The organism is Fluoribacter gormanii (genome assembly GCF_900156395.1).
In the GTDB taxonomy this organism is placed as follows: domain Bacteria; phylum Pseudomonadota; class Gammaproteobacteria; order Legionellales; family Legionellaceae; genus Legionella; species Legionella gormanii.
The window spans coordinates 1-52,093 of the sequence record NZ_FTNL01000026.1 but is presented as its reverse complement, the minus strand read 5'-3'; the positions used below and the strand labels follow the sequence as shown (position 1 = coordinate 52,093).

Sequence of the window (52,093 nt, the reverse complement as noted above, 5' to 3'; positions counted from 1 at the left end):
CGTTGTCTTAACACAGATTGTTCCATTCCCTCTCCCCAACCCTCGTCCCGCGAAAAGGCATCATCATACTACTCAAATTCATAGCGCGGGAGAGGGGGCAAATCGAACGAACCTAAACAATCTGTGCTCAGATTCAGTTTGGAAAATCCTATAAAAAAACTGTAGGGACGTTGCCTAATTTGTTTCACTACTTTTGGCTCATTAATACCTCGACTAATGAGTTGATCTTTGTCCTTGATAATTGTTACTTGATAAACGAACTTCAAGTTGCAACTTTTGAGATAGAATAATCATTGATTTGACCAAATAGATTTATTTTGGTACAATTGGCGTTAATTTCGAGTTGGCTTGTGGATTCAATCTGAATCGAAACTTGAAATACAACGACTTATCTTCTCCCCTAAGGATAGCTGGAGAACTGATTATCTAGTTTTAATGAATAAACGGGTTTGTCGCTGAGATAAAGGTCAGGTATAAATAAATTCAGGTTTATTTAGTCCTTAAGATTTTAATTCAGTGATAAAACGACTCGTTTTAATCCATCAAGTCTTACTTTATCTCCTGTTAAAACAAGTTCCGCTGCTCGTGAAGTAGTAGTTTTAAATTTTTTCTAGGAGTATTGACCATGGCAATAATGAAACATGAATCAATAAAGCCATCCCCGGCTGTTGAGGGAATGAGCAGTGGCTGGATCACCGTTCGCGTTGTAAATAATGATGTATACCATTACCAGATGCAGAAAAAAGCAATGTCACCTACTATTGATATTTTTGTTTCTGTCGAGGAATTTAATGAAAATCCATATCAGGCTATTGAAAACGCGATTAATGAACAGTCTAAAATCTGCCCCGTTTTATTTACTAAAGAAATGGAACGTACCAGTACCTGTGGTCAGGAAGCAACTTCTGTATTTTTTGATAGTTATCTTGCGACTTATATAGTAGAGGTCCAATTTCCATCCTCTACTGTGAACAGTGCAAAAAAAGCGGAAGGTACCGTTTATGAAAACGCCTTTGAATTACCTCAAGGAAGTCAAATTCAATCCGACCAGATGAAACGTATGGTGCTCGATGTATTGAGGTTGGAGCGTCATTTAATCGTTTCTTTGCACAAAACAAGTAAAAATTTGGAACGCCATGAAATTTGTCTTTTCAAAGAAAATGACAGCTGGTTTTATTGTCTCCCAGGGGAAGATCAAGCCCATATAGTACCAGATGTAATTTTGAAATTTAATGAGCGATACATTTATAAGATTCTCAATATCATTGCAAAGAATTTACCCGCTCGTACACCACAATGGAAAGATCTATCAAGTGGACACTATGGAGAATTGGGTATGGAACTTACCATGGAGCTATTCGAATTGATGGTTTCTGCAGGGCATATTCCCAAAGATTTTGGACTGGATTATCATTTCCCCTTGGAATTAGATTGGAACTATGATCCTACCAATCTGGCAATGATGTTGAACCAAGGTTCCATGCAGCCAAAATCGAACTTATCCAAATTACCTGCGGATCTAATCAATAGAATTTTTGCAGACTCTGTCGATCAAAAGCCCGAAGAGGTCAGTGCTTACATAAACACAGTAAGAGAATCTGTTAAGAATACTTATGCTGCCAGTATTGTTCCCCAGCTTATTTGCAAAGGAAGCTGGAACAATACTCCAAGCATCAGTATTTCTTGTCCCAATGATCCATCCCTTATTGATAAATTCTATCAATCGAACCTGCAGTCGTTCCATCACATGGTGCATCTTGATCCGAAAAATCATCAAATTATCATGAAAATCTCCAAGGGCGTTGGTGATCATGGTGTTTATTCAGCCAATGCTGGACATGAACTGGCTATTGCTTTTGCATCCCAGGAAGAACGGGACAACTGGGCTGAATTAATGGGTTTTCAACATGATTATTACAATCAAGGAATTGGAATCTGGGCTGATCACCCTCAATGCATCTATTTCACGCGCCGGTTTTTTCTGATTCAGGAATTAAAACAATACATTCAGGAACAATCCCAAAAGGCTGAAGCCATTGTGCAAGCACTTGATGCCCTCTCAGCAGAACCTACCAGCATTCTTACGAAATTTAGTCTCTTTGTGCAGCAATTTTATAGGAATGAACAAGAGGAAATGAAATCAAAGCTGAAATGCTGCAATGAGCAAATTTTAGCTGCAAAACTATTGATCGAAATTCTAAGTAATAAAATCGATGTTAGCGAGTTAAAAGAGGAATACCCTGCTTATGTTTCAATCATAGAACAAGATGAAGTGCTTCATGATATTCTGGCGCAAATTGAGGAGAACAGTTCTGCACCGCAACCAATGTAACATAAAATACAGACTGATTCGGTTTTATTTAGCCATATTAATCCATAATATGGCTGAATAACTGTCCAGTCAGCACCGGTTATTTTTGCAGGTTATTGGGGGGATATTCGTGAATTTGAAGCAGAGAATTCAATAAACGAGCTGTAATGTAACCTATTGATTTTATGTTTTTAATTATTCCACCTTCCTATTCTTGCATTTCTCAATGACGCCAGGCAAAGACTTGAATTTTACTTTTTGGTTGATAATCTACTAATTTGTTCGGCTACTTCGGGCTGATTAATACCCCGAATAATTACTTGCTCCTTGTCCTTGATGTTTGTTACTTCATAGGTAACCGTACGCCCTAAGGTTTTACCCAGACTCGTCAAGAAATCTGAGGATTTTACCTGGCGTGTCTGTTCAATTTGTCCGAGAGGAATAAGTGCATCGACACGATGTTGACCGTCTTTGCGCAAATGGGCTGAAACTTCTGGACCTATTAGCGATTTCAAAATGGATGCGGTCGATGTGTGAAGCTCCTCTGGTTCGTAACTATAACAATGAGCACTTATTTGATCCCATAACTCTCCATCCAACATTGGATCGGAACTTTGGAATATATTAATTCCTAGTGGAAAATAAGCGCCATAACCCTTTCTTTCATAGGCCGCAATCAATTCTTTATGAGCTAAAGTTTCATTAGCCGGATCATGAACATGGAACCACAGGAATTGATCTGCATTTTCAGCGTATGCTTTAATCATTTGTTGGAATATGCAATGACCAATTCCCAGGACAACGACAACCCCGCCGTCATTTTTTTTAACTTCTGTTACGGTATTATCAGTCAGTGTTTTTTCTCTTCGTTCCGAATTCAAACTTTTTTCTTTAAGTTGCTCAGTGACAGGTAAATCAATCCCACCAAGTTTGAATCCTTGCTCTTTCATTGCCTCAAAAAGTTCCAGTTTAGCAACAACGCTTCTTAATTTTTCAGCTTCTTGTAAATGCTCTGGGTGTGTAAATGCTATTTGCGCTAATCTTTTTGCTTGTATATTGATGAGCGTTTTCATTGTAAAAATATTATGTTCCAGCGATGCCCCAGGCTCCATTCCATCGACACAAACTGTGGTATAACCTGCTTTTTTTAAATGAGGCAGTTGTTTGATAAGAAAATCACTTGTTGCTCTATCTGCATGGCTTTCGTATAACACAACCGGAGGAAGCGCGTATTTAGCATACATGATATTTCCAATCTAATTGGATTACTTTAATTATAGCAGGTGTAGGTTCTGAGGGATCGTCACTTTTTTTGTGGCTTTTTACAAGTCATTAATAGGCAAATTGCTTATGTATGGTGTCATTGCATCAAATATTCTGAATATGCAGAATGAATGTTCTTGCACGATGAATCGAACAAGAACGAAATTCATTATTTTTAAACAATCGTACAACATGAATATGAAGCGGTTCTATCTGCATCATCTTGATCATCCTCATCATCTGCAGCACTCAAAAGATTTAATTCATTCTGTAAGTCTTTTGGAAGATTGGTTGTAGGCAACCTATATGCTTTCACCGCAAATAAAGAGTGACTCAATAAAGAAGACGAATAATTTGTGTTAAAACACAAAAATTGTTCTTGGTTCCATGTACGAAAAGTATCACCAGCAGGTAAATCTGGAGGAATAAAATCATTACCAAGCTGTAAGTAATATTCAAAAAATAAATTTAAAGTGTGAGAGAGACAAGGGGTGATATATAAACCACTCTTAGCAGCTCGCTCAATAACCGGGATTGCTAATATCAATGCATCCTGATCGGATAATCCCTGATAATTTTTTAATGCCCTATTATAACCTGTAAACCAATAATTGCTTTCACGAAGGTATTTATCATAAACATCCTGCCCTACGCTTTCTGGGGAAATAGTACCATATTTGGAAATTTGCAGGCTTATTGCCATATTCATGGTTCCTATCATGATTTGATCTAAGCTGATACCTGTATATTTTCCTGGTTCTTTCAATATGGAAAGAGCTGCATTTAATACTTGATGATTAACTTCTGCACTATGGTCACTTGTGCTCATATCAAGCTGAAGTGCTTCAATGAACTTTGGATAATATGCGTTTTCTAATTGATATAAAGGGATTAAAGGCATTGTTTAAATTTAATTGGCTCAAACGGGCTAGAATTATATTGTTTTGAAATCAAGTGGTCAATAAATTATTCTCTTTGTTTATTTAAAGGGCTGCTTCAATTATCCATATGAACGTATCATGACCTAACAATAGATGCAGGCAAATTAATATAACTTTATAAAATCTTCTTAATAAAATTCGAAAAAAATTGTACGGATTACAAAAAATGTACTTAAATTTTTTAAAGAGCATGACAAATATTGTTATGAAGTCATGAAGCAATGGAGTCATTATGGCTAATCGAATCTGTTCGGCATCAAGCAGCATTACCTTAAGAGCTCGCGTAAAAAATACTCCAGGAACTTTTGGCAAATTAGCAGCGGTTATCGAAAAAGAAGGAGGGCAACTCAATGCGATTGATACTGTTCGTGTTGAGGATGGGTACCAGATCCGTGATTTTACCATTTTTACATGTGGGCCAAAACATGCTGAAATCATCGTAAATCAATTGAGTATGATTCCTGAAGTTGAGGTGCTCCAAGTTTCTGATCGTACTTTTCTTGCACATCTCGGTGGGAAAATTAGAATTAAAGGTCGTATTCCATTAAAAACCCGAGATGATTTATCAATTGCTTATACACCTGGTGTTGCGCGAATCTGTGATGCAATTCATAAAAAGCCGGAAGATGTATTTAATCTGACTATTAAAAAAAATATGGTTGCAGTGGTTTCAGATGGAAGCGCTGTATTAGGTTTAGGAAATATAGGTCCTTATGCAGCGATCCCAGTTATGGAGGGAAAAGCATTATTGTTTAAGGAATTTGCTAATGTTGATGCATTTCCTATTTGTCTGGATACTCAAAATGTAGATGAAATCGTTGCCGCCATCAAACATATTGCTCCTGTATTTGGGGGGATTAATTTGGAGGATATTTCCGCTCCTCGCTGCTTTGAAGTGGAAGAACGACTTAAAAAAGAGTTGAATATCCCTGTATTTCATGATGATCAACACGGCACAGCCGTAGTGCTGGCGGCAGCGATGATTAATGCACTCAAATTGGTTCAAAAAAAACTGGAAGAGATTAAAGTAGTTGTAGTAGGCATTGGTGCTGCGGGTACGGCGTGTACTAAAATGCTACTCAATTTAGGGGTGAAAAATATTATCGGTTGTGATTGTGACGGTGTGCTTTATCAAGGTAAATCAGGATTACACCCTTCGCATCAATGGTATGCTGAACATACCAATCCTAATCTTGAAAAAGGTACGGTGCATGAAGTAATCAAGGGAGCTGATGTTTTTATTGGCGTCTCCAAACCCGGAGTTATTACTGCCAGAGATGTAAAAAAAATGAATAAAGATGCAATTGTCTTCGCAATGGCAAATCCCATACCTGAAATAATGCCAGAAGATGCAAAAAAATACGCTACTATTGTTGCAACAGGGCGCAGTGATTACCCTAATCAAATTAATAATGTATTGTGTTTTCCTGGTATGTTTCGCGGTGTTTTAGATTGTATGGCGACTGAGATTAATGAAGATATGAAGCGTGCCGCAGCTTATGCTATTGCAAATTCTATAGAAGAGCAGTATTTAAGTTGCAGTTACATTATTCCCAGTGTATTTGATACTCGTGTTGTCAAGAATGTCGCTCAAGCGGTTCAAGATGCAGCCATTAAAACAGGAGTGGCTCGTAAATTAATAAAATACAATTTTTAGTCATCATGTAAAGCAAACCTTTAAAATAATTGCACCTACAGAAAGGGTGTATGAAGGACATCAATGAGAAAGGAGCCTCCATAATGCCAAACATTGAAATCAAAAGAATTTATGAGGAACCAAAAAAAGCAGATGGATTTAGAATATTGGTAGACAAATTATGGCCACGTGGTCTTAATAAAGACGATGCTGCTATTGATTTGTGGCTTAAAGAGATTGCACCTAGTGATTCGCTACGCAAGTGGTTTAACCATGAGGATCAAAAATGGACGGAATTTCAAAAACGTTATGCAAAAGAATTAGGAGATAAGCACGATCTACTCGATTCAATTAAAGAAAAAGCAAAACAACAAAAAGTAACCCTGCTGTTTGCATCTAAAGAAACAGAGCACAATAATGCAGTAGCATTACTCAATATGCTTCTACATCGTATCCAGTAGTATAAGGAGAGAGTAAAAATACCAATAAAAAGGGGGGATGGGCTTAATAGTTCTAAATCTAAAAACACACAGCAATATCTTCAATGCAAAGGTATTGCCGCAAATATCAATTTTATGAGTGATTAGAGATTGGTTAAAGAAAAGGATCGCTATAAATATATTTAGACGGAACCCCGGCAATAAAAATAGTGGTTTTGAGTTTATTAGTCGTTTCTTTAGGTCCACAGACATATACCCTGGTATCATGAGGATTATTGATGTGTGTTAATGCTCTTCGTTCAATTAACGCTTCAGGATAACGTCCCCGGCTTTGCACCACACAAGGGTCATAAACAAAGGAACTGCATGTTTTCAATAACGATTCCAATTCTTCACGATAGTAAATATCCTCATCGGTAAGACCGCCATGAATTAAAGTGATGCGTCCTTGATGATTTTGGCTGAGTGCGCTTTTAATAATAGCAATGAGCGGCGCAAGCCCCGTACCTGTTCCAGCCAATAACATATCAAAAGTTAACTGGTCGGGATTATAGTAAAAACAACGGCCAAAAGGTCCTCTAAGTTTCACCCCCATATTCTTTGTTGCCTTACTCGCAAGCCATTGTCCCATACTCCCGCCCGGATAGATTTTAACGTGTAACTCAATAAATCCTTCTTGCATAGGAATGTTGGCGATTGAATAACTTCGCATAGTGCCTTCGGGATTAATGAGGCTAAGATATTGGCCAGGGATCCAATGTTGTAACTCGTCCACACTAAGTTTAACTTGCACCACATTGTAGTTAAGTGGTTTAAGCTCAATTATTTTCGCATTGACTTCACACTCCACACTCTCTGGAGCAACAACCTGAAGCGCTGCTTCAGGTTGTGCCAGACATGCTAGAAAATAGCCTTGAGATTTAAGTGTTTCAGGTAGTCCTTCTTGCCAGGATGGATGAACTACACCATCTTTAGCTTTAATCAGGCAGGACTGACATATTCCTGCCTGACATGAGTTAGGGTAATCCACACCATGACGTAGAAGACACTGTAATACATTTTCTTTGGGTTCTAAGATATATGATTGATTATTAAAGTCTATGATACTCATCATCGCCCCAACACATCATCACGAACACTATTGGCAATAGCAGCCACTTGTTTAATATCTTCTGTTGTGACTCCTAACTCCTTTAGCGTTGCCCCTAAATGTTCAATAACAATATCCACGTGCATATCATTTAATCCGCGCTTGAGTAAATGGGCATGTCCTTCGCGCATGCTTTTTCCACTGTAATGATTAGGGCCTCCAAAGACCATGGTTAAAAAACCTTTTTGCTTCAAGATTTGTTGATCCATATCAATATCATCAAAAAAATGACTGACGCGCTCATCCATTAACATTTTGCGATAAAAAATATCAACTGCAGTATTTACTGCATCTTGGCCTCCCAAACGCGAAAATAATGACTCAGACATGGTATATTCCTTAAAGATGTATTTGCAATACATCTTATAAAAAGAAATAATCTGAGTCAACTCACAATTTGGATTTATTTATGCAACTGACACAGTTTACGGATTACTCATTACGCGCATTAATTTACATAGCCCTTCGAAAAGAATCTTGTACGATTAAGGATATAACCGATGCTTATGATATTTCGAACAATCATATGATTAAAATCATTCACAACTTATCGAAACTGGGGCTGATTAAAACCATCCGGGGGAAGAATGGCGGTATTTTAATGGCAGCCCAACCTGAAGCGATTAATTTAGGCCAACTCATTACTCAGCTGGAGCCTCATTTTGATTTGGTACCTTGTTTTAATAAAGAAAAAGCCAACTGCTGTATTGCTCCTGTATGTAAATTAAAGGGGCTCTTGCATGAAGCTCAAGCCGCATTTATGAATATTTTGGGACGCTACACTTTAGCGGATGTGTTACACAACAAAAATGAGTTGTCTGGTTTCCTGAATATTAGAGCATGTTGACATTGGGGGCGCGAGTCAAAAATCGGGATAATTTAGTGCAAATTTTAACTTGAGTGAGGCGAATAGCCAGCTCTATTTAACGAACTCAAGCTGAAATTTGCGCAAATTAGCTTGGTTTTTGACCGTGACACCAAATGTCAACACGCCCTAAATAAGGCAGACTGGAGTTATACGATTTTTTGTGCGAGCAAAAAACCAAATAAACCCGATATGGGTCTTCCCTGTTCATCTTGTTTATGTAAATGACCTACTGATTCTTTGTATTCAAGTATCGACCATCCACTGTCTTGATACACATGATAGAGTTCTTCTTTTTGCGGAAGAAACGTGAAGAATTCTGGTAGCGAATAAAGTTCTGATTGAAGGGGAAATACTAAAAAATGATATCCATCTTTCTTGGTTACGCCTTGAAGCTCGGCGAGCAATTCTGGAATGCGTTGAGGGTTTAAAAACTGTAACGTGACTGTTGAGAGTACTAAATCATAAAATTCGGATCCAAGACTTAAGGGTTGATTTAAATCATGCAGTAGCGTATCAACCCCTGGTAATGTTTCTTTATGGACAATCTCTTCAATCGTTTCTAATGCCGATTGATTATGATCAATTCCAATAACACGATGTCCCATTTGGGCTAAATACAACAAATTTCTACCCGAGCCACAGCCTACATCAAGAATTGATGCGTTCTTCAAGTGGTGTAAATAAGTTTGATAGGCATACACTAAGTCACTATGCGCTGCTCCTAAACCGTATTTTTTATTGAAATATCGCTGGGGCATGCAATAAAACTCAAGCTTTGCTTTAAACGTTTCACCGATTGGAATAATTTTATGCCATGCCGCAGGGGGGATCAGTAATTGAGGGTGCTCTGAATCGATTCGAGTTCGTGAACATTCATGCCCCTGGCCATTTAGGAATACAAAATCAATGATTCCTTCCTGGAGAGAGAGCTTACCCCAAGTTCCTTCTTTGGTACTGTGTTTTTCCAAGAAAAATTTCAGTTTTCCATGGCTATCAATTTCGATTTGCTTATAGCACATTAACTCGCTGTATTCTGGTATCATGATGCTCCTTTTATTTCTGTTTATCGATAACTCTCTTATTGATTGGTATTTTTATTCTCTGTAAGTTCTGGTTCCAGTCTGGTTAAAAGAGTATGCTCGTTCGCTAATTTATCAGCTAACTGATGATTTACATCTCGATGCTCTTCCTCATCAATACGTACTGCCAATAGTACGTCTCGCAGACGAGCATCAGAGGCTAATCCCCAGTAGTTTTTAGCAATTTCGGGAGCAGGGCAATTTTCAATGCGGCCATCATCCAACTCCTGTAAATAATGGGTGTAGCTAATCACTGCCTCTTCTTCAAGATAACCTACAAATCGATGGGCTGTCTTGGAAGAAATAACATACATCAACAAATATAAAACCACAAAAATAGCTTGTGCTACAAAAATGATAAATCGTTCAAACCAATTTGGTTTGGCAATATACATAAAAGTAATCAAATGCATCCGTTCATTTTCTGCTTCATCCAGCAACGCTTTAATCCAGCCCTCATCATTTTTGATTTTTCTTAAGCAACGCAAATGCAGCAAAGCAGCTCCAACCATGCCAGGCACTGCCGCTACTGTTTCAAGTACTATCGCGCGATTTCCATAGCGTTTTTGAAAAAAAGTATCAGCAAAAAAGCGGAAAAACTTCACAAGACCAAAGGCAAATTTATCACTGATGGTTTTAGCCGGTTTATGGATTGCTGACATGATATGCTCCCTTAGAGTATGTTACACCAGATCATTATAATAAAGATGTATTTAAAATACAACTTTAAGTGGGTGCCTATCTAAGAGTGGTTATCAGAGATAAAAGGTCTTGCATCTGTTCGTTTTAAAAGAACTTAAGATACCCCGTCTGATGACGTCTAGCTGCGCATTTTAATGGGGGGAATGCTGGACGTACGGATGTTTTATTTTTATCGAACTCAGATGGGATGGTTTATGTTTTTACTTGTCTAAGTATTCTAAGTTTATTACAAAAAAATCAGCTGATGCTGTTCGATTCAACTTGACGCTAAAGAAGTCATGTTATCGTTCTCTGGATTAAATCCATCCAAATAAGCTATGAACTCCCGAACACTTTTAGCATCATCAACTTTAACGCTTGCTAATTTCTCATAAAAGTTTTCAAGCTCATCAGGTCTTCCCAATTGCTTGTGAATTTCTTTGGTAAAACTACAAGATCCTTTTTTCCAGTCGGCTAGTTGAATCATTTCAATCAATGCTTGTTCTGGTGACAGAGCCCCTGCTATAGTGCTCATTTTAGATACCTCATCTGAGATGTTGGAAAATTTTCCTAAAAATTTTCCTATTTTGTCGCATGTTTGTGTGTAGTCATCTTGGGAGGGCTTTTCTTTAGTAACATAACTCCTAAACTTGGTAACACTATCAGGATCATCAAGCTTAAGATTGGCTAATGCTTGATAGAACTCTTCAACCCTAGGATCTCTTCCAGCAAACTTGTGATATTCTCTGGTAAAATCCCAAGATCCTTTTTCCCAGTCAGCTAGTTGAATCATTTCCTTCAATGTTAGTACTGGTGAATCTTTATTTGTTACTGACGACGCCGCAGTTAAAATTCGAGATAAGGTACCTTCTTTCTTTATAAAAGGAAATTTTCCTAAAAAATTAGCTATTTCTTTACACATTTCTTTTAAGTTTGGTTCATTCCTTAAGTCTGTCATAATATCTTTATATTTATGGGTATGCCCTGATGTTTTTTTTAATGCTTCAATCGCATTCTGAAATTTCTTTGCCTCTTCAGCTTCATCTAGTTTCTTTAATAACTCGATAACATCCGAAGGCTTGGTGTAATCAGCGCTATATGTACCAGGCTCCGCAGGATTATCAGTCACGGTTTTAGCAATTTTATTTCCAAATAGCAGGTTTAAATCGACATCATCTTTATAATAATCTTCCTCATCGATTTTAAAGCTCACCCCATCGGTATTGGCAGTCCACTCACCTTTAAAACGTAACTCTTTCATTTTCTTACTTAAAATCTTAGCAATTTCTTGATGAATTTTTTCTCTACTCATAATTGGCTCATAGAATTAGTAGGATACTTTTTATAAATATAGTTTAAATTTTGTTATATTGTGTGGTATCTGGTAGAGCAGGGGCTTGGTTTTTGTCTAAGATTGTATTTTTTATACATTTGCTGATTAACTAAATTATATGAGAATTATTGCTACAATAATCGATACGAGATCCTGAAAGCTGAATGACTTGATTATAACAATCTTTTCAAGATATATCTTAATTCTCAGCAAGAGTAATAAAAGTACGTTTTAGATCATGGACAGTGAAACAAAGGCCTGATGCTTTGGTCACATTTACCATTTGTTTCCGTGATTTAATAATAGGACTCGTAGCGCCAAATACCAGAGGAATTTTCTGCTTCTGCCGTACTTAGAATGTCACGCGATTGGCTGAGATCGGCAGTTCTCACTTCATCAAGGCGGCTCATCGCTGCTAAATCAAGTGCTGCCGAGGGACCTCCGCCCACACCGCTACCCAACCGTCTCAGTAACCCCGATGCACCGTTATGCCATCCCCCGCGAATTAATGCAAAATCGACACCAAGACCAGAAGAATCGGAAAAATCCAATGGGAACAGGGCTCTATCCTCATGCATTCTATAATCGTAGTATATTAATACGCGTGGCAGTGTCGGCTCATCAAACTCGGGTTTTGGGCTAAATGATCGGTCGGGTCTGCAATATTCGTTAATGACATGAACCGGAAGTTCACGCTGTGCAAGCCCAACCGCCATCCATGCTGCGTTCATCGCCGTATAATTGCCCGTGTTAAACCAATTATTATATCCCTCAACATAATGGGTCAGTGCTTTTTTGAGTGGCGTAAGGTCAAAATGCTTTGAACCCTTCACTTCAACTCCATGTTGCTTATAGGTTAATCCATCTTTCTCTATCGCTTCGCAACGTTTTAGCATCGACTTTTTTGTATCCGTGTCCATCTGTTGCTCCAGCATCCGGCACATGTGCGTGTCTTTTGCCCAGTAGGCGTATTCATAAGCGGTGCAGTTAAATGTCCGACCTGAGTAATCCGTGAAGAGTGTATCGGTTAACATTAATTCTGACACACTAGCCGTCAATGAAGAAACACTAATTTTCAGTAATAATTTTTTTGCTTCTTCTTGTTTTCCCTGAGCCACAAGGGTTGAAAAATGCTGGACTTTGTTTTGCATTATATTAAGTTTAGAGAAAATGGACTTTGAAGATAAGCCTAAGAAAATTTGGGTTTTCGGATTAAGATCCATTATTTGAAATTGCTCTTTATCTAATGAATTAATATTGGTAGGTTCTTGTTTTTCTTGCATCGGTAAATCTTTATATAGTTTTGAATGGCCAGAATTAACACATGGCGATCATATTATGTCAATTAAAATGTGTCACATTGCGCCTGATGAAGAAGGGAAAGACAGTAAGTATGGCACCGGCTCGATAGATTTTGTTCGACATTGGTATTTAACGAATCAATCGAGTCTGAATCTATTGACTCCTTCAAGGATTGTTCGCGTTTAAAATCATGTTTTTTCCTATCGTTGCTATTGTAGGCGGGGACTTAATATAGCGTTTTAAGCTTCCATCGGTTTTTGCTGCTCCAGTATTGAATAAAACTATAATTCCATATTGCTGTTGCATGGTAAAACCAAGAAAACTGCGGAAATCCTTATGGCCACCGATTTTTCCACAAATGACTTCTCCGTTAATTGATTCACAGACCCAAGCATAGCCTTGACCACCAACGATTGGTTCTTGTATTCCAATATTGGGTAGAACAGTCTTTCCAGCAGGCACAGGCAGATAATTATTGGGTGCATGAGCGATTTGCATCCCTTTTAAGAGCGCTAGTTGCTTGGGATCCTGATTGGTGCTTATATTCAAATTGGCACGAATAAAGTTAATCATATCGCTAGCATTGCTGCGAATACATCCTGCACCTGCCCAGGGCACATATGGGAATGGTTTTCCTAATTCATATTCATGAGTGAGCTTGTCAATATGATATCCAGACGCATATTGAGCATTTTGCCACTGACTTGTATTGCATTGAGTTGCACCGGCAGGAGTAATGACAGGGCAGGTTCCATTATGTGCTTCGTCTGGAAGACAAGCACTTGTTAAAGGCATGTTGAGAATGTTGGTAATATTGTTACAAACCCATCCATTAAAATCGCCTTCCAAAACATTGGGGAATCCATCTCGGTTCATGAGCGCCTGAGTGATCAAGCCTACGCTGCTGTTAGAGTAAAAATTATGGGTTGGCAAATGATGGGGAGAGCCGTATACCAGGCGCACTTGTGGTTTGCCATCACCAATACAGGTGGCAAGTGCAGTATTCAGTTTATTTACATCTTTAACGAAGTTAGATTGATTTAAATTCTGATTGCTACTGTTTTGATCAACGCTTGGAGCATCTGAAAAACAGAAGCCTCCCGAAAAAGTAGCGAGCTCTTGATAAGTCACTGGGGATTCATGGGGAGTTAAATCAAAACTTCTTCCTACCCAACTTTTAGATGGCAGATCGGGTTTGATCGGCGACAGTGGATTGATTTGCTTTTTATAGATTGAAGCACCTAGACTCGCTGTAGTAAATGTTTTAGTGACTGAGGCGAGTTCAAAAAGAGTATTTTCATCTGGAGGAGCATCGTTTAAAGCACGAAGCCCGCAACTTATATAACAAATCTGTTCTCCAGAAACCGTTTTTTTATAAATACCAAACATTCCTCCTAAGGTTTGTTCTTCGACAACTTTTAGATTTTCAGTATTAAATACGTCGGGTGTGAACGTTAAGGCATGTTGATATTGAGCTTGGCAAAAAGAGGTTTGCCAACTTTGTTTTTTTAAGAGGGTACAAGCAATATTCTTATCGATATTGATATTGATTGTATTCACTAAAGGGGCTCGCCCTTGATAGTTTATCCTAATAGTAAGTTGTACTGATTTAGCTGTATTGGGTGCGTGATAGACAACAGATATCGTACAGTCGCTATTTGCATTGATGAATGTACCACAGCTGCCTAAGTTGGTATCAATCGACGCAAAAGGGCTCGATAACTTAATGCCTAAAGGCAAATTAACCTTCGTATTATTCCGCACTGTGTAATATAAGATAAGTTCTTCCTGAGGTAAAACCTGTTGCGAAGTTTTGGGCGTATTAATGAATTCCAACAGTGGAGTAGCACTATAAATTTGTTCGGTAATACCAAACATCATTAAAGCAAAAAGAAACAGGGTTATTTTTTTCATAAATAAGACTCATCAATGATTGAAGCTTAGCCCAATATAAAATGCTTGATTATTGAGTGAAAGCTTAATTGGTTCTAATAAATTATGATTATTTGATAATGATGAATGTGCTGTATCACTTTGTGTATAGAGATAACGAGCGAATACATCAAATTGTTTATTTAGATGCACTGCAACTCCAGCACCGGCTGCTCCTGCAAATTGGTTGTTGATTTTAGCAGCAAGTTGCAAGCTGCTTTGAGGCTCGATACCAGGGAGTGCCTGATCATGATAGGTTACCTTGCTGACACTTAATCCCACGCCTAATGTAATAAAAGGTGAGACTCTCTCGATAGGGGAGAATAAATACAAATCACCCTGGAGTAATATATTGAAGATATTTCCAGATTCTTTATAGGTGTAATTAAAAAACTCAGGATCATTGAGTTCATAAACATCGCCGGTGAATCGGGCTTGCTGATAATAAATAGCCGGTCCAATGAGTATTTTTTTTAGCAACTGGCTATCGACAGTGACGTTTCTTTGAAAGGAAAATGAATAGGTTGCTTGCGTTTTCTGGTGCGAATTAACCAGCGAATCAGTAATGTAATCACTGATGATAATGGTTTGGTCGTTACTTTTTGTAAAACGACTTGCACCGACTGCAATAGAGGTGCTCCATGAACTTTGATTTGCTATGACAGATGAGGAGAGCAAACCGCAAAAAATAGAGAGCAGGTATTTAATGTTCACAAACGATCCTTCAACATAGGGAATGCATCCATTCTCATTAATCACGAATTAATTTTTTCAAAGCGTCAAAAGTGGCTTTAGATGATCGCCAAAAACACACCCTTTAACTACTTTAGAACTATAAATCAATTTATAATGTACTACCAATTTTATGAATGATGCAAGAGCACATGGAGTCTTATGGCTACAGCTCTATGAGTTCGATGAGCATCATATTCTGGTTGCTACGCTAATTAATTTTATGCACCTCACTCACTGGCTGTTTTGCCGGCTTGTATTGAATGTGACAATTGTCTGCACCGGTTGATTCAATAGTGATTTCATCTTTATCCGCACTAATTGTCATTGGGCCGGTGTAATACTTGCTCATTCCCTTAACAAAAGCTTGTGTTACCTCAGATGTTGTTGGAATGGCAGGAACAAAATGAGTCAAAACTAAATGCTTTACATTAGCTTGCTGCGCCATTTTCGCAAGCTCTAGTGAATCAGAATGGTAGTTCTTGGTTTCCAGCGAGAATGCAGCATCCAATCTATCGCCTTTTGTCATCGCTTGTTGGTAGATTTCTTGGTTTAAAGGATTACTAAGCACTTCATTAATCAAAAGATTGGCGTCTTTAGCCTGAGCTGCTAGTGTAGGAGTAACTTTGGTATCACCACTGATGACTATTTTGCATCCTTTATAGTGGACAACGTAACCCAGCGCTGGATATACGGGTTCATGCGAAACCGGAAATGCGATAATTTTAATATCCGAGTTATCATAAACGATTTTATCGTGTTTCACTGCATCCACTAATTTGGGGATCCCAAATCCCATTTGTGGATCGAGTCTTCCGTGGCTATTTGAAGCTCGAAAAATGACATCCAGTTGATAGGCTTTAGCCAATCCTTTTACAACTTGCTTGACTCCGTATGGTCCATAAATATTGATGGGTTCGTTACGTCCATTATTCCAGGTAGCGTTAATAACCTGACCCAAGCCACTGAAATGGTCAGAATGCCAATGTGTTATAAATACATTATGAATTGCAGGGTAAGGCAATCCCATCGAAGCTAAAGTTTGAATCGCTCCTTCACCTGCATCAAATAGCATAAATTGCTTATTGGCAATCAGAGCAAGGCAGGCTGGTTTGCGAATCTCTTGCATGGTAACTTCCGGATCTCCAGTGCCACAGAGATAAAGATGCATCTTACCATCGGTCAATAAATCTTTTTGAATGGGACTCTCTAAATACAAAGCAGCGAATGAATGGCTTGCATAAGCAAATAAAACCAAGCTAAATGTTTTTAAGGATTTAATGAGCATGGGTAAAAGTCCTTTAAAATTGAGAGTATGGGAAACATTCAGTCCAGTTGGAAATTTTCCAATTCCCTAATCGCCAATTTTCAAAACCCTTCAACACGGGTAGGCAGGAAGGAACATCCATACGAATAAATTCTACATTGACTACTGCTTTAGTCGGAATCGGTTTTCCTTTGAATGCATTATCTTCTTTTAATTCTACTTTTAAAGTCTTTAGTGCATACAAATGTGCAATACCTTTAATCAAGTCAATATTGACTTCAATATTGGAAACTTGAAACCTTAATTTCGTAAAATTAGAAAAATTCTTTTGAGTGAAATTAATAATATTGGTTTTGCCTTTAATGGGCGTATCGAAAGAGGGTACAATTAAGCAGCTTTCTGCTTTATCTAACCATAGTGCATCGATATCAGTGATATTTTGATTTTCCAATCCGTGCACATATTGCATAAACAAATGCGATATATATTTTTTTGTTTTCTCAAGCTTGTTAAGGTAGTTCTGATAATAATCCAATGTTTCTTCAATTAAGGTTTGCGTAATAGGATTAAGCTTATTCTTTATGTGGAGTAAGCGTTTAAGTAATTCAGGAGATAGTTTATTAGGGTATTGCTGCAACATCAGCAATGCGGGCATCATTCGGCCTTCTTGTTGCTCATCCGCTAACCAATCTGCTTCTGGGAAAAAAGAAAAATATAATCCTACTGCCATCATATTGGTAATAAATCGTTGATCATTTATTGCAGTTTGAATTTCAGGATGAGCGATGTCTTTTACACCGCTATCGATTAATGCTTGATATTTTTTAACATTATCAAATGTCGCTAACGATGTCCCTTTACGATAAAACGTTCCATTATCAGTAATCATGCCTTGTTTGTTATCAGGAATTAATTTATCTGGATCTATTGCAATAGATGAATCGTTCATGCTGAAAACTCCTCTATAATTTCATCAACCATTTTTTGTAAAGTCGGAGTGAGCGTTGAATATTTTTCCTTTAATCGTTTCACAATTTCTGGAGTAACTGCTTCAGGTTGTTGAGTAAAATAAAGCAAAATAATCATTAATCTGCCTTGATGTTCGCTATGCAACCATTCCTCGGGAGAGAAGAAACCAATGATATCCAAGGTCTTTAAGGAAGGTACAAGTTTGGATTCGGTCTCGATAATGTTCAGTAGATTTTTTTCTTGGCCGATAGGGTCTAGTTGTGTCAATTCATCAAAGAAATAAGCATTGATCATGCTTACACCATACGAAGCAGCACGAGTAAAAGAGCCATCATTTTGCAATTCACCAATTTGGTTATCCGGTATCCACTTTATAGTCATAGAGAGCTCTCAGGTGAGTTAGAGAAAATTAGCTGTAAAAAGAGAGTAATTTGCAGTAATAACAATAAATTAAACTATAAGAGTAAATTTTTCTAGTTAAATAGAAAATGAAAGACCAAGATCATAATGTGGTCTATAAAACCACCTTAAGATGAATTTATATACTACATTTAGAGTAATAGATGGGCATATGAATTTCTTCAGAGGTGTCCGCAATGCCACACCCATTATATGAAATGTTAAAAAGTATTATTCTGGATGATAGGCTTATCTATGATGAACAATATGCCTCAGAAAAATTACCTTGTGGGCTAACGAACTTGCAATTTGCGGGATTACTGTTGTTAGCAGAATATGATCTTCCGCATAAGCAAAAGCAAGATTTTAAAATCGATCTGGAGGTTTTTCATAAACGCAGAAGTAAAATTATATCCCATTATATTAATGATGTTATTGGTAATCTCGATCTGAATGAGTTGGCTGGAAATCTTGCTCAGGTATTATTCACAGGTACTGAATTGGATTTATCAAAAGAATTAATGCTGAATAAAAGCAATAGAGTCCACCAAGAGTTGGCTGAGCATTTACGGGAACAACTCATACTATTAAAGGAATTTACGTATCTCTCTCGCCATCATCAACATTGGCAGCGCATACAAGAAAAAATCAGTGCAAATGGGCAATCTTTCGAAGATCATAGGTTAAGCTTGAGCGAGTATTCTTATGTTATGAATGCATCTAAGGCGAGTGCATATCTACAAAATGTTGATGAGATGATGGATGCAGCGGCTCGATTTTCTTCAAATGTATATTACTCTCCAGAAGAACAATTCGTCTTAAATCTATATAGAATTTCTGTAAATTTTCGTACATATCAACTCAGATTAGAAGAGGATCTTCGACGAGAAGTTGCTAATAAACGAGATCCATTGTTATACGTTGCTATCATGCGCTACCAAAGAGATCCCAACAGGAGTGAAGAGCCTCTATTAAATAGTTCAGTTGGAAATACAATAAAAAGGATTTCTGGTGGTATGCATGCTTCTGTTTTTACTGATCTTGGAGGTGATGAATTAAGAGAAGTTCATATTTTAAGATCAGGTCCAGTTAGTGATCCTACCAATGTTGGTTCGATAGCGCGTAATGATGTATTTGAACTCGATATTATGGCTATGGTTAGTGAATCGATGAAGGAACGGTTAAAGGCCCGATATGGTCCACAATGGCAAATTGCTGTTGAAATGAAGTTTAGAGAAATACAACAGAATGTCTATGCGGATGCTGTAGTTAAATATGCTCATGTAAGGGCAATAGAGCCCAAAAGTTATAAACAACTAAGGTATGGGATTACAGGGCATTTATTTGGAAGAAACACGTTGTTTGCTAATACTACTCTAAAAAACGAGGAGTTAAGGGCGCAAAAACTTTATAATGGAGAGAATTATGAACAAAAAACTGAGATGTTATGTTCTGAGTTTGTTTGTCTCACACTGAATGCTGTATTTTGTCAATTAAATAAGTGTCTTCAGGATGAATTAGCAACTAATAGCGTTGTAGTAAAGCCATTATTACCTAAAACTGAGATTACGGATTATGTAACACCAGCCAGGTTAATCGAACTGATAACTCAGAGTGGATGCGCGAAGAAAGTATCTTTAAGTGCAACAGTTGATACCCACTTTAAATTCGATGGAGGTTCAAGCCATGCACCCGGTTAAATTGGAGTTAATCAATTCAGTACTTAATGAAACTAAGTTCCTTTGTAATATGGAGCATAAAGATCTTAATGCCTCGACGCAAGCAGTTTTACGATTGACTGATGAACAACTCTATGAACTCATTTATAAAATTATGCTTAGCGTACCCGATAAATTAATTTATCTATCTGACAAAAATAAAGTCAACTATTATGTGAAGTTAATCGCCAGTGAATTTGTATTGTTTCAGGTTAATGAGGATGTAATGGATCTTGATTATCCAGTTTGTTTCTCGAATTTTATTGTTGAATTGAATGGTACGTTAGTTTCTGATAGGGGAACAAGAACAAACAAGACTACTATTGGCAATAAAATTTGAAATGTGATTATAATGGTAAACGGATAGTTTTTTATCACATGGAAGGTGCTAAATGAGAAATATATTTCAATGGTTAATTGAGTTTCTTGATGTAATTGTTGGTGTTGAGGAAGAAAAATCGAACAAACATTGTATGAATGCTTATGAAGCTCAAGAAAAGTATAATGCTGGCTTAATCCCAATGCGCGAATACAACAAAGAATTTGAACGCAAGGATAGGTTTTAAGCGGTAACTGAATATCATATGACTGTTACGTAGTTCATTCATTGGGTTATGGAACTTCAGTAAGTACAGCCTGGTTGCTTGCAACTGATTTTTGCTCAAATCAGTGCATGAACCCGAGGCTTGTCCGCGAGTCCCATTATTTTAGTGCGGATCTTCTGAGAAAAATTGCTCATCTGCTCTCAAGGTGAGAACTTCATATCCATCCTCAGTTACTAAAATTGTATGTTCCCATTGTGCGGATAATTTATGATCTTTGGTGACAACAGTCCATCCGTCTCCCAATATTTTGACCCCTCTAGTACCCAAATTAATCATTGGTTCAATAGTAAAGGTCATTCCTGCTTGTAATTGTAATCCTGTATTGGGTTTACCAAAATGCATGACATCAGGATCTTCCCACATTGTTCTGCCAATCCCATGTCCCCCAAACTCACGAACTACAGAATATCGATTTTTTTCAGCATGCTCTTGGATTACGCTTCCTATATCTCCGAGTCGAACCCCTGGACGCACTATGGCTATGGCTTTATAAAGACACTCTTGCGTAACGGCTACTAATTTTTTAGCAAAAGGTTTTACATCGCCAACGAGAAACATTTTACTTGTGTCACCGATATAACCGTCTTTTTGCACAGTAACATCAATATTAATGATGTCACCGTTCTTAATTATTTTATCAGAAGGTATTCCGTGACATACAACATGATTAATAGAGGTGCAAATGCACGCTGGAAATCCATGATGATTTAAAGTTGAAGGTATGGCTTGCAAATCTTCAATAATATATTTGCGACATATTTGTTCCAGAGCACTGGTTCTTACACCAGCAATAACATAAGGTTCTATCATTTGGAGTACTAATGCGGCCAGATTTCCTGCAACCCGCATTTTTTCTATTTCTTCATGCGTCTTCACTAACATCGTGTATTTCACCTAATGATGCTTGATTTATTAAAATTTTGAGAATTTCAGGATAAGTAATAGAAGGATTTTCTTCTGCCAATTTTCCTATTCTAATCCAGTATTCAGCTTGTGAGTTTATTGAGCGGCTCATGGCTCTAGCCATCAGCTTTGTCGCTTCATGTAGTTCATTGGAAATTTTTACAATACCCATATAGTCCTCCTAAAAAAATGGATTGTATAGCGATTTAAATTAAATTGCTACAATATATAGCATAATATATTGTATGTTATTCTAATATAACCTTAAAACATTCGACCTCCAATCATTTTTGATACTGAGTCAATCAAGAGGAAATATAGGCTGTAATTGGATCGTTATTCAGGTACTATTGATAAAATATAAATGTAGATAAAAAGGAATAATTTAATGATTAATCATATTGTTGTATTAAAATTTAAAGCAAATTTAACAGAGTCGGATATTTATTCTGCCGTAAATCAGCTAGGAAATTTAAAGGAAATAATCCCATCTATTAAAGACTTCTCATTTGGAAAAAATTGTAGCCCTGAACAATTAAATAAAGGATTTACTCATGCATTTGTTATGAAATTTGATGATTTGAATGGACGGGATCTTTATTTAGAGCATCCAGAGCATAAACGAATCGCTACAGAGGTATTAGTTCCTATGTTAGAAAATGGTTTGGAATCGGCTGTTGTTATTGATTATGAAAGCAAATAGTAAAACTGGCAACTGTATCTGGTTCTTTGCAACCAAGATATAGTTGTTGCTACCGAGCCTATTAATTTAAACTCCATTCAGCGACTGGAATTTCTGAATATTGATTTTTAATATACTGCTCAAGCAGGCTATTAAAATCATTTTTGTGTTTCGCAAGATAGTTCTCTTGCCATATACTTCCATTTTGATTTCTATCAAGCCTGCTTTTAATTATATCCAAATAAAAATGCGCCTCCAGAGTGTTGACTCCCAAATCTTCAAGACCTTTAGAAGCCAAGGGTAATAAGTTTTTTAAAAGAGTACTCGCCTTAATCTTGCCAGAACTCCAATTTAGCCTCGCTTCTAATCCGTAACGAGCTGATTCATAAAAATTTTTCAAGATGGAATTATGAGAAATTAAAGAGGATAAGGAGGGCGGGTTATTAGCATAATAATAGGTTATGCCATAAAAAAACGCGGCATTTGCTATCATATCTACTACAGTTGGACCAGAAGATAATACACGGTGTTCTATTCTTAAAAAGGGTTCATTCTGTCGATTAAAGTCCAAAATGGGTCTGTTCCAACGGAAAATACAACTATTTTGACATCTTACATGAAACATCTGATTAATAGATTCTTTATATGCAGCAAGTGGCAAGAGATAAGGGAAATTATTTAAGTTATTTTTAAAAATGGAAAATAAAGTGTTTTGTACATAATTCGGTTCAAGAAAAACGGTTTTTTGCAGTGGAAATGGAAAAGTATAAAGTTGTTCAAAAATGCTGATTCTTGTTTCACTCCATAAGTGTTTCCCACAAAAGTAAGGTGAATTACTACTAAGAGCTAATAACGGGGCCGATAATAATTGAATTATATTAAAATAATGAGTTAATTGATGTTGAGGAACTTCTAGATGAAGTTGCAAAGAACATATTAAACCTTCTATAGCTAAAGATTCTGGATATAAAAGAAGACTTTCTTTTGCTCCATTTATATGAATGGATAAGGGTTCTCCTTTTCGATATTTAGCTACAAACTCATTCATTAAGATATAAATTTTTTCTGGTGTAATATATAAATGGCTAAAAAGAGCCGGATCTGCCTGGGGTATTGAACCGAGCAGCGCCAAATGATGTTGGGAGTTAAGGGCCATTTCACAACATTTATTCCATATAGCTAAAATACTTTGATGTAGAAGAGATAAAAAATTCTCTTTTAAAGGAAAAACAGGCGTATTAATTTCTAATTGAGTGGTTCCTGCTTCTCTTACCAATTCTTGAATATTTAGTTTTCTCGTAAAAAAAAGATTATGAGGTGATAATCGATAGTCCTTATCTAAAATAAGAAATTCAATTTCTGCGCCTCCATTGATGGATTCAGATTTAAAGCAGTCTTTCGCAAACCATTCTTTTAAGAGTTGTGTTTCAGCAGCTAAATTTTTTTTAAATAATTCGCAATCAATTTTATAGTTTCCAATTTTTTTAATATGCATTGTTTAGTCCTTAAGTATTTAGACTAAAGTTTTTGTAATGAAATACTTAAATTCGATTCAACCATGAAGCAATGATTCACTGGTATAATTTGCCATTTAAATCCATTAGTTGACAATTTTTCGGAAGCAATAATTACATATTTGTAAATGCCTTCTTCGGTTGCGCTTTTTGCTAAAGCCTCACTTAAAGAGAAATACATTGTTTCAGGTTTGGTTCGTGACGAAGTGCAATAACGAAAAGCGACGATACGTTTCCCATCTGTGATGCAAATATTAAAGTAGCTCACTGCTTTTTTATGATATTTTTTTACTAACTCATTAATTATATTCAATGTTTTTAGTAAAATGTTGTATATATCATAAGAGTTCTTTATTTTTAAATTTTTTGCCAATTGTAAAAATAATGCGAAAATCAATTCTGAGTCGGTGCTTCCTTTAACCCAGCTATAAATATCTTCATCTAATAAATTACTCATTTGACGTTTAATTTTTTTGAAGTATGGAATAGATCCGTTATGCATAAATAGCCAATTTTTATATATAAACGGGTGGCAATTAAAATGAGAAATACCGCCAGTACTTGCTGCGCGTATATGAGCAAAAAAAAGCTGAGCCCTGGTTTTTTTTGCTAGATAGGAAAAATTGCGATCATTCCACGCAGGAAAAAGTGAAGTGAATAAAGCCGGCGTTTTATCAAAAGGAGTATACCATCCTAAGCCAAATCCATCTCCATTGGTCAGAGTACGTGATTCTCGAGCCAAGAGGCTTTGTTTTATAAGCGAATTGTTAGGTTTTACTAAAAGATTAGCTAATAAAATATCCTCTTTTCCTATGTAAGCTACGAACCGACACATGATTATTGTCCTTATCGAGGCTTAAAACCATTCATATCATTGTAATTTTAGGAAAGGAGAAATAAGATGTCCAAAATAATATTCAAAATAGTCACTTTTTATTCATTTGTGACGGTTGCCAGGATGTGAAAAGATGTCTTCTAGTTCTGAAACAATGTTCAAGCATTTTATTGCGATCGGTGCTTTATCAGCAATGGTTGCCACAATTTTAGGCGCTTTTGCTGCTCATGGCCTAAAGGCACAATTGAGTGACTATCAGATGCATATTTTTCAAACAGGAGTTTTTTATCAATTTACTCATAGCCTGACCTTATTATTCGTTGGGGTGATTCTTTGGCATATTAATAACCGATTGATCCGAATTTCAGGATGGTTGTTTTTTATAGGAATTTTGCTATTTTCAGGAAGCTTGTATTTAATGAGTGTGTTGAACGTAAAAGCTATTGGAATTGTCACTCCCATTGGCGGTACATGCTTTATCTTTGGCTGGATTTTACTGGTTTTGGGGATATATAAAACAAATGCTTAAAAGGATTGGTATTATGTGTGCAAATTCATCGTGATTTCAGTGAATTATCCTGTTTTTAAATTCCTTTTAAAAAAGTTGTAGAATTTATGTATTTGTTATAAACATCAAGCGATTATTTTTATGAAATTAAACCATCAATTAAAAGTCATTCTAGCCAGCGCATCCCCAAGACGGTTACAAATATTGCAAGAGTACGGATTGAATGTCGTTGTCATGCCTGCTGATATTGAAGAAATCTTACAAGAGGATGAAGGGGCTAAAGCCTATGTAACCCGGTTGGCTCAAGAAAAAGCTCAAACTATTTTGTTACAGTCAGCGGTAGATACTGCGGATTTTATTTTGGCAGCAGATACTACAGTAGCTTACCAGAATCATATTTTAGAAAAACCCCAAGATTACGAAGATGCGTATAGAATGTTACGTATGCTTAGTGGCAACTCCCATGAAGTTTATACGGGTTATGCGCTAATTTTTCTACCAGAACAAAAGTGGTGTATTAACTATGTGACAACCCACATTACTTTTCATAACCTTACAGAGCAACAAATTCAAAATTATATTGATTCAGGAGACCCTTTCGATAAAGCTGGAGGGTATGGCATTCAGACAGTTCGTGATACATTTGTTAAAGAAATAAAAGGTTCCTATTACAATGTTATGGGCTTACCCATTGAGGAAATTTTGGAAAAAATTTCTTTTGAGTATTCTAAGGATCATACTTGAGGCCTATAATCTTTACTTAACTTTTTCTTGTTATAATGACTCATTCATTTTTTTAATCTGGAAATCAACATGATTGAGTCAGTGAAAAAAGCTCTTTTGAACAACAACGAGGAAGTTTTTAAGCAAAAAATTCGATTATGTAGCAAGGAACGTCTCAACGAAGTTGACTGGCAAGGCAATACGCTGCTCCATTTGGCAGTGGAGAAAGGTTCTTTGTATTTCGTAAAACAGTTACTTGCTCACGGTGCGGATATTTCTCTGAAAAACAGGGAAGGTAACAGTGCATTACACCTTGCAGTGCAAAGGGGCTATTTTAATATAGTCAATGAGATGCTAGGAATTTCACCAGCAGCAAAAGACAGAAAAAGAAAAGAAAAATGGATTGATAAAGATCGTAGCGTTAAAGTAGAAACACTTAAAGCGTCTCAGAGTAGAGCAATAACCCTGCTTAATGTACCAAATAATAAAGGTGAAATACCGCTTGTTATTGCAGCCAATTTAAAGGATGACCTGATTTATAAAAAACTTCTGCTACTTGAACCTGCACCTGGCTACGCAAAAAAGCATATTGATAAGGCTTTAAGCCTGAGGCAAAAACACATAGGCAGTTTGCAGAGTAAAAGTCTTTGGGCTGCATTGTTGGAAACATTTTGCCCTTCCGCATCTCTAGCAGAATTAACCGAATCGTTTGCCTATACTGGATTATTGGCTGGAACGAGTGCCGCGGTGGCTTTGGGCTTCAATATTGCGTTTGCCATTATCTCCATTTTGGGATTTAGCATGATTATGTATGCTAATTATAAGAAAAATCAATCTGAAAGGAATGCCATTCGTGAACTGGAAGAATTACAAGCGGAACTGGCTTTTCTGCAGGGAATTAGAAAAAGAATAGCGAAGCTTGCCTCACAACAGTCGTTAACTCCCGAAGAAAAAAAGGAACTGGCATTAATGAGGGAAGAATTAACCAAGACCATACAAAAACCTACCCTTGTTAAGGGCCATGAAAAAAATGCTGCTGATTATGTAACCAGGAATGATAAAATACTCGTTGCATTAAGTTCGGTTGGCAGTTTTTTATGCACATACTCGGGAGCTTTAGGTATTATGGGGCTGGGTTTGGCAGTGGGTGCTGAAATTCTCGGTACCAGCTTGGCTGCCCTTATCATTTCTACAGGTCCAATCGGCATAGGTGTTGCTCTAGCTGTAGGATTAATTCTGGCCGGAGCCCTTGCTTATTACCACTATGAAACCAGAACACAAGACTATTTGATTTTTGGAGAGCAAAGAGCCTCTATTCATAAGTTGCAGTACAATATTTATAAAGAACAACACGATCTGATTCATGGCTCAGATATGGTTCTGAATAACATTGATCGTTTAATTGAGACACCCCAAAAACCGAAAGAATCAGAGGGTGATAATAATTTAGATCAGAAAAAAAACGCTCCAGAATCTCTAGCCAATAGATATGACCATGGTCATAAACCAGGAGAGATTTGTTCTATAGAAACAGGGCAGCTCAGTAGTCATGGCCTCATGAAGACTCGGAGCTTACCTGGGCTTTACACGCTAAATGAACGTTCCGATTTAAGCAATAAAGTGTGAGTTGCTCAATTTATAACTGGGTTCAGTGAGATGCTCTTTAGACTTTATATGTCTTTCATTGAATCAATCCGCATATTATAAAAACATATTTTGAATCATCTCCTATAATTAATGGTGTAACTAGCAATTAATTATTGAGGTAATAAATGCTTAGTCGCGATGAGAATGATTTGCCAATACCCCAATCAACTGGCGTTACAGTTACCAGGCAGGTAAAGAACTTAACTCAAGACCCTACCTATAAGAGTGCAGATTTTTTTGATAAATGTGCGGTAGAGCCGAATTTCAAGGTGGATAAAGAGCAAATCACGATTCAAGCATCAAAGGCGCCTCCACCAACTGTCACAGAGGATGATTTAACAATCCCCGATTTTTTTTTAAATGATCTGACTCCCGATGAAATAGTAAAAATTGCTAATCAACTAATAGCTTTTGCTTATGACCCATTAAACGTGGCGCATCACCTTAAAGACTTAGATATGGTGCTGGGAAAATTAATGGAAGAACAACAAATTTTACCCTCACAGCAAAATTCACTTCCTAATTATTTAATTGCTGGAAGAGGAAACTACATACCTGGAGCTCCTCCACCTGACTATCAACCTTTGAAAAAGGGAAGAATGCTTGATACGTTATTATTAGAACGCGAGAGTTTGCGGGATGTAAATAAACATGGTTTTATCGTTAAGTTTATTGGTTTTGTCAGTAGCATGATAGCGGATCGCATCGTTTCAAGTGGTCAACTTTTTAATGAAAATAAACAAGTCAATCGTGTACTTTTACATGGTTCTTATACTCATCGACTCTTACTTGAAGCATTTGCCCATGCGATAGAAAAGGGCGAGATCGATTTAAATATTAAATCAGAAAAGAAGCTGAACTTTGTTCAATTGTTACATATCCTTGTTTCAGTAAAAGCAAAAAATGGTCAAAGTCTTTGGGAAATGGGGTTAGATTCTGTAGATGATTCTCAACGTTCTTCCAATGCACCATTGGATGCAAAGCAATTTAGTTTTAGTTGTCGCTCACCTTTTGTTTTCAATTCCCTATTATTATGTTTTGGTAAGGAGCTGGGATTACCTAATCTTCAAACATATATGCTAGACAGTCATTACAAAGCTGCATATGAAATGGTTTTACGCTCCAAAGAAAAGATGGCAAAGGCAGATAAATTGCCTCATTATTCAGAGATTGATATTTCGAATGAAAGAATATATGAACGTTGTATGGAGTATTTTTCTATAATGGCTGAAAGTTATGGGGAGGTCGGCGGTAACACTCCATTTACAATCGATGAATTAGCAATGCTCTCTGATGAGCGCTATATATCATCAATGTGGGGACCAAGTGTACGGATGAAAATATCATCCCCTCATAAACCAGGGGTTTATACAGGTTGGATGGAATTTTTTCAAAGTAAGAGCGGTGTAAAAGAGCCTATTCCAAATCAATCTAAAAAGCACGAACGCTCTGAAGAAGATGGCGAAGAGCGATATGGTAAAAAAAGGTAAAGAATATTGCCTGGTATCAGATTTGGGGCTAAGGTATCCATAGGATTATCTCCTCATGTCTCAACCCCATAAATTGTACTCGGATGCTTAGTTCATTTCTTATTCAATTGATTGATTAATGACAACAATTTTTTATCTTCTTTAGTTAACATAGTATCTGAATAATCAGCATTAGGTTCATACCACCATTGCTTTATGAAGTAGTTTTGCAAGTCGGGGGAATTGAATCGACGACCGTATTGGGCATAAATGGTATTACGGAGAATCCGTAATTCTTTGGCGCTTAATTTTGATAAAGAGCTAATGGGATTCTCTGAATTTAACATGGGATAAATCATTGTATGGCGAACATAACTTTTTGGGGTGTATAAACAAAGTTGCAAATCAGCTTTAGGCTGAAAATGAGCCAAATTCCATACATATTTTCTGTCTTTGCCATGACCCATAATCTTTATGCCAGCAGGTTTAGGCTTAAGATATTCAGATTTGGGATCTACCTCAGAACACAAGCGTGTGGGAGTGTTGGGAATGACCTCTAATTGAGTGTGGCCAATAGTATTATCACGCCATAGTGCTCCGGTTTTGAGTACATAGGAAACCCAGTGAAAACCCATCACATCATAAGTTGCTCCCGTTTCATAATCATGGTGAATGGAAACGGTTGCTGAAGCTGGGAACCTAGTGTTCCATACATAAGCATCATTATAATACAAGCCTTGCTCCTCATTAGCGGCGATTTTTTCTTTATGGGAAGAAACAGGTGTATTATCAACTCGAACTTGGAAGTTATAAACCAGAGCTTTTCCTTCAGTGGTTTTTTGGCCTTGGGGAAGGGCAATTGCACTCATTCCATTATTTATTGGAAAAGGAAAGCCCATAGCGACGTCGATTTGTTTATTTAAAGTATTTTTAAATTGAAAATCACAACTGTAATGCCAGGAGCCATTCCATTCGGAAGTATTTAATTGTTTACCGGTTATAATTATAACTTCTTTAACCATCTTAATATCAGGCTGTGAAACAGGGATAGGTAGCGATCCATTGCCTCCCAAAGCAGTATCGTTAGCGAATAGGCTTTTAGAACAGAACAGAATAACAAATAGGAACAAACGCTCTGATTTTTTGCTTGAATAGCGATAAAGTAAATTCATGTAATTTTCCCTGAACAAGAATAGAGTACTACTTTATTTTTTTATATGGTTTATAGCAAGTCTAAGTGAGGAGCCTTCCTATCAGAGTTTTTCTTGAAGTGATGATAATCATAGACAGTATCACCAATGCTCTTCGCACCTCACGGGATTGGATATGCTATAAATAATAAGATTGAAGAATTTAGCTGCTTAAAATTTAGGGAGAATGATAATGCATACACGGATTGATTATACTAAATTTGCTCCTGATGCGGTTAAAGCGATATTAGGTCTTGAACAGTATGTAAATAGTAGTGGATTAGAACAATCTCTTCTTGAACTGATTAAGCTACGAGCGTCACAAATTAACGGTTGTGCTTACTGTGTTGATATGCATAGTGCTGATGCCCAAAAAGCAGGGGAGTCTGAGCGTCGTCTTCACTCAGTCGTTGTATGGAGAGAGTCCCCTTTTTTTACTGCTCGTGAACGAGCAGCTTTAGCTTGGACTGAAGCAGTAACTTTGTTATCAGAGACCCATGTTCCTGATGATATTTATAATGAAGTTTTAACATGTTTTGGTGAAAAGGAGATCATTGCTCTTACTATGGCAATTATTTCTATCAATAGCTGGAATCGTATTGCAGTGAGCTTCCGTAAATTACCGAGCTAAGATATTTGCAGTGAACGGTAGCAACTGTCTGGAACAGTTGTTACTTTCTCATGATTCGAAGTTGTCTCAAATAAAGCTGATTTTAAAGAATAAAAGAGTGAAAAAGTTTATAGATGCTTATTTTTAAAGTAATAAAATAAAAATATCACAAGGAAATAAACGAATAGTGGTTTAATAAATATATTAAATATCAAAATCATTTGTAAAAACAAATTGTTTGAATGCCATAACATCTGACATAGTTTTAAGATATTGAGTGGTTGGTAGGGTTTTATATATAACAGTAATGCAACGTACTGAATGATAAAAAAACCAACTATTGTACAAGAAATAGCAATCAGGTGCCTAAACGAATAGAGAATATGAAACCATGGATGTTTTTTCATTGATTTTCCTTGGATTTACTGCCACCCAATGTCCTCCATCTTTTCGGCTTTATAAAGATGTTCCGCGTTTTCAATAGATTCTTCAATTGTAATACCTGCCTTAAGATGCGGTATATCAAATGAACTCTGAGCGGATGAATTTATTAATAAGATGTTGAAAAAAATTGATCCTCAAATGAATGCACGTAAAATAGTTAAAATATCATCATACTAGTTTTTAAATTCAAAATTCAATGCCTGATCTCATGTGGGTGTTGCCTATGTGTGTTAATATCTATCCTGCAAAAATAATTGTATTTCATGGAGAGGGTGTATTATGTTTTCACGATTTTTTTCATCAAGTTGGTCACCATTTAGTGCTTTATTTTCAGAAGCCCATTCTGAAACCAATAATGAAGAACAATCGAACTTCCAATATGAATTAAATGCTGATGAAAAGAGACAGCTAAGGAATTCAGAGGCTAAACCAAAAATTGTTGCGCTTTATGAGGAAAATGATGGTGCAAAGAATGCTGACCTGGCGATTGAGCATTTTGAAAATGATGGATTAGAGGTAATCAGGGTTTCTCCTGATGAAGGATTAAATCATCCTACGTTTACAAGTAATTCTTTTGACGGTATTTATTTGCCTGGTGGTTCAGATATCCCTGTGCACGATGATAATGATCCGCGTAAAAAGTTTGAAGGCCAACTGACACGACTGGCACGCACTCAGGACATTCCTCTTATGGGGATATGTCGCGGTGAACAAGCTATTGGGCATCATAATAGTTTGGAGGTAAAGGATTTGTCAGACTATGAGAAGCATTATGCTGTTGAGAATAACGCGAGTAATCCAGATTTAAATAATACAGTCGTTGTTGAAAAAGGAAGTCAATTGTATGCCGCATTACAGAGTGAATTTAAGGACAAGGATGGGCCTATGGAGTATTCGGTTACCTGCCTTCATCATCAACATATACTCGATAATTCAAGTCATAGTGAGGTACAGGCAACAGGTCGTAATAAATTTGATAATACAATCGAAAGCATTGAAATAAAAACAGGAAAGTATTATTCATTTGGTGTACAGCATCATCCAGAAGTACTTATACATTCTTTTGAGAATGCAAGAAAAGAAAAAATTATCCAGGCAGAAATAGAAGCTGAAGAAGGCCGATATAAAGCGAATTATTTTGATCCTGAGATGGCTTTCGAGACAGAACTTACATTCGTTCAAAAACTAAGAAACGCTCGTTTAGAATCAATAGATGAACGAGCTGCCAAGGCAGAGATGCGTTTTTTTACCAAGCAAGTTAAAAAGCACTTTCTTGAACAAGAGTCGAAGCAAAAAGAAAAACAACCTGCTGATGTAGATTCAAGTGTACATCATACTCTCTGGATATAAATCTCATTACTACCATATGCCTCTTATAAGCCAAGGAAGGCAAAGAGCGAACTGTTAATACCACTCCATACGAAAGTAAGCTGCACTCATTGCCTAGGCGCGCAGATTCCTCCTATATAAATTTTTTCTAGTACATCAATGAGGGCATCCATCTTGTTGTGAGTACTGCACAGAATAAGCATCAACGAAATTTATAAATATTTAATAAAAATTAAATGAGCTAATAATAGTTACTTAATATTCAAGGAGTACAATTTGTATATTAGATGGACACGCTTGGTATGTTGTCTAAATTATGAATTGAGGTACGCTATTATGTTTCAGAAATTTACTGATTATTTATCCAATCTTGGCTCTGCAAAAAATACAAGCAAAGAGAAGCCAAAATTCGAATACACTTTAAATAGGGATGAAAAAGAACTATTAAAGCATTCGGAAGAAAAGCCCAAAATTATCATACTTTATGATCGCGAGGGAGGTACAATCTATTGCGACCTTTTGATTGATTATTTAAAAGGTAAAGGATTTGATGTTATTCCAGTTACACCCCAGGAAGGATTAAGTCATCCCGCTTTTAACGGTAGGGTAGATGGTATCTATTTACCAGGCGGGCCCAATGTTCCAGTACAGGATGATAGTGATCCGCGTAAGAAATTTGAAGGAGAACTTACAAAATTAGCCGAGAGTCGGGATATCCCTCTTTTAGGTATATGTCGTGGACAACAAACAGTTGGACATTATCATGGTTATAAAGTAACTGACATACCCGAAGATGCTGAGCAGCATGAACTTCATTATGAGCATTTTGATGCCGTTTATAAAGAAACCCAAGATGCCACCTTTAATAATAAAGTAGTCGTTGTAGAAGGAAGCCAATTGTATAATGCGTTACATTCTAAACTCAAACATAAAGATAAGAGTAATATAGAATATAATGTTACTTGTCTTCATCATCAACATGTAGAGGAGAATCAAGATAATAACAGTCTTCGAGTTACTGGACGTGGTAAATTTGATAGATTAGTTGAAAGTTTTGAAAAAAGGACAGGGAAATATTACACCATCGGTTTCCAACATCATCCTGAAGCGGTCATAAGTATTTGTGGTGAGGTAAGAAAGATAAAACTAGATCAGATAGATAGAGACTCATTGGAAGCACTAGCTGATGTGGATCCTGTTTCGGATCCAGATGAGCTATACCGTGTTCGATACCAATGTGAGAAAAAAGAGTCGGAGGTTCTGGAAGAAACTTGGAATGAAAAAGCAGCAAAAGCTGAGATAGGCTTTTTTTCAAAACAAGTGAAACAACATTATCTTGATAAAGCTCCCAAAAAAGAAGAAACACAGGATACGAACGATTATTATTATCCTCCTTGTATCTAATTTTCAACTCATAGCATATTTCCCGAACCAAGGAGGGTTTGTTGGGAGCTCTTCATCAAAATAGCTTCTCTCATACGCAGCCGAATCTACAATTCCTAAAACCAATATTTTTTTGATGTTTTGTCTGAATTTGATCTGTCTCAAAAGCCTTAGATACTGAGATCGATACCGCCAGTGAGTCCATATGCACTCTTTACTTGCGTTCCGAAGTAGTGTTGTATTAATGGGATATTAGCACCTAAATAAAAGGAAACATCCTTATGTATATTTACTCTTAAGCCCGGTAATATAAAAATACTATTTCCACCACTGTTTGGATCTGTTAGTCCTGCGATATGATCTTTTGCTGCGTATTCGCCATTAAGCTCTATAACTCCATCAATGTGCAATTTATCCTGTTCACTTTTATACAGCTCGATAACCGTCGCAAAATTATAATCAAATAGTGAGCCTATGGTTGTCTGCTGTGTACCCTCGGTACTTTGGGTGTAAATTAAATTTGAACTTAATGAAAAGTTGTTAAATTTTTTTGAAACAATAATTCCTGCAAATGGAGTCCAGGCGCCACTCCCTGGTTGATCCGATGCGGAAAATAGTATTCCATAGTTATCTCTTGCTGTGGTTTTACCCGTTGGGGCATTAATTCCAGAAAGTAAAGCCAGTGAGGCAGGATGATTGTTCTCATCTAATAATCGCCACAGAGAAAAGAAGTTGGTATCACCTATTCCAGAAGAATTTCCTAAATCAATAATGTTTCCAACATTTGTTTCTTCATTAAAATTAACCGCAGAGATGGAGGAGTTAAGCACATAAGGAAGGCTGGCGCCAATGGTTATATTTTTTTCAAGTCCATAAAATGCCAGAATATAATTCGCAAAGTTAGACTTTTGGCTTTCGGCTAAAGGATGCTGCAAAAGAATGGTATCAGAAAGAGGGATACTGGGATAATATTCTAGTCTTTGACTGATGCCTATTTCACCTTTATCCAGGGTATCAGCGGTTGCGGTAGTTATTGGTGCGCCGATCCCGGTAGAGTAACTAATCGATTTTTGAGGAAAACTAACTGCATAGAGTTTTAAAGAAATGCAGCAGTATAAACCTATTACCCGCTTTAACGTTTTTTTCATTTCATGAATATCGGTTAAAATTTTATTCTAACTTAGAATGTTAATTATGCCCAATAAACGATAAAAGATAATCAGTAACCTCAGATTGGTGTAATAAAATAAACAAACTGAGAACGAAGCAAATGTACCACTGTACAAGTGTGATCGCCAGGTTTAAGGACTGTAAATAGACAATCAGAACTCTTAAATTACAAAATAAGTGACTAATAATTAACATTATTATATTATCGCATTTTTTTTTGCAGTGAGAGAAAAATGCCATCAAGTCAATTAGCAGTTTTATGTCAACACATTGAAAATCAAGATACCGACCATTTTGGTAAATTTTATATGTATGTCAGTTTGCTAAATACCCTGACAGCAAGAAATAATTCATTTGCTGATGGATTGCCTCAATATTCAGGGGCTTTTTTCAGGGGAAAAAAAGCACTAAACGTTGGAGACATACCCACTGAATTTACCAAACAATTAAATAGTTATGCTCGAGAGTTTATTAATTTAGAGCCTCACTGGTCTAAATCACTGCATAATCTTGTTATGGCTTATATCCGTAAGGGGAATGTTTCAGATTTAATCTATATTATCGATCAAATGCTCAGTCATCTTGCGTCAATACATGGAAAGCAAAGTCATAATAATGATATTTATTCTGATATTAAATTTGACAAAAATAAGGAAAAATTAGCTGATTTCATTAAGGAAATTTCAGCTTTTAACCAGCAATTATTATCCATTACTGATAATAGTTGTAATGCAGCATTATCTTTATTGGCAGTTACTACAGGATTCGTATTGGTTTTTACTATTGCACCTCTGATTATTAGTTTGCCACTTGTATTCGGCGGATTGTATGGTGTCTATCATTTTACAACAGCAGCAATAGCACAAATAGAATCATTGGAATCGCAAATGGAGCAAGTAAGTAAAAAAATGAAAAACCTACCAAGAGATAGAAGTTTTTTTGGTAATCCTAATCACCATGCTTTTTATACCGCAGCAATTAAACCGTTACCCTATGCAGCAATTACAGCGATTGAGCAATTTATGGTTGATGAGTCTCAACAGGAAGAATTAAAAAGCTTTCGGGAGGGGTTGGATTTGGCATTTCACCCAGTCTTCTTCGGATGAATCCAGGAGTTTTATCAGAGCATGCTGTTGCCTGCTCTGATAAAAATGAGGCAAATTACAACTAAATTAATAATGATTCATTGACGCTCTATGATAACTTGGCTAAAGGCCTTAGCTCATTTTCGTGAATAGTACGTTCTGCTTCTGCATTTCCAAAAAAAGCATGACGCATAAGATGATAACCTGCCCTGGTAATTTTGCTTCCTAAGAAACTGGCACTCACTGAAGTACCTATAGTGATTGAGGTTTCGGTAAGACTCAGCGGATTGGTTAATAGATTGAGACCTAGGGCAATCCCTGTAGAAATATAGTTAGATTGTTCTTTGCTATAGCCGCCATAAGAATGAAGTACGTATCCAGCAAGAGGTGTCGCAATGGATACAATCGCTGAAGAACCCATTGCCATAAGTAAAAGTGCACGAATGCTTTGATTAATCCAATAAATCCTGTCGGGGTGATAATGCAAATTCTTCAAATAATCGGTAGCTCCCTCATTGACTAAAGTAATTAACATGGAGATCAAAAGGCCTTGTTGCGCTGCATCGGTAATTAATTGGATTAACTCAGGGGGAAGGAGTTCTGATAAATATGTGGAATCACTAAAATTAGTGGTGCTACTTGAATTATTAAAATCAAAAGAATGTTCTGTATGCTCTGGAGTTATCGACGAGATTAAACTCGTGGTGGAAAAGGCTTGTTGATTGTTCACAAAACATTGATCTGGGGTGCAGTAAGCTCCAGATTCTGGCTGAACATTAAAAATACTATAAAACCAGCCGCCAGTAGATTTTTGTTTATCTTTTTGTTTTCCTTTAGTCACCAGTGTTTCTCCTTAAAATAGTAAACATCGAAAAGAATGAGCCGATGTCATTTTTTATGAATCAAAACTATAAATGCTAATTTCATAATTACCAAGGTCAAATTTCATTGAGAACTCAAAGAGTTTTGAAATGCTACTAACAAAGGGGGAGTTGTTTGGATATGATACTCGAATTCTCTTGTGCTGATATGAGTGTCCTGGTTCTACATTCTTCGTTGGCTTACCCTTCATTGCAGTGCTTTTTGAAAGAGAGGAGAGGGATGTGAGTTTTGTTGAGATACTTTATATACGGTGTGCATATATTTTATTGTTTGAATTAGGTATGATTATCCTATCAAAAAAATATATTTATGAGTCAATTATGAAAAAATTAGTTCTTATTATGGCATTATGCTCATTGAATGCATATGCCGTTAATTCAGTAAACCCAAATAATAATAATTGTGACAGCATACAAGATCCCGCGGAACGAAAAGATTGTTTTAATATTGAAAAAAAGAATGAAGCGGAAGAAAATTTTAGAAACTTTCAAGAAAATTTGCCCGATTCTTATCAAGAAGAATTCTAATAAAAAGAATTAAATAAATGCAGGTAATGCATTAAATTGAACAGTTATAAATCGACTTGGATTTAAAGCATTACCTGCTATGGGTGAGTCATCTTCCCAATGTCATTACAATTAAGTACAGACGCCAAAACTTAAGTAAATTTCGGAATGTTATGATTTAATTCCTTAATTTTTATCAATGTCTCAAATAAATATTTTCTCAAAAAACCACTAACAAATGATTAATTTATAAACTATATATACATATAGAAGTCATTTTATGGGGTCAAGGAGAAAATAATGAAAATAATCGTTACATCTTCAGCATTGCTCATGTCTTTAAGCTTGGTTGGTTGCAATACAATGGATCAGGCCAGCCAATACAGCAATTCAACTGTAGGTGCCGGTGTAAAATATGGTGCTAATGTGGTAGGAAAAGGCGTGGGATTTATAGCCGATACTGGAGCTGCTGTAGGTCATGGGGTTGGTAAAGTAGTTGATACCGGCGTTGGTGTTGTGACCGGACATAAAGTTTCTTATCACAAAACAAAACCACAATATGTTGATTACAATGGCCATCGTTATATGTTACAAAATGGTCGGTATGTTCTTGTACACTAACCTTAAAAGGCTCTTCATTACGAAGAGCCTTTATCAATCTTATTATCATCAATTTTAAAAGCGGTAAGACTTATTACCATTAGTTATTCTTATTAATAAATACCGCATTAGCTTATAAGATAGTACAAGTCCATGGATTAGTCGGTTCCTCTTTAATTTGTACTTTCTTATTTTCTTGAGCATACATGCTGTATGGATTAGGCTCAATTGGTGCTTTGGAACGTGATTTGCCTGCTGACTTTCCAAGCTGTACGCCATCTAAATATTTTTGAAACACCTGGAAGTTAGGTCCATTCTCATTATTTATTATTGGGAATACAATATGTTGAAAGTGCTGTGCCCGTTTTTCAATTTCCTCGCGATATATACTGGCAATTATCTCTGGATCATTTTTAAAACTTCCACATCCCCAGGCTCCCATGATTGCTTCAGTTTTTCCTTTCAGAATTAAGGTATCTAGTTGCGCGCCGATACGACGACTTAGGTCTTTAACATATTCTCTTACAGCATGTTCATCCTTGAAGTCAATTTTTCTATCCACAAGTTCAGGAGCAGCCGATCTGAATTCATAGAAAGGAAATATTTTGTTTTTAGGAAGGAATGTATAACTCAGTGCACTGTCCGCTATAAATTGTTTTCTTGATGTGAGTTCTTCAGAACCTGTTGGAACCAAAATTTCAGGTCCACGAAAGCAAATCTGTGGATCATCATTCATAAAGACTTTATAGGCTTCGGGTAGTTGCATTCCTCGTCGTATGCTTAAGGATTCCAGTTCTTCGGGGCTCATTTTTTCTTGGGCGCTTAAAAGTTTTCTGGTTTGTTCATCATAAAGAAAACATTTTCGAGTTTCATCGTAATATATGCCTTTAGAGAGTAATGAACGGACACAAGATGAACGATGCCACATATTTTCTTCCTGAGCATTTCCTCCTTCTAGAACCGCCCCCCCTGGAAACAAAGAATTGGCCATATTGAGAACTGGATATATTTTTCCATGCTTTCTAGTTACTTCCAGAGCAGCATCTCCAAAGTCTTGGTAAACCACCTCAACTTTATGAGGCGGATCTACTCTTTCATTTTTCCATAATTTTAAATTAGCCGATGCATGTGATTTTAACTCATCATATAACCTTGGATCTGTAACATGTTCTATTGTTTTTCCCATGCTCTTATGACGCCAACCATTTCCAGAAAAAACACCTAATAAATAACTTGGTTTGTTGTAAAAATGAACATCCTTTATTCTTGATAAATGAAGGGGATTGGGAAGGCGGCTTAATTCTCTATATGCTCTCATAAATAACTCCCTTAGTATTTAGCCTCATTTTGATATTTGTAAGACAGATCCCGTAATATGCTGATATAAATTTATCAATAATGCTCCATAATTTACATCATTGTTTTTTTTATATCGTCGTTGTTATCTCACATATTGTCCTATTTGGTCAATAAAAATCTTTTGTTAAATTGAATGACAGAAAGTAAAAATATTGATTTTTTCCTGGGTGAGAATTGCATAGAATATGTTCTTTATTTCTATGCTCCATTTTTATTTATTGGTTAAAAATTACCAAATAAGTGGGAGCGATCTATAAAAACTATAAATTAGCGAGTTAAATCCCTGGATTTTTTTGTCCAATTCTCTCTAAGTATCAAATTTTGAACTAATATATAAACAACTACGATATGATACTTTGCGCGTCTCAAGTTTGGTTGAGGTCTTAGTTTTGTTGATTTTTGACTGCAAGAGATGATTTATTAAAAGGAAATTACTTTGAAAAAAGTTCATGTCTGCTTTCAGCTTGTTCTATTAATGCTGTCTTTTATCTTTTGTGAAAGAGGGTGGTGCGCTCAAAGATTACCAGTTTTAAATGATTATATGCGAATAAAGACCGTCGGAGAGCCAGATTTGTCGCCGGATGGGAGATGGGTAGTTTACACATTAGAAGAAAATGTTAACAAAACAAGTGCAATTCGAAATATCTGGATAGTATCCTACGATGGCAAGATCTCAAAACAACTCACCAATGATAAGGAAGCCAGTAATTATTTACCTAAATGGAGTCCAAATGGTCAATGGATTGCTTTTTTATCTGATAGTGATGATAGTCTTAGATTATTAAATAAACAAAACGGTAAAATTATCAGGCTGACTAATAATCACTATGATGTAAGTGATTTTACTTGGGCTCCTGATTCCCAAAGTATTGCCTTTATTGCCAGTGAAGCAAAGGAAAAAGCTTCTAAAAATAAACCCATAATCATTACAAGATATCTTTTTAAAAAAGATATACAGGGGTATCTTAGCGAAAAAAGAACGCATCTTTATCGTATAGCACTTCAAAGTAAACAAATTGAGTTATTAACTCCCGGTCCTTATGACGAATGGGCTCCAGCTTGGTCACCTAACGGAAAATATATAGCATTTATCTCTAAAAGAGGGGCAGAACCAGACAGGAGTTATAATTCAGATGTGTATGTTATAAGCAACAAATCTGGAAGTAAGGCAATACAATTAACTCGCTCCCCAGGAGCGGGCATGGATCCAGATTGGGAATCTACTCCATCATGGAGTCCTGATAATTCTCAAATAACCTATTTAAGCTTTAACAATAAGTCGCCTATTTATGCACCCACACAATTAGCGATTGTTAGATTGGACAGTCGTCAGGAACGGATTATTGCTCCTTTAGATCGTTGGTTTACAAAACCTGAATGGTCCGAAGATGGTAAAAAAATATATGCCTTGATTGAAACAAGCAGAAATACCCATCTGAGTGAGATTGATGTAAGTACAGGTGATGTCAAAGCATTAACTAAAGGGAAGCACGTTGATAGCGAATTTTCAATAGCACAACAGCATATAGTAGTTGTTTCTTCTGATGACCAACATCCACCAGAGCTCTTTGCAGTAGAAAATACTTTGAGGCCTTTAACCAACCATAATCAAAAACTTTTAGATGAGGTTCAATTTCGTCCTGTAGAGGATATTGAGTTTAAAAGCGCTGATGGAACCCTGATCGAAGGTTTATTGCTCAAACCTGCAAATTACAAACCCGGGACACCGTATCCCGCTCTTTTGAATTTACATGGGGGACCCGTTTATCAATTCAGTCATGAGTTTAATTTTGATTGGCAGTGGCTTGCTGCTCAGGGTTATACCATTATAGCGCCCAATCCACGAGGAAGTTCTGGAAGAGGGTTTGATTTTTCGAATGCGATTAACGCAGACTGGGGGAATCTCGATGTAAAAGATGTTCTTGCTTCTGTGGATTATGCAATTGAGAAAGGCATTGTCGACCCCAATAAATTGGCTGTGGGAGGCTGGAGCTATGGTGGTATGCTTACTGATTATGTTATTGCGAGCACTCAACGCTTTAAGGCAGCTGTGAGCGGAGCAGGAACCGGCAGTATCTTGGGCAACTATGGAGTGGATCAATATACTTTAGATTATGAGACTGAATTAGGAAAACCCTGGTTAAATACGCAACTCTATATGAAATTGAGTTACCCATTAATGAAGGCGAATAAAATTAAAACACCTACTTTGTTTATGTGCGCTAGTTTCGATTTTAATATGCCATGTATTGGTTCTGAACAATTATATCAAGCCTTAAGATCACAAAATATACCCACAGAATTAATCATATATCCTGAACAATACCATTCTCTTGATAGACCTGATTTTCAAATAGATCGTTTGCAACGTTTTAAAGATTGGATGGATTTTTATCTTAAAAAAGTCAATTAATTCAATGGAATTAAAAATTTTACTAAAAGTAGGTTGAAATTTCTTTTTATTCCAAGTACTGAAACTAGCCAAAGTGATATCCAATGGACTATAAATATCTATAGGGCTTGAATGCTTCTAAAGAGCTTTTATGGATAAAGAGACATGTAATATCCTTTATGTTGATGACGAAGTGCATAACCTTACTGCATTTGTCGCGACTTTTCGCCGTCACTTCAATGTATATACTGCGACTTCAGGACGCGAAGGTATGGATATTATGCGCCATAATAATATTCAAATTGTTATTACTGACCAAAGAATGCCCGAAATGACGGGAGTACAATTTTTAGAATCCATTATTCCAGAATATCCCAATACAATTCGGATGATCTTAACGGGTTTTACGGATGTTGAGGCAATTATTAAGGCCATCAATACGGGGCGAGTTTTTCGCTATATTACCAAGCCATGGGATCCAGTTGATTTAAAGATCAATATTGATACGGGCTTGAAGATGTTGAATCTTGAAAAAGAGCGCTTGTATTTGATTGAAAAACTGAATCAGGAAGTATTATATCAAAAACGAATCATGGAGTTGTTTCAAAAATACGTGCCTAAAAATATAGTCGATGAAATTTTAAATGCTCAGGGGGAGGAATCCCTGATTCGCGGTGAATATCGTATTATTTCAGCAATGTTTGCAGACATACGTCAATTTACTTCCATATCAGATAAATTAGGCCCGGTTAAATCTGTGGAACTATTAAATGCATATTTTGAATTAATGACTCAAATAATTCGAGATCATCATGGTAGCGTTAATAAATTAATTGGCGATGGAATCTTGGCTTTATTCGGTGCGCCGGTTTCGCATATCGATAATCAATTAAACGCTGTATTTTCAGGGTTAGCAATGATTGAAGCATTGCGTGAATTTAATGAAAAATACCATGATGCAATTGGCCGTGACATCACCATAGGAATTGGCATTAATACTGGCGAGGTAATCGCTGGCAATGTAGGTACTAGTGAACATATGGAGTATACAGTTATTGGCGACACGGTGAATATTGCATCACGAATAGAAAAGCTAACCAAAAATAAACCCAATACTTTATTGATCAGCGAAAGCACCTATAAACCTATTGCTAATGAAATTCTGGTTGAAGAGATAGAACCCCAAGTAATTCGAGGTAAAGAAGAAAAAATCAAACTTTATAGAGTTCTTGGAAGGAAAACATGAGCTTTGATACGTTAAAAACGTGGCAATTTTGGTACCAGAATTTAATTATAGTTTTACTTTACACAATATCTGGGGTTGTAAGTAATATTTGGATTGTCCCCGATACCTTAGTAACCCCACTTTGGCTTCCATCAGGGGCAGCATTGGCTATGGTGCTTTGGTATGGAAATAATATTTTTTTCGGGATAGTTATTTCTGAAGTAATTCTAACTGCATCACTAGGTAACCTTATGTCTTGGCAAAATTGGGTTGCATCTACCATGGTAGGGGCTGGAGCGGGGCTACAAGCAATATTGGCTGCTCAATTTATTCAACATTACACTCATACCAAAACCCCATTCTATACAGTCAGAGATGTTTTAATTTTTACTTTTGGAGGAGATTTTCTGTTGTCTCTTACCAGTTGTACTCTAGGTATCATTTCGCTGGTATTATTTGACTTAATTAAACCCGAACTAATTATAAATAATTGGTTTGTTTGGTGGATAGGTGATGTTGTAGGTATTATCGTTATAACTCCCCTTATTATGACTTGGTATCATAGTAAACTTACCTTTAACTGGAAGTCCTTTCTTGAATATATGATCTTAATCCTTTTATTATGCTGCACTATTATTATGATCTATATGCTGCATTATCCATTAGCTTATATTTTACTCCCTTTTTGTGTATGGTCTGCTGTGCGATTTAGTGTTCGATTGGCGCTAATTACGGCATTTATAATTTCAATTTCTGTGCTCTGGCTTGAGATTCACGGCTATCAAGAATTTAGATTTGTAGGAATTTCAACTAGCTTGATATTTTTACAGGCATTCGTTGCCGTCATATTTTTTACTACCTTAATTTTGTCCGCAGTAATTACCGAACGAAAAAAAGCACAAGAAGAATTGCTGCAAGCGAATATCAAACTGGAATCACGGGTGGAACAACGTACGCAGGATCTGAATAAAAAGAACGTTCAACTTAATAAGGCATTAGAAATTTTAAAACAGGCTGAAACTCAATTAATTCAAGCAGAAAAAATGTCTTCATTAGGAGTATTAACTGCAGGGATTGCGCATGAAATCAATAACCCGGTTAATTTTATCTCGGCCAATATTGGCCCATTAAAAAACGATATTGATGATATTATGCAACTATTAAAAAAATACGAAGAAATTACACCTGACGCACCAATAAAAGATAAATTGCTCGAAATTTCAAAATACAGTGAAACCATTGATTTGGCTTTTACCCTCCAAGAAACCCATAATTTACTTGATGGCATTGAAGAGGGTGCAAGACGTACTGCAAATATTGTAAAAGATTTGCGTACTTTTTCGCGGCTTGATGAGGGAGAGCTAAAACACGCTAATATTCACGAGAATATCGACTCCACTTTAACTTTATTACACAATCAATTTCGCGATCGAATTATTATTAATAAAAACTATGGCGATATTCCTGAAATAGAATGTTTTCCAGGAAAAATCAATCAAGTATTTATGAATATCCTGACAAATGCGGCACATGCAATTCCTGAACATGGGGAAATTACTATTACAACCACTAGGAAACAAGATGACATTTTAATAAGTATTCGTGATACAGGCACAGGTATGACTAAAGAAACAATAGCTAAGATTTTCGAACCGTTTTTCACTACGAAACCAGTTGGAAAAGGGACGGGTTTAGGTTTATCGATTTCCTACAGTATTATTCACGAACATCATGGAACCATTTCAATTAAGAGTGTTTTAGGACAAGGAAGTGAATTTATAATCACTCTACCCATTAAATATGTCACTATCTGAAGGAGTGGCCATGGTTTAGTCTGGGGGGATGCGAAGCGGAATCCAAGGATACTCTGAACTCATTTTAAACCCAGGATCCACTTCGTTTTGGCTAAACTACAATTTTTGTAGCCTGCTTCCATTATTGATCGTTACATATTAGCCATCGTTAAAACAAAGTTTGGAATATTAGGTGAACCTATACCAACTCCATCATTCCAAAACTGATCTTCTGGCTCAAGGGTAAGTGATGAATCCCATCCAAAAGTTTTGTTCTTAATGGTAAATGCAGAGGCTGGGGCAGGGGTACCTTGAATTGTGGTAGATGGTGGTGGTGTTGCGCCACTAATAATAAGCGCTGGCGGAATAATAAGATTAATTGCTCTGTTGGCGAGCAAAACATGATTCATTTGATATAAATAAGGTGCTGCCTGGCCTATAGGTGTCCCTTTATTCAGTAAACCACGTGCTTGATTTACTAAGACTAAAGTTGCTGAAAATAAAGGACAAGCTAAGCTTGTGCCTCCATCTTGAATTTGTGTTCCATCAGCAATAATCAGTAATCCTGTTTGTGGATCACCTAGCATCGCAATATCAGGTAATGCACGGCGATTTCCAAAATTATTAATAACTCCATAACCACCAGCAGTGAAATTGCTAATCGAGCTCTGCCAGGCAACTGGACCATAAAATTGGCTAATGCCTCCACCAGTACCCCCTCCATAGGCATAGGTGCCTTGAGACGCTTTAACTGATCCCCAGACGGTTTCAAATGCATAACGGTAATTTACATCTACAAATAAGGCAGTTGCTCCAACTGCAGTAGCATAAGCTGAGCTGGCAGGATAATTAACTTTTGGCGGTGAAGTCCAAATTCCAGTACATTTTTTTTGAGTGCTGTACGTAAAATCACCACAATCTCCAGAAGAAAAATTAACACTGATTCCTGCAGCAGCAGCTAATTTCAAAGTTTGCTCGAGTGACGTATCTAAAGTCTCTTCGCCACCCCAACTATTAGATATAACGTAGGCATTAGAAAAACCAGCAATCGTATTTTTATTCTGAATCAATGTATGAATCACATCAGTTAATATGCTCTTTTGATCTTTACCTAGTACCAAAACTGTATTATCTCCAGGCGCTATTGTATGAGATGATTCAATATCCAAGAGGATTTCATGACTCGAAGATGTGGCATTAGGACATGTTGTGAAGGGGGTTCCGTCAGGATTGATTATTGCAAAATTCTTTGATGGCCCTGAGGTCACAAAGGGTTTTATCTTGTTTGCTTTAAAATATTGATTTGCATCCCTCAAAATTTGATCTGGCCTATTAGTTCCACACGCATCGACAATAACTAAAGTTTGTCCTGTTCCATCGAGATGTTGACCATTAATACGAGGAATGTTTTTTAGGTTATATGTCTTTTGCAAATGTTCACCTGTGAAGCCTTGCAATGAAATATCTGTAGGAATTGCAAAAGGAGTAAAATTATTCCAGATAAAATTTAAATCATGAACTTCTTCAGAATTGTTGTTAACACGTTCTATGTCCGAGTGAAATTGAGGAATAGTGCTAAGGCCAGTAATTTCGGCAATATATTGGGCAATTTCCTGATTTAATTTAGGATTACTTGCATTGGCATGAGCTATTTTGTTTTTATATCGATAATAATTTATTTGTACATGAAGTGTTTGTTTGATTTGTGCCACTGTTCCAGTTATACGTAAACTATGATTAACAATGCTTGCCTGCATTCCTTGAGCAGAAAAAAATTGTTGCACGGCCTCTTCCGCTTCTTTATTTGGTGCAAATTCTTGTTCATAAAGAGCGGAATTTAAAAATTGATGATATCGAGAACTATTTGGATCATAAATATCTTGAACAAGCTTATCTAATTCGGCTTGATTGCGTATTTTTAACCGCGCTATAAATGAAATTTTTATATCAGGATTCATAGGTCGAATCAGGGTGGCCTCATTGAGTAAGTTTAGTCCTGGACTATTCACGCTCGATAAGTCAGTTGCTTGCTTTGCATAGGAAGTTGTTGTCACAAAACTAAATGACAATAAAAGAAATACCACTTTTTTAAGTTTCAACATGAATTATCTCCCTATGTTATCCGAAAAAAAATAGACTACTAATTGGACTGTATGTGATAAATCCCAAATCATCGCCTGTTGTTAAAGAAAACACATGACCATTCTGAGTTCCTGCATGGATCACGGTTGCATCTGCATTTACAAACAAGGTATATGTTATTTGGGATAAAAGAGTCCATATCGGATTGGAATTGGTTAAACTGTTAGTGAAATAGGCGTATTCAAAATTGATGGTTCCAGGTGGTAAAGTGCTATTCGTCGAGGTTTGCCGAGTATTAACATAAAGTTGGTTATTTGTAGCAAAAACATTTTGGATGGGCACTGGAACACTTGCTTCTGGTCCATTAATTCTATTCCAAGTAACGCCATCATTTATTGAATAATAGACATTGCCATCTGCACTTCCTGCATAGATAGTAGACGGGGTTAAGAATATGCTGTTGACAGCTCCATTACCTGGATTTGTTGCAGTCGATACCCAAGTAGTACCCTTGTCGCTTGAATGATAAACTGTTCCCTCTTGGGTTCCGACATAAATTTTCGACGTAGTTGTAACCGAGACACTATTTACTGCTGAAGTACCTGGGGCTGTTGTCGCACTCCAAAAAGTACCATTGTTGGTTGAATAGTAAACTTTACCATCTGCACTTGCTACGTATAAAGTACTCGGTGTTACAAATATGCCATTCACTGTATTACCCGGCGATGGTACCGTTGGCGTGGCAGCCCAGGTTAAACCATTATTAATAGAAAAATAAACAGAACCGCTGGCAGTTCCTGCATATACTATTCCTGACCGCGTAAATGTAACTTCTACTGTATGATTGCTATCAATATTGAATAAGGTGAACGTTGTTCCACCTTTTTGCGCGGTGCCTCCATCCATCAACCATTCATTAACTTGATAACCCGGGCTAGGCGTTGCCGTAAAAGTCAAACTACTTCCCGCGATGACTGTTTGTGGTGTATTGGGTTTAATTTTTCCATGGGCGTCTGCAGTAGGAGTAATCAAATATTTTGTTACAGGTATAATAGTGATATTTAAAATGTTAGCTAAGGCTGGTCGATAACATTCCAATCCATTTCCTTGTTCACATACAATAGGACCACCTTTAATATTGCCTGGTAGTTTGCTTCCATTTACAAGCAAATTAAGAGTACAGGATTGATGATAATTCAATTTAAATGGATTAGGGCAATTTCCGGTTGAAGTGATCTGGGTAATCCCTGTCATGGGTTTCATAGATAAGGTATGCGTTTTGCGCGATTGATTCGTAATCGTATATTTAACCGTTGCTGATCCTATTGGTGTTATAGAAATTGTTGGTGGATAATTTGGATCCGGTGTAAAAGTCCACACGGGTTTACTTGCATGGCCTGCTGTAAGGAATAGAAAAGCAACCCCAACGAGAAGAAGCTGGGGCAAAGTAGTTTTAAATAGTCGCATCTTCAAATCCATTTTCGGATATTTTAGTGTTTATCTTAAGTCGATTACTGATTCTAGATCAATAAAAGTTGATAGATTTTTCAATGGGTTGAAAGGATTACTTAATACAAATAGATCCTATTCAGTGGGTACATTGATAATTAGCTATAGTAAGAAGAGGGGGTAACGATTAATTTCTAAGTCGAACTCGTTAAATACACAATCAATCAGTATCGGCAGTTTTTATTTTTAACAAGGCTGTACTAATTGCCAAAATATTTATGATAAATAGCTAAATAGGTCCCATCAGTTTCTATTTCTAACAAGGCTTTATTAATTTTATCAATGATCGCAGCATTCTTTTTAAGTGCGATTATTCCATAACCGTTTCCCATGACAATAGGTTTTCCTACCAGTTGGAATCCTTTGAGAGCATTGTTGAGCAGATATTTGGCAACATTTTCATTTACTAAAGCTACATCGATGTCATGATTACTCAGTGCTCCTATTAATAATGTGATTTGGGAATATGCTTTAATATTTTGTTTGGAAGTATAATTTGGCAATACATTAGATTGGATAAAGGTTGCTCGAAGTGCGCCAATTTTCTTGTTTTTAATATCATCGATTGTGTTGATGTTTGAATTCTTTAATGAGATAAATTGCCCTCTACTTGTTATATAGGGCAGACTGAATACGTAATTTGTTGATTCAGTTGAAGGGAGGGGGCTCGGTAAAAAAGTAATGTCGATATAACCTGAATCGAGATCTTTAAATTGTGAATCCAAATCAGTTGGTTTGTAGATACAGGATGAAGCAATACGTTTACATATCTCATCCATAAGGTCGACACTAAAACCAAAATAATGATTGTCACTGTCGGTTGATGAAAAAGGCGGGGCAAATTTCAAAACGCCTACAGCAAGCGGATCGCCATAAGCCAAGAGACTACTTGCTAACAGGATTATAAAAACAATGTGCCTAAAAAGCTTCATGTTGTATATCCATATTATGTATAGTTAAACTCTAGAATGTTCGAAAAGGGTTGTCAATGAAGTTGGTAGAAGAGTCTTTAGTTCCCATTTCTTGGTTAACATTGTTTTTTTGTATTCATATATGCGAAAAACTTAATTAAATCATCCAGGTCATTATCAGATAAAGATTGTTTATCTGAACCGCTCATTCGGCTTTGTGGAAGAGTGCGAACTGATTTTGGATCACGTATAAATTTTTTCAATTGGGTGATGTTCGGATAATAATTCAATGGATTTTTAGGGCAATTTAAGTCTGGACCGATATCGCTTTTTCCAACATGATTTATCATGTGGCAACCCTCGCAATGGCTAATATAAATTTTGTACCCATTAGCAATCGATGCGTTCGTTGTTTTGGGAGGCGCAAGAACGTGTTGATAATTGAGTTTTTGACTAATTTTTATCGTCATGACACTCCATGCCCAATATTCGTTGGATATATAGGAACGCTCAGGATAAAGCCAAATAATTTCGTAAGGTCCCGCTGTAAGCCCGGTATGATTGTCAATTACTGGCCATTTTGATATGGGTTCTATAGCCAGCATTGCAATGGACGCATTTTTGCTGCAATCCATAATTTTGTGTGCGGGTACATAGACATGAAAATTATCTTTGGCTATGAATTCGATGATATCTTGTTGTCTTATATGAAATGGGGCAAGGAGCTTGCACAAAGGAATAGCCTTATGGTGCATGACTTTGTTTGGATAAGCGCGGTCATTATTAATCGTTACTTGGGTTAGGTCAGGATGGGACAGCAATTCAGATTTGGTCAAAGTAAACGATTTATTCGGAGAAGCGATATGAAGTGCGCTGTATGATGATTCGCTCGAAGTACAAGCAGTTTCCGAGATTAGCCAGAGACCAATCAATAAAAAACTATATTTCAATCCTTTCACTTATACTCCTGGCTTTTATAGTTGTTTTATTTAGAGAGCTTACGAAAAAAACCAATCTCTTTAATAAAAAATGCTTTTAATTTTGTTATTTAGTTTATCTAAACTCCCTAATTATAAACATTTTTGCCTCGACCTAGTTTTTTTCATAAGTCCTGTAAAGCCGAATTACTTTTACATAGATGTGAGAATTTTTCCAGAAAAAATAGCACTACTTGTTTGTTTTTAATGTTTTTATTAAGAAATCTCAAAAAGAATTTAAATAACTGGAGCAGCCGATTTATAAATAGAGCCTTGAAAATAAAATCTTGATTTTTGCATTCATACTCATCATAGTGCAGAGCTAAAACTTATGATGAAAAGTTATAAAAACCTCTATTCGACAATAATATATTCTTAACAAGGAGTATGAGAAATGGGTTACAAATTTCGTTTGAGCTTTGCATTATTACTGAGTGTGCCATCGCTTTTATTTGCAGATGATACACTTATTTTTGCTGTTGATATCATTCGGCATGGAGATAGGACACCGATTGTTCCTCTTTCAACAGTAAATTATCAATGGCAAGAGGGACCTGGACAGCTTACGGCCGAGGGCATGCAACAAGAATATAAAATGGGCATGCAGTTTCGTAAAAAATATATCGAGCAAACACATTTATTGCCTGAGCAGTACGAGCATGGAACAATGTATGTGCGCTCCACTGATTATGAACGCACACTGATGAGCGCCCAATCATTATTAATGGGATTGTATCCTCCTGGGACAGGACCCAATACTACAGGATCTTCTCTTCCAGCTTTGCCTTATGCTGTTCAGCCCATTCCTGTTTTTAGTGCTCCATCTAAATATGATGAAGTGATTATTCAGCAGATAAGTTCCGCGGAACGAGCAAAATTAATGGAGCAATATGTGTACTCTACGCCAGAATGGCAACAAAAAAATAATGAACTCAAGGATAAATACCCTCTTTGGAGCACTCTGACAGGAGTTCAAATTAAAAACTTGGCTAATCTTGGATTATTAGGTGATGCCTTATACATTCATCAAATACATAATGCACCAATGCCAATTGGATTGAGTAGTCAAGATATTGAAACAATCATTAATGCCAGTAATTGGGCTTTTATGGCACAAGAAAAACCTCAAACTCTGGCGGCTGCCTACAGTACGAAACTCATGACAAATATTGCCAATTATCTGTATAACGGTAGTCAGAAAAAATCCAAGCTTAAATACGTTTTATTATCTGCACATGATACGACAATTGCGAGTGCATTGAGCTTTTTAGGTTCTCCTTTGGAAATAGCACCACCGTATGCCTCAAATCTCAATTTCTCACTTTACGAACATGATGAAAATTATTATCTTGTAAAAATCACTTATAATGGAAATCCTGTTTCGATTCCAGCCTGTGGTGGAAATACCTGTGAGTTGCAACAATTTATAAACCTGGTAAATAGTTCCAAGAATTATTCGATTTAAGATTCATTTTTCTCTCACACCAGGCATTTATTAAAAAATCTTATGTCATTCCCGCGATGGCGGGAAGCTATTCATTAAGAGTACTACATCAAGTTTGTGGATAGAGTTCTGCCTTCAAATGAGCTCTACTCTCCAAACTATTTGAACAGAGGAGAAAGTGGATATAGCAATCCCAAGATAAACTCATTATTCTCAATTAATTAGAATAATATTGTAACTCCCCACGTCATCCCGAACCCGAGCGCAGCGAGGGTGAGGGATCTCCTGCGGTGTA

At 36.6% G+C, this 52,093-nt stretch carries 48 protein-coding genes; 23 read left to right on the top strand and 25 right to left on the bottom strand.

The window, feature by feature from the left end:
* Window positions 1-625 precede the first annotated feature (625 nt).
* On the top strand, window positions 626-2,332 hold the full coding sequence (locus BW930_RS14510) for a hypothetical protein (protein ID WP_058468854.1): 1,707 nt from the start codon (window positions 626-628) through the stop codon (window positions 2,330-2,332).
* A gap of 230 nt (window positions 2,333-2,562) precedes the next feature.
* On the opposite strand, the gene BW930_RS14505 is transcribed toward BW930_RS14510, so the two are convergent.
* Together BW930_RS14505 and BW930_RS14500 are read right to left on the bottom strand one after the other, a co-directional pair.
* Window positions 2,563-3,555 (bottom strand): TraB/GumN family protein, encoded by a 993-nt coding sequence (locus BW930_RS14505; protein ID WP_058468853.1) that lies wholly within the window; start codon window positions 3,553-3,555, stop codon window positions 2,563-2,565.
* 194 nt (window positions 3,556-3,749) lie between these two features.
* Complete coding sequence (locus BW930_RS14500; protein WP_058468852.1) at window positions 3,750-4,475, bottom strand: hypothetical protein; 726 nt, start codon at window positions 4,473-4,475, stop codon at window positions 3,750-3,752.
* Window positions 4,476-4,747: 272 nt separating this feature from the next.
* Here BW930_RS14500 and BW930_RS14495 point away from each other — a divergent pair, with 272 nt between their 5' ends.
* Window positions 4,748-6,172, top strand: a complete 1,425-nt coding sequence (locus tag BW930_RS14495) for an NAD-dependent malic enzyme (RefSeq protein WP_058468851.1) — start codon at window positions 4,748-4,750, stop codon at window positions 6,170-6,172.
* A gap of 83 nt (window positions 6,173-6,255) precedes the next feature.
* Complete coding sequence (locus tag BW930_RS14490; RefSeq protein ID WP_058468850.1) at window positions 6,256-6,612, top strand: DUF488 domain-containing protein; 357 nt, start codon at window positions 6,256-6,258, stop codon at window positions 6,610-6,612.
* A gap of 133 nt (window positions 6,613-6,745) precedes the next feature.
* Here the strand turns inward: BW930_RS14490 and BW930_RS14485 are convergent, their stop codons facing one another.
* Both BW930_RS14485 and BW930_RS14480 read right to left on the bottom strand, forming a co-directional pair.
* A complete protein-coding gene (locus BW930_RS14485) occupies window positions 6,746-7,702 on the bottom strand; it encodes an FAD-binding oxidoreductase (RefSeq protein WP_058468849.1) in 957 nt (318 codons plus the stop codon).
* Window positions 7,702-8,070: a group I truncated hemoglobin gene (locus tag BW930_RS14480; RefSeq protein ID WP_058468848.1), complete on the bottom strand. Its 369-nt coding sequence runs from the start codon at window positions 8,068-8,070 to the stop codon at window positions 7,702-7,704. Before BW930_RS14480 ends, BW930_RS14485 begins: the two co-directional genes overlap by 1 nt.
* Window positions 8,071-8,150: 80 nt before the next feature.
* On the opposite strand from BW930_RS14480, the gene BW930_RS14475 reads away from it, so the two are divergent.
* On the top strand, window positions 8,151-8,588 hold the full coding sequence (locus BW930_RS14475) for an Rrf2 family transcriptional regulator (protein ID WP_058468847.1): 438 nt from the start codon (window positions 8,151-8,153) through the stop codon (window positions 8,586-8,588).
* Between the two features lie 167 nt (window positions 8,589-8,755).
* Here BW930_RS14475 and tehB read toward each other — a convergent pair whose 3' ends face one another.
* The 4 genes from tehB to BW930_RS17560 all read right to left on the bottom strand — a co-directional run bounded on the left by tehB (window position 8,756) and on the right by BW930_RS17560 (window position 12,598).
* Window positions 8,756-9,652, bottom strand: coding sequence for an SAM-dependent methyltransferase TehB (tehB, locus tag BW930_RS14470; protein WP_058468846.1), 897 nt, complete (start codon window positions 9,650-9,652; stop codon window positions 8,756-8,758).
* A 35-nt stretch (window positions 9,653-9,687) separates the two neighbouring features.
* Window positions 9,688-10,350 carry an alternative oxidase gene (locus BW930_RS14465; RefSeq protein ID WP_058468845.1) on the bottom strand — a complete coding sequence of 221 codons (663 nt, stop codon included), beginning with the start codon at window positions 10,348-10,350 and terminating at the stop codon, window positions 9,688-9,690.
* Window positions 10,351-10,646: 296 nt separating this feature from the next.
* A complete protein-coding gene (locus tag BW930_RS14460; protein WP_058468844.1) occupies window positions 10,647-11,681 on the bottom strand; it encodes a hypothetical protein in 1,035 nt (344 codons plus the stop codon).
* Window positions 11,682-11,998: 317 nt separating this feature from the next.
* A complete protein-coding gene (locus tag BW930_RS17560; protein ID WP_489884277.1) occupies window positions 11,999-12,598 on the bottom strand; it encodes a hypothetical protein in 600 nt (199 codons plus the stop codon).
* A gap of 442 nt (window positions 12,599-13,040) precedes the next feature.
* Here BW930_RS17560 and BW930_RS17215 point away from each other — a divergent pair, with 442 nt between their 5' ends.
* Window positions 13,041-13,190 (top strand): hypothetical protein, encoded by a 150-nt coding sequence (locus BW930_RS17215; protein WP_154668521.1) that lies wholly within the window; start codon window positions 13,041-13,043, stop codon window positions 13,188-13,190.
* Here BW930_RS17215 and BW930_RS14450 read toward each other — a convergent pair.
* From BW930_RS14450 to BW930_RS14430, 5 genes are all read right to left on the bottom strand, one after another.
* Entirely contained in the window at window positions 13,170-14,918 is a 1,749-nt protein-coding gene (locus BW930_RS14450) for a serine hydrolase (protein ID WP_058468842.1), read from the bottom strand. The two genes, BW930_RS17215 and BW930_RS14450, sit on opposite strands and share 21 nt — an antisense overlap.
* A 12-nt stretch (window positions 14,919-14,930) precedes the next feature.
* Window positions 14,931-15,650 (bottom strand): outer membrane beta-barrel protein, encoded by a 720-nt coding sequence (locus BW930_RS14445; protein ID WP_058468841.1) that lies wholly within the window; start codon window positions 15,648-15,650, stop codon window positions 14,931-14,933.
* 229 nt (window positions 15,651-15,879) lie between these two features.
* Complete coding sequence (locus tag BW930_RS14440) at window positions 15,880-16,956, bottom strand: MBL fold metallo-hydrolase (RefSeq protein WP_058468840.1); 1,077 nt, start codon at window positions 16,954-16,956, stop codon at window positions 15,880-15,882.
* Between the two features lie 13 nt (window positions 16,957-16,969).
* A complete protein-coding gene (locus BW930_RS14435) occupies window positions 16,970-17,884 on the bottom strand; it encodes a hypothetical protein (RefSeq protein WP_058468839.1) in 915 nt (304 codons plus the stop codon).
* Window positions 17,881-18,285, bottom strand: a complete 405-nt coding sequence (locus BW930_RS14430) for a hypothetical protein (protein WP_058468838.1) — start codon at window positions 18,283-18,285, stop codon at window positions 17,881-17,883. The genes BW930_RS14435 and BW930_RS14430 overlap by 4 nt, the downstream gene beginning before the upstream one ends.
* A gap of 215 nt (window positions 18,286-18,500) precedes the next feature.
* Here BW930_RS14430 and BW930_RS14425 point away from each other — a divergent pair, with 215 nt between their 5' ends.
* Genes BW930_RS14425 through BW930_RS17210 form a run of 3 tightly spaced genes read left to right on the top strand, consistent with a single transcriptional unit; the run spans window position 18,501 to window position 20,587 of the window.
* Window positions 18,501-20,003 carry a hypothetical protein gene (locus BW930_RS14425; RefSeq protein WP_058468837.1) on the top strand — a complete coding sequence of 501 codons (1,503 nt, stop codon included), beginning with the start codon at window positions 18,501-18,503 and terminating at the stop codon, window positions 20,001-20,003.
* Window positions 19,990-20,361, top strand: coding sequence for a hypothetical protein (locus tag BW930_RS14420; RefSeq protein ID WP_058468836.1), 372 nt, complete (start codon window positions 19,990-19,992; stop codon window positions 20,359-20,361). The genes BW930_RS14425 and BW930_RS14420 overlap by 14 nt, the downstream gene beginning before the upstream one ends.
* Before the next feature lie 52 nt (window positions 20,362-20,413).
* Window positions 20,414-20,587, top strand: coding sequence for a hypothetical protein (locus tag BW930_RS17210; protein WP_165481620.1), 174 nt, complete (start codon window positions 20,414-20,416; stop codon window positions 20,585-20,587).
* A 141-nt stretch (window positions 20,588-20,728) separates the two neighbouring features.
* On the opposite strand, the gene map is transcribed toward BW930_RS17210, so the two are convergent.
* Window positions 20,729-21,508 carry a type I methionyl aminopeptidase gene (map, locus tag BW930_RS14415; protein ID WP_058468835.1) on the bottom strand — a complete coding sequence of 260 codons (780 nt, stop codon included), beginning with the start codon at window positions 21,506-21,508 and terminating at the stop codon, window positions 20,729-20,731.
* Window positions 21,489-21,701, bottom strand: a complete 213-nt coding sequence (locus BW930_RS14410; protein WP_058468834.1) for a ParD-like family protein — start codon at window positions 21,699-21,701, stop codon at window positions 21,489-21,491. The genes map and BW930_RS14410 overlap by 20 nt, the downstream gene beginning before the upstream one ends.
* A gap of 216 nt (window positions 21,702-21,917) precedes the next feature.
* Between BW930_RS14410 and BW930_RS14405 the strand changes: the two genes are divergently transcribed.
* Window positions 21,918-22,232, top strand: a complete 315-nt coding sequence (locus BW930_RS14405) for a Dabb family protein (RefSeq protein WP_058468833.1) — start codon at window positions 21,918-21,920, stop codon at window positions 22,230-22,232.
* 61 nt (window positions 22,233-22,293) lie between these two features.
* Here BW930_RS14405 and BW930_RS14400 read toward each other — a convergent pair whose 3' ends face one another.
* Window positions 22,294-23,706, bottom strand: a complete 1,413-nt coding sequence (locus BW930_RS14400; protein ID WP_058468832.1) for a glutamate-cysteine ligase family protein — start codon at window positions 23,704-23,706, stop codon at window positions 22,294-22,296.
* Between the two features lie 23 nt (window positions 23,707-23,729).
* Window positions 23,730-24,560, bottom strand: a complete 831-nt coding sequence (locus BW930_RS14395) for a class II glutamine amidotransferase (RefSeq protein WP_058468831.1) — start codon at window positions 24,558-24,560, stop codon at window positions 23,730-23,732.
* A 133-nt stretch (window positions 24,561-24,693) separates the two neighbouring features.
* Between BW930_RS14395 and BW930_RS14390 the strand changes: the two genes are divergently transcribed.
* The 4 genes from BW930_RS14390 (at window position 24,694) to BW930_RS14375 (ending at window position 28,928) form a co-directional block, all read left to right on the top strand.
* On the top strand, window positions 24,694-25,089 hold the full coding sequence (locus BW930_RS14390) for a DUF423 domain-containing protein (protein WP_058468830.1): 396 nt from the start codon (window positions 24,694-24,696) through the stop codon (window positions 25,087-25,089).
* Window positions 25,090-25,209: 120 nt separating this feature from the next.
* A complete protein-coding gene (locus tag BW930_RS14385; protein ID WP_058468829.1) occupies window positions 25,210-25,812 on the top strand; it encodes a Maf family protein in 603 nt (200 codons plus the stop codon).
* 69 nt (window positions 25,813-25,881) lie between these two features.
* Entirely contained in the window at window positions 25,882-27,417 is a 1,536-nt protein-coding gene (locus BW930_RS14380; protein ID WP_058468828.1) for an ankyrin repeat domain-containing protein, read from the top strand.
* A gap of 290 nt (window positions 27,418-27,707) precedes the next feature.
* The gene (locus tag BW930_RS14375) at window positions 27,708-28,928 is read left to right on the top strand and encodes a hypothetical protein (RefSeq protein ID WP_131756893.1); all 1,221 of its coding nucleotides are present in this window, start codon (window positions 27,708-27,710) and stop codon (window positions 28,926-28,928) included.
* A 92-nt stretch (window positions 28,929-29,020) separates the two neighbouring features.
* On the opposite strand, the gene BW930_RS14370 is transcribed toward BW930_RS14375, so the two are convergent.
* On the bottom strand, window positions 29,021-30,079 hold the full coding sequence (locus BW930_RS14370; protein ID WP_058468826.1) for a YARHG domain-containing protein: 1,059 nt from the start codon (window positions 30,077-30,079) through the stop codon (window positions 29,021-29,023).
* A gap of 211 nt (window positions 30,080-30,290) precedes the next feature.
* Between BW930_RS14370 and BW930_RS14365 the strand changes: the two genes are divergently transcribed.
* The 3 genes from BW930_RS14365 (at window position 30,291) to BW930_RS14350 (ending at window position 33,884) form a co-directional block, all read left to right on the top strand.
* Complete coding sequence (locus tag BW930_RS14365; RefSeq protein WP_058468825.1) at window positions 30,291-30,728, top strand: carboxymuconolactone decarboxylase family protein; 438 nt, start codon at window positions 30,291-30,293, stop codon at window positions 30,726-30,728.
* 702 nt (window positions 30,729-31,430) lie between these two features.
* Window positions 31,431-32,501, top strand: a complete 1,071-nt coding sequence (locus BW930_RS14355; RefSeq protein ID WP_058468823.1) for a gamma-glutamyl-gamma-aminobutyrate hydrolase family protein — start codon at window positions 31,431-31,433, stop codon at window positions 32,499-32,501.
* A gap of 315 nt (window positions 32,502-32,816) precedes the next feature.
* Window positions 32,817-33,884, top strand: coding sequence for a gamma-glutamyl-gamma-aminobutyrate hydrolase family protein (locus tag BW930_RS14350; protein ID WP_058468822.1), 1,068 nt, complete (start codon window positions 32,817-32,819; stop codon window positions 33,882-33,884).
* A 149-nt stretch (window positions 33,885-34,033) separates the two neighbouring features.
* Here the strand turns inward: BW930_RS14350 and BW930_RS14345 are convergent, their stop codons facing one another.
* Window positions 34,034-35,011 carry a transporter gene (locus BW930_RS14345; protein ID WP_076547577.1) on the bottom strand — a complete coding sequence of 326 codons (978 nt, stop codon included), beginning with the start codon at window positions 35,009-35,011 and terminating at the stop codon, window positions 34,034-34,036.
* A gap of 255 nt (window positions 35,012-35,266) precedes the next feature.
* On the opposite strand from BW930_RS14345, the gene BW930_RS14340 reads away from it, so the two are divergent.
* Window positions 35,267-36,139 (top strand): hypothetical protein, encoded by an 873-nt coding sequence (locus tag BW930_RS14340; protein WP_058468821.1) that lies wholly within the window; start codon window positions 35,267-35,269, stop codon window positions 36,137-36,139.
* An 88-nt stretch (window positions 36,140-36,227) separates the two neighbouring features.
* Here BW930_RS14340 and BW930_RS14335 read toward each other — a convergent pair whose 3' ends face one another.
* The gene (locus BW930_RS14335) at window positions 36,228-36,959 is read right to left on the bottom strand and encodes a hypothetical protein (protein WP_115266174.1); all 732 of its coding nucleotides are present in this window, start codon (window positions 36,957-36,959) and stop codon (window positions 36,228-36,230) included.
* 361 nt (window positions 36,960-37,320) lie between these two features.
* On the opposite strand from BW930_RS14335, the gene BW930_RS14330 reads away from it, so the two are divergent.
* Window positions 37,321-37,527: a hypothetical protein gene (locus BW930_RS14330; RefSeq protein WP_058468933.1), complete on the top strand. Its 207-nt coding sequence runs from the start codon at window positions 37,321-37,323 to the stop codon at window positions 37,525-37,527.
* Between the two features lie 279 nt (window positions 37,528-37,806).
* A complete protein-coding gene (locus BW930_RS14325; RefSeq protein ID WP_058468819.1) occupies window positions 37,807-38,127 on the top strand; it encodes a hypothetical protein in 321 nt (106 codons plus the stop codon).
* 112 nt (window positions 38,128-38,239) lie between these two features.
* Here the strand turns inward: BW930_RS14325 and BW930_RS14320 are convergent, their stop codons facing one another.
* Window positions 38,240-39,424: a poly(ADP-ribose) glycohydrolase domain-containing protein gene (locus BW930_RS14320; RefSeq protein WP_058468818.1), complete on the bottom strand. Its 1,185-nt coding sequence runs from the start codon at window positions 39,422-39,424 to the stop codon at window positions 38,240-38,242.
* Between the two features lie 516 nt (window positions 39,425-39,940).
* On the opposite strand from BW930_RS14320, the gene BW930_RS14315 reads away from it, so the two are divergent.
* From BW930_RS14315 to BW930_RS14305, 3 genes are all read left to right on the top strand, one after another.
* Window positions 39,941-41,878 (top strand): S9 family peptidase, encoded by a 1,938-nt coding sequence (locus BW930_RS14315; protein WP_058468932.1) that lies wholly within the window; start codon window positions 39,941-39,943, stop codon window positions 41,876-41,878.
* A gap of 130 nt (window positions 41,879-42,008) precedes the next feature.
* Window positions 42,009-43,103, top strand: coding sequence for an adenylate/guanylate cyclase domain-containing protein (locus BW930_RS14310; protein WP_058468817.1), 1,095 nt, complete (start codon window positions 42,009-42,011; stop codon window positions 43,101-43,103).
* Window positions 43,100-44,896, top strand: a complete 1,797-nt coding sequence (locus BW930_RS14305) for an MASE1 domain-containing protein (protein WP_058468816.1) — start codon at window positions 43,100-43,102, stop codon at window positions 44,894-44,896. The genes BW930_RS14310 and BW930_RS14305 overlap by 4 nt, the downstream gene beginning before the upstream one ends.
* A gap of 131 nt (window positions 44,897-45,027) precedes the next feature.
* Here the strand turns inward: BW930_RS14305 and BW930_RS14300 are convergent, their stop codons facing one another.
* The 4 genes from BW930_RS14300 to BW930_RS14285 all read right to left on the bottom strand — a co-directional run bounded on the left by BW930_RS14300 (window position 45,028) and on the right by BW930_RS14285 (window position 50,336).
* Window positions 45,028-46,977: a S53 family peptidase gene (locus tag BW930_RS14300; RefSeq protein WP_058468815.1), complete on the bottom strand. Its 1,950-nt coding sequence runs from the start codon at window positions 46,975-46,977 to the stop codon at window positions 45,028-45,030.
* 16 nt (window positions 46,978-46,993) lie between these two features.
* Complete coding sequence (locus BW930_RS14295; protein ID WP_058468814.1) at window positions 46,994-48,424, bottom strand: DUF6242 domain-containing protein; 1,431 nt, start codon at window positions 48,422-48,424, stop codon at window positions 46,994-46,996.
* A 242-nt stretch (window positions 48,425-48,666) separates the two neighbouring features.
* Entirely contained in the window at window positions 48,667-49,398 is a 732-nt protein-coding gene (locus tag BW930_RS14290) for a transporter substrate-binding domain-containing protein (protein WP_058468813.1), read from the bottom strand.
* Window positions 49,399-49,493: 95 nt separating this feature from the next.
* Window positions 49,494-50,336 carry a c-type cytochrome gene (locus BW930_RS14285; protein WP_058468812.1) on the bottom strand — a complete coding sequence of 281 codons (843 nt, stop codon included), beginning with the start codon at window positions 50,334-50,336 and terminating at the stop codon, window positions 49,494-49,496.
* 412 nt (window positions 50,337-50,748) lie between these two features.
* Here BW930_RS14285 and BW930_RS14280 point away from each other — a divergent pair, with 412 nt between their 5' ends.
* Window positions 50,749-51,819 (top strand): histidine phosphatase family protein, encoded by a 1,071-nt coding sequence (locus BW930_RS14280; RefSeq protein WP_058468811.1) that lies wholly within the window; start codon window positions 50,749-50,751, stop codon window positions 51,817-51,819.
* Window positions 51,820-52,093 lie beyond the last annotated feature (274 nt).

Bases quoted from the DNA above. Each gene is read 5' to 3' on its own strand.
- BW930_RS14510 (WP_058468854.1), top strand. From the start codon at position 626: ATGGCAATAATGAAACATGAATCAATAAAGCCATCCCCGGCTGTTGAG.
- BW930_RS14505 (WP_058468853.1), bottom strand. From the start codon at position 3,555: ATGTATGCTAAATACGCGCTTCCTCCGGTTGTGTTATACGAAAGCCAT.
- BW930_RS14500 (WP_058468852.1), bottom strand. From the start codon at position 4,475: ATGCCTTTAATCCCTTTATATCAATTAGAAAACGCATATTATCCAAAG.
- BW930_RS14495 (WP_058468851.1), top strand. From the start codon at position 4,748: ATGGCTAATCGAATCTGTTCGGCATCAAGCAGCATTACCTTAAGAGCT.
- BW930_RS14490 (WP_058468850.1), top strand. From the start codon at position 6,256: ATGCCAAACATTGAAATCAAAAGAATTTATGAGGAACCAAAAAAAGCA.
- BW930_RS14485 (WP_058468849.1), bottom strand. From the start codon at position 7,702: ATGAGTATCATAGACTTTAATAATCAATCATATATCTTAGAACCCAAA.
- BW930_RS14480 (WP_058468848.1), bottom strand. From the start codon at position 8,070: ATGTCTGAGTCATTATTTTCGCGTTTGGGAGGCCAAGATGCAGTAAAT.
- BW930_RS14475 (WP_058468847.1), top strand. From the start codon at position 8,151: ATGCAACTGACACAGTTTACGGATTACTCATTACGCGCATTAATTTAC.
- tehB (WP_058468846.1), bottom strand. From the start codon at position 9,652: ATGATACCAGAATACAGCGAGTTAATGTGCTATAAGCAAATCGAAATT.
- BW930_RS14465 (WP_058468845.1), bottom strand. From the start codon at position 10,350: ATGTCAGCAATCCATAAACCGGCTAAAACCATCAGTGATAAATTTGCC.
- BW930_RS14460 (WP_058468844.1), bottom strand. From the start codon at position 11,681: ATGAGTAGAGAAAAAATTCATCAAGAAATTGCTAAGATTTTAAGTAAG.
- BW930_RS17560 (WP_489884277.1), bottom strand. From the start codon at position 12,598: ATGCTAAAACGTTGCGAAGCGATAGAGAAAGATGGATTAACCTATAAG.
- BW930_RS17215 (WP_154668521.1), top strand. From the start codon at position 13,041: ATGTCAATTAAAATGTGTCACATTGCGCCTGATGAAGAAGGGAAAGAC.
- BW930_RS14450 (WP_058468842.1), bottom strand. From the start codon at position 14,918: ATGAAAAAAATAACCCTGTTTCTTTTTGCTTTAATGATGTTTGGTATT.
- BW930_RS14440 (WP_058468840.1), bottom strand. From the start codon at position 16,956: ATGCTCATTAAATCCTTAAAAACATTTAGCTTGGTTTTATTTGCTTAT.
- BW930_RS14435 (WP_058468839.1), bottom strand. From the start codon at position 17,884: ATGAACGATTCATCTATTGCAATAGATCCAGATAAATTAATTCCTGAT.
- BW930_RS14430 (WP_058468838.1), bottom strand. From the start codon at position 18,285: ATGACTATAAAGTGGATACCGGATAACCAAATTGGTGAATTGCAAAAT.
- BW930_RS14425 (WP_058468837.1), top strand. From the start codon at position 18,501: ATGCCACACCCATTATATGAAATGTTAAAAAGTATTATTCTGGATGAT.
- BW930_RS14420 (WP_058468836.1), top strand. From the start codon at position 19,990: ATGCACCCGGTTAAATTGGAGTTAATCAATTCAGTACTTAATGAAACT.
- BW930_RS17210 (WP_165481620.1), top strand. From the start codon at position 20,414: ATGAGAAATATATTTCAATGGTTAATTGAGTTTCTTGATGTAATTGTT.
- map (WP_058468835.1), bottom strand. From the start codon at position 21,508: ATGTTAGTGAAGACGCATGAAGAAATAGAAAAAATGCGGGTTGCAGGA.
- BW930_RS14410 (WP_058468834.1), bottom strand. From the start codon at position 21,701: ATGGGTATTGTAAAAATTTCCAATGAACTACATGAAGCGACAAAGCTG.
- BW930_RS14405 (WP_058468833.1), top strand. From the start codon at position 21,918: ATGATTAATCATATTGTTGTATTAAAATTTAAAGCAAATTTAACAGAG.
- BW930_RS14400 (WP_058468832.1), bottom strand. From the start codon at position 23,706: ATGCATATTAAAAAAATTGGAAACTATAAAATTGATTGCGAATTATTT.
- BW930_RS14395 (WP_058468831.1), bottom strand. From the start codon at position 24,560: ATGTGTCGGTTCGTAGCTTACATAGGAAAAGAGGATATTTTATTAGCT.
- BW930_RS14390 (WP_058468830.1), top strand. From the start codon at position 24,694: ATGTCTTCTAGTTCTGAAACAATGTTCAAGCATTTTATTGCGATCGGT.
- BW930_RS14385 (WP_058468829.1), top strand. From the start codon at position 25,210: ATGAAATTAAACCATCAATTAAAAGTCATTCTAGCCAGCGCATCCCCA.
- BW930_RS14380 (WP_058468828.1), top strand. From the start codon at position 25,882: ATGATTGAGTCAGTGAAAAAAGCTCTTTTGAACAACAACGAGGAAGTT.
- BW930_RS14370 (WP_058468826.1), bottom strand. From the start codon at position 30,079: ATGAATTTACTTTATCGCTATTCAAGCAAAAAATCAGAGCGTTTGTTC.
- BW930_RS14365 (WP_058468825.1), top strand. From the start codon at position 30,291: ATGCATACACGGATTGATTATACTAAATTTGCTCCTGATGCGGTTAAA.
- BW930_RS14355 (WP_058468823.1), top strand. From the start codon at position 31,431: ATGTTTTCACGATTTTTTTCATCAAGTTGGTCACCATTTAGTGCTTTA.
- BW930_RS14350 (WP_058468822.1), top strand. From the start codon at position 32,817: ATGTTTCAGAAATTTACTGATTATTTATCCAATCTTGGCTCTGCAAAA.
- BW930_RS14345 (WP_076547577.1), bottom strand. From the start codon at position 35,011: ATGAAAAAAACGTTAAAGCGGGTAATAGGTTTATACTGCTGCATTTCT.
- BW930_RS14340 (WP_058468821.1), top strand. From the start codon at position 35,267: ATGCCATCAAGTCAATTAGCAGTTTTATGTCAACACATTGAAAATCAA.
- BW930_RS14330 (WP_058468933.1), top strand. From the start codon at position 37,321: ATGAAAAAATTAGTTCTTATTATGGCATTATGCTCATTGAATGCATAT.
- BW930_RS14325 (WP_058468819.1), top strand. From the start codon at position 37,807: ATGAAAATAATCGTTACATCTTCAGCATTGCTCATGTCTTTAAGCTTG.
- BW930_RS14320 (WP_058468818.1), bottom strand. From the start codon at position 39,424: ATGAGAGCATATAGAGAATTAAGCCGCCTTCCCAATCCCCTTCATTTA.
- BW930_RS14315 (WP_058468932.1), top strand. From the start codon at position 39,941: ATGCTGTCTTTTATCTTTTGTGAAAGAGGGTGGTGCGCTCAAAGATTA.
- BW930_RS14310 (WP_058468817.1), top strand. From the start codon at position 42,009: ATGGATAAAGAGACATGTAATATCCTTTATGTTGATGACGAAGTGCAT.
- BW930_RS14305 (WP_058468816.1), top strand. From the start codon at position 43,100: ATGAGCTTTGATACGTTAAAAACGTGGCAATTTTGGTACCAGAATTTA.
- BW930_RS14300 (WP_058468815.1), bottom strand. From the start codon at position 46,977: ATGTTGAAACTTAAAAAAGTGGTATTTCTTTTATTGTCATTTAGTTTT.
- BW930_RS14295 (WP_058468814.1), bottom strand. From the start codon at position 48,424: ATGCGACTATTTAAAACTACTTTGCCCCAGCTTCTTCTCGTTGGGGTT.
- BW930_RS14290 (WP_058468813.1), bottom strand. From the start codon at position 49,398: ATGAAGCTTTTTAGGCACATTGTTTTTATAATCCTGTTAGCAAGTAGT.
- BW930_RS14280 (WP_058468811.1), top strand. From the start codon at position 50,749: ATGGGTTACAAATTTCGTTTGAGCTTTGCATTATTACTGAGTGTGCCA.